This window comes from Janthinobacterium sp. OK676 (assembly GCF_900103595.1).
In the GTDB taxonomy this organism is placed as follows: domain Bacteria; phylum Pseudomonadota; class Gammaproteobacteria; order Burkholderiales; family Burkholderiaceae_D; genus Janthinobacterium.
Window position 1 is genome coordinate 1 of the sequence record NZ_FNHA01000015.1, and the last position, 56138, is coordinate 56138.

62 protein-coding genes and 1 pseudogene (1 of these 63 running past the window's edge) are annotated in these 56138 nt (G+C 60.5%); 57 read left to right on the plus strand and 6 right to left on the minus strand.

Annotated features, from left to right (window positions below):
- The 3 genes from BLU39_RS24685 to BLU39_RS24695 form a co-directional block, all read left to right on the plus strand.
- The coding region (locus BLU39_RS24685) for an EF-Tu C-terminal domain-related protein (RefSeq protein ID WP_092718247.1) at positions 1-276 on the plus strand (276 nt) is incomplete at its 5' end.
- A gap of 179 nt (positions 277-455) precedes the next feature.
- On the plus strand, positions 456-773 hold the full coding sequence (rpsJ, locus tag BLU39_RS24690; RefSeq protein WP_010394389.1) for a 30S ribosomal protein S10: 318 nt from the start codon (positions 456-458) through the stop codon (positions 771-773).
- 170 nt (positions 774-943) lie between these two features.
- Complete coding sequence (locus tag BLU39_RS24695) at positions 944-1789, plus strand: DUF817 domain-containing protein (RefSeq protein WP_092718250.1); 846 nt, start codon at positions 944-946, stop codon at positions 1787-1789.
- A 20-nt stretch (positions 1790-1809) separates the two neighbouring features.
- Here the strand turns inward: BLU39_RS24695 and BLU39_RS24700 are convergent, their stop codons facing one another.
- On the minus strand, positions 1810-2355 hold the full coding sequence (locus BLU39_RS24700; RefSeq protein WP_092718253.1) for a tetratricopeptide repeat protein: 546 nt from the start codon (positions 2353-2355) through the stop codon (positions 1810-1812).
- 165 nt (positions 2356-2520) lie between these two features.
- Between BLU39_RS24700 and creB the strand changes: the two genes are divergently transcribed.
- The 33 genes from creB to dsbD all read left to right on the plus strand — a co-directional run bounded on the left by creB (position 2521) and on the right by dsbD (position 23226).
- Entirely contained in the window at positions 2521-3252 is a 732-nt protein-coding gene (gene creB, locus BLU39_RS24705; RefSeq protein WP_092718568.1) for a two-component system response regulator CreB, read from the plus strand.
- A complete protein-coding gene (gene creC / locus BLU39_RS24710; protein ID WP_092718255.1) occupies positions 3249-4670 on the plus strand; it encodes a two-component system sensor histidine kinase CreC in 1422 nt (473 codons plus the stop codon). The genes creB and creC overlap by 4 nt, the downstream gene beginning before the upstream one ends.
- Before the next feature lie 86 nt (positions 4671-4756).
- Positions 4757-6148, plus strand: a complete 1392-nt coding sequence (gene creD / locus BLU39_RS24715; RefSeq protein ID WP_092718258.1) for a cell envelope integrity protein CreD — start codon at positions 4757-4759, stop codon at positions 6146-6148.
- A gap of 232 nt (positions 6149-6380) precedes the next feature.
- Positions 6381-6569, plus strand: a complete 189-nt coding sequence (locus tag BLU39_RS24720; protein WP_034753196.1) for a hypothetical protein — start codon at positions 6381-6383, stop codon at positions 6567-6569.
- 325 nt (positions 6570-6894) lie between these two features.
- Positions 6895-7551 (plus strand): 50S ribosomal protein L3, encoded by a 657-nt coding sequence (rplC, locus tag BLU39_RS24725; RefSeq protein ID WP_010394393.1) that lies wholly within the window; start codon positions 6895-6897, stop codon positions 7549-7551.
- 3 nt (positions 7552-7554) lie between these two features.
- Positions 7555-8175, plus strand: coding sequence for a 50S ribosomal protein L4 (rplD, locus tag BLU39_RS24730; RefSeq protein ID WP_034753197.1), 621 nt, complete (start codon positions 7555-7557; stop codon positions 8173-8175).
- Positions 8172-8489: a 50S ribosomal protein L23 gene (gene rplW, locus BLU39_RS24735; RefSeq protein ID WP_010394398.1), complete on the plus strand. Its 318-nt coding sequence runs from the start codon at positions 8172-8174 to the stop codon at positions 8487-8489. Before rplD ends, rplW begins: the two co-directional genes overlap by 4 nt.
- On the plus strand, positions 8489-9316 hold the full coding sequence (rplB, locus tag BLU39_RS24740) for a 50S ribosomal protein L2 (protein WP_034753198.1): 828 nt from the start codon (positions 8489-8491) through the stop codon (positions 9314-9316). The genes rplW and rplB overlap by 1 nt, the downstream gene beginning before the upstream one ends.
- A gap of 10 nt (positions 9317-9326) precedes the next feature.
- On the plus strand, positions 9327-9602 hold the full coding sequence (gene rpsS, locus BLU39_RS24745; protein ID WP_008444295.1) for a 30S ribosomal protein S19: 276 nt from the start codon (positions 9327-9329) through the stop codon (positions 9600-9602).
- On the plus strand, positions 9599-9931 hold the full coding sequence (rplV, locus tag BLU39_RS24750) for a 50S ribosomal protein L22 (protein WP_170840583.1): 333 nt from the start codon (positions 9599-9601) through the stop codon (positions 9929-9931). Before rpsS ends, rplV begins: the two co-directional genes overlap by 4 nt.
- A 9-nt stretch (positions 9932-9940) precedes the next feature.
- A complete protein-coding gene (gene rpsC / locus BLU39_RS24755; protein WP_092718261.1) occupies positions 9941-10765 on the plus strand; it encodes a 30S ribosomal protein S3 in 825 nt (274 codons plus the stop codon).
- Positions 10766-10767: 2 nt separating this feature from the next.
- Positions 10768-11187, plus strand: a complete 420-nt coding sequence (gene rplP, locus BLU39_RS24760) for a 50S ribosomal protein L16 (RefSeq protein ID WP_038497037.1) — start codon at positions 10768-10770, stop codon at positions 11185-11187.
- Between the two features lie 12 nt (positions 11188-11199).
- The gene (gene rpmC / locus BLU39_RS24765) at positions 11200-11391 is read left to right on the plus strand and encodes a 50S ribosomal protein L29 (RefSeq protein WP_010394412.1); all 192 of its coding nucleotides are present in this window, start codon (positions 11200-11202) and stop codon (positions 11389-11391) included.
- A complete protein-coding gene (gene rpsQ / locus BLU39_RS24770) occupies positions 11388-11660 on the plus strand; it encodes a 30S ribosomal protein S17 (protein WP_010394415.1) in 273 nt (90 codons plus the stop codon). Before rpmC ends, rpsQ begins: the two co-directional genes overlap by 4 nt.
- A gap of 253 nt (positions 11661-11913) precedes the next feature.
- Positions 11914-12282 (plus strand): 50S ribosomal protein L14, encoded by a 369-nt coding sequence (gene rplN, locus BLU39_RS24775; RefSeq protein ID WP_008444317.1) that lies wholly within the window; start codon positions 11914-11916, stop codon positions 12280-12282.
- A 9-nt stretch (positions 12283-12291) separates the two neighbouring features.
- On the plus strand, positions 12292-12606 hold the full coding sequence (gene rplX / locus BLU39_RS24780; RefSeq protein ID WP_034753204.1) for a 50S ribosomal protein L24: 315 nt from the start codon (positions 12292-12294) through the stop codon (positions 12604-12606).
- A 6-nt stretch (positions 12607-12612) separates the two neighbouring features.
- Positions 12613-13152 (plus strand): 50S ribosomal protein L5, encoded by a 540-nt coding sequence (gene rplE / locus BLU39_RS24785; protein ID WP_010394421.1) that lies wholly within the window; start codon positions 12613-12615, stop codon positions 13150-13152.
- Between the two features lie 2 nt (positions 13153-13154).
- Entirely contained in the window at positions 13155-13460 is a 306-nt protein-coding gene (gene rpsN, locus BLU39_RS24790) for a 30S ribosomal protein S14 (protein WP_010394423.1), read from the plus strand.
- 14 nt (positions 13461-13474) lie between these two features.
- A complete protein-coding gene (gene rpsH / locus BLU39_RS24795) occupies positions 13475-13870 on the plus strand; it encodes a 30S ribosomal protein S8 (protein ID WP_034753208.1) in 396 nt (131 codons plus the stop codon).
- A 10-nt stretch (positions 13871-13880) separates the two neighbouring features.
- Entirely contained in the window at positions 13881-14414 is a 534-nt protein-coding gene (gene rplF, locus BLU39_RS24800; RefSeq protein WP_065310145.1) for a 50S ribosomal protein L6, read from the plus strand.
- A gap of 13 nt (positions 14415-14427) precedes the next feature.
- Complete coding sequence (gene rplR / locus BLU39_RS24805) at positions 14428-14790, plus strand: 50S ribosomal protein L18 (RefSeq protein WP_010394431.1); 363 nt, start codon at positions 14428-14430, stop codon at positions 14788-14790.
- Between the two features lie 9 nt (positions 14791-14799).
- Positions 14800-15318 (plus strand): 30S ribosomal protein S5, encoded by a 519-nt coding sequence (gene rpsE / locus BLU39_RS24810; RefSeq protein WP_010394433.1) that lies wholly within the window; start codon positions 14800-14802, stop codon positions 15316-15318.
- Between the two features lie 10 nt (positions 15319-15328).
- Positions 15329-15508 carry a 50S ribosomal protein L30 gene (gene rpmD / locus BLU39_RS24815; protein WP_010394435.1) on the plus strand — a complete coding sequence of 60 codons (180 nt, stop codon included), beginning with the start codon at positions 15329-15331 and terminating at the stop codon, positions 15506-15508.
- A gap of 30 nt (positions 15509-15538) precedes the next feature.
- Positions 15539-15970 carry a 50S ribosomal protein L15 gene (gene rplO, locus BLU39_RS24820; RefSeq protein ID WP_034753211.1) on the plus strand — a complete coding sequence of 144 codons (432 nt, stop codon included), beginning with the start codon at positions 15539-15541 and terminating at the stop codon, positions 15968-15970.
- 32 nt (positions 15971-16002) lie between these two features.
- Positions 16003-17337 carry a preprotein translocase subunit SecY gene (gene secY / locus BLU39_RS24825; RefSeq protein WP_010394438.1) on the plus strand — a complete coding sequence of 445 codons (1335 nt, stop codon included), beginning with the start codon at positions 16003-16005 and terminating at the stop codon, positions 17335-17337.
- An 18-nt stretch (positions 17338-17355) separates the two neighbouring features.
- Positions 17356-17574, plus strand: coding sequence for a translation initiation factor IF-1 (gene infA / locus BLU39_RS24830; protein ID WP_005663428.1), 219 nt, complete (start codon positions 17356-17358; stop codon positions 17572-17574).
- Positions 17575-17616: 42 nt separating this feature from the next.
- Positions 17617-17730: a 50S ribosomal protein L36 gene (gene rpmJ / locus BLU39_RS24835; protein WP_010394471.1), complete on the plus strand. Its 114-nt coding sequence runs from the start codon at positions 17617-17619 to the stop codon at positions 17728-17730.
- 14 nt (positions 17731-17744) lie between these two features.
- The gene (gene rpsM, locus BLU39_RS24840; RefSeq protein WP_046681666.1) at positions 17745-18110 is read left to right on the plus strand and encodes a 30S ribosomal protein S13; all 366 of its coding nucleotides are present in this window, start codon (positions 17745-17747) and stop codon (positions 18108-18110) included.
- A 17-nt stretch (positions 18111-18127) separates the two neighbouring features.
- A complete protein-coding gene (gene rpsK / locus BLU39_RS24845) occupies positions 18128-18532 on the plus strand; it encodes a 30S ribosomal protein S11 (protein ID WP_010394475.1) in 405 nt (134 codons plus the stop codon).
- A 258-nt stretch (positions 18533-18790) separates the two neighbouring features.
- Positions 18791-19414 (plus strand): 30S ribosomal protein S4, encoded by a 624-nt coding sequence (gene rpsD / locus BLU39_RS24850; protein ID WP_038496998.1) that lies wholly within the window; start codon positions 18791-18793, stop codon positions 19412-19414.
- Positions 19415-19613: 199 nt separating this feature from the next.
- Positions 19614-20591, plus strand: coding sequence for a DNA-directed RNA polymerase subunit alpha (rpoA, locus tag BLU39_RS24855; RefSeq protein ID WP_008444343.1), 978 nt, complete (start codon positions 19614-19616; stop codon positions 20589-20591).
- A 134-nt stretch (positions 20592-20725) separates the two neighbouring features.
- Positions 20726-21118: a 50S ribosomal protein L17 gene (gene rplQ, locus BLU39_RS24860; protein WP_034753219.1), complete on the plus strand. Its 393-nt coding sequence runs from the start codon at positions 20726-20728 to the stop codon at positions 21116-21118.
- Between the two features lie 158 nt (positions 21119-21276).
- Positions 21277-23226 (plus strand): protein-disulfide reductase DsbD, encoded by a 1950-nt coding sequence (gene dsbD / locus BLU39_RS24865; protein WP_092718264.1) that lies wholly within the window; start codon positions 21277-21279, stop codon positions 23224-23226.
- Positions 23227-23338: 112 nt separating this feature from the next.
- Here dsbD and BLU39_RS24870 read toward each other — a convergent pair whose 3' ends face one another.
- Positions 23339-23842 (minus strand): Spy/CpxP family protein refolding chaperone, encoded by a 504-nt coding sequence (locus BLU39_RS24870; protein ID WP_157808871.1) that lies wholly within the window; start codon positions 23840-23842, stop codon positions 23339-23341.
- Positions 23843-24028: 186 nt separating this feature from the next.
- On the opposite strand from BLU39_RS24870, the gene BLU39_RS24875 reads away from it, so the two are divergent.
- From BLU39_RS24875 to BLU39_RS24895, 5 genes are all read left to right on the plus strand, one after another.
- A complete protein-coding gene (locus tag BLU39_RS24875; protein WP_034753223.1) occupies positions 24029-24757 on the plus strand; it encodes a response regulator in 729 nt (242 codons plus the stop codon).
- Positions 24754-26112: an ATP-binding protein gene (locus BLU39_RS24880; RefSeq protein ID WP_092718271.1), complete on the plus strand. Its 1359-nt coding sequence runs from the start codon at positions 24754-24756 to the stop codon at positions 26110-26112. Before BLU39_RS24875 ends, BLU39_RS24880 begins: the two co-directional genes overlap by 4 nt.
- 87 nt (positions 26113-26199) lie before the next feature.
- On the plus strand, positions 26200-27366 hold the full coding sequence (locus tag BLU39_RS24885) for an efflux RND transporter periplasmic adaptor subunit (protein WP_092718274.1): 1167 nt from the start codon (positions 26200-26202) through the stop codon (positions 27364-27366).
- Positions 27363-30473, plus strand: a complete 3111-nt coding sequence (locus BLU39_RS24890) for an efflux RND transporter permease subunit (RefSeq protein ID WP_092718277.1) — start codon at positions 27363-27365, stop codon at positions 30471-30473. Before BLU39_RS24885 ends, BLU39_RS24890 begins: the two co-directional genes overlap by 4 nt.
- Positions 30474-30731: 258 nt before the next feature.
- Positions 30732-31640, plus strand: a complete 909-nt coding sequence (locus BLU39_RS24895) for a hypothetical protein (protein WP_254789063.1) — start codon at positions 30732-30734, stop codon at positions 31638-31640.
- A gap of 70 nt (positions 31641-31710) precedes the next feature.
- Here the strand turns inward: BLU39_RS24895 and yihA are convergent, their stop codons facing one another.
- Positions 31711-32454, minus strand: a complete 744-nt coding sequence (gene yihA / locus BLU39_RS24900) for a ribosome biogenesis GTP-binding protein YihA/YsxC (protein ID WP_034753234.1) — start codon at positions 32452-32454, stop codon at positions 31711-31713.
- A gap of 186 nt (positions 32455-32640) precedes the next feature.
- Between yihA and BLU39_RS24905 the strand changes: the two genes are divergently transcribed.
- The 5 genes from BLU39_RS24905 (at position 32641) to BLU39_RS24925 (ending at position 38523) form a co-directional block, all read left to right on the plus strand.
- Entirely contained in the window at positions 32641-33312 is a 672-nt protein-coding gene (locus BLU39_RS24905) for a c-type cytochrome (protein ID WP_092718280.1), read from the plus strand.
- A gap of 185 nt (positions 33313-33497) precedes the next feature.
- Positions 33498-35594 (plus strand): cytochrome c biogenesis protein ResB, encoded by a 2097-nt coding sequence (locus BLU39_RS24910; RefSeq protein ID WP_092718283.1) that lies wholly within the window; start codon positions 33498-33500, stop codon positions 35592-35594.
- A 64-nt stretch (positions 35595-35658) separates the two neighbouring features.
- Positions 35659-36810: a c-type cytochrome biogenesis protein CcsB gene (ccsB, locus tag BLU39_RS24915; RefSeq protein WP_092718286.1), complete on the plus strand. Its 1152-nt coding sequence runs from the start codon at positions 35659-35661 to the stop codon at positions 36808-36810.
- 72 nt (positions 36811-36882) lie between these two features.
- The gene (msrP, locus tag BLU39_RS24920) at positions 36883-37860 is read left to right on the plus strand and encodes a protein-methionine-sulfoxide reductase catalytic subunit MsrP (protein ID WP_092718289.1); all 978 of its coding nucleotides are present in this window, start codon (positions 36883-36885) and stop codon (positions 37858-37860) included.
- Positions 37861-37869: 9 nt separating this feature from the next.
- A complete protein-coding gene (locus BLU39_RS24925; protein WP_092718291.1) occupies positions 37870-38523 on the plus strand; it encodes a protein-methionine-sulfoxide reductase heme-binding subunit MsrQ in 654 nt (217 codons plus the stop codon).
- Here BLU39_RS24925 and BLU39_RS24930 read toward each other — a convergent pair.
- Positions 38520-38702, minus strand: a complete 183-nt coding sequence (locus BLU39_RS24930; protein WP_092718293.1) for an LPS translocon maturation chaperone LptM — start codon at positions 38700-38702, stop codon at positions 38520-38522. The two genes, BLU39_RS24925 and BLU39_RS24930, sit on opposite strands and share 4 nt — an antisense overlap.
- Positions 38703-38742: 40 nt before the next feature.
- On the opposite strand from BLU39_RS24930, the gene cyaY reads away from it, so the two are divergent.
- The gene (gene cyaY, locus BLU39_RS24935; RefSeq protein WP_092718296.1) at positions 38743-39072 is read left to right on the plus strand and encodes an iron donor protein CyaY; all 330 of its coding nucleotides are present in this window, start codon (positions 38743-38745) and stop codon (positions 39070-39072) included.
- A 178-nt stretch (positions 39073-39250) separates the two neighbouring features.
- Here the strand turns inward: cyaY and BLU39_RS24940 are convergent, their stop codons facing one another.
- Positions 39251-41596: a penicillin-binding protein 1A gene (locus BLU39_RS24940; protein WP_092718298.1), complete on the minus strand. Its 2346-nt coding sequence runs from the start codon at positions 41594-41596 to the stop codon at positions 39251-39253.
- Positions 41597-41899: 303 nt separating this feature from the next.
- On the opposite strand from BLU39_RS24940, the gene pilM reads away from it, so the two are divergent.
- The 10 genes and pseudogenes from pilM to BLU39_RS24990 all read left to right on the plus strand — a co-directional run bounded on the left by pilM (position 41900) and on the right by BLU39_RS24990 (position 55937).
- On the plus strand, positions 41900-42532 hold the full coding sequence (gene pilM / locus BLU39_RS24945) for a type IV pilus biogenesis protein PilM (RefSeq protein ID WP_175539412.1): 633 nt from the start codon (positions 41900-41902) through the stop codon (positions 42530-42532).
- Positions 42529-43089: a PilN domain-containing protein gene (locus BLU39_RS24950; protein WP_092718304.1), complete on the plus strand. Its 561-nt coding sequence runs from the start codon at positions 42529-42531 to the stop codon at positions 43087-43089. The genes pilM and BLU39_RS24950 overlap by 4 nt, the downstream gene beginning before the upstream one ends.
- A gap of 15 nt (positions 43090-43104) precedes the next feature.
- Positions 43105-44142 (plus strand): pilus assembly protein PilP, encoded by a 1038-nt coding sequence (locus BLU39_RS24955; RefSeq protein ID WP_092718308.1) that lies wholly within the window; start codon positions 43105-43107, stop codon positions 44140-44142.
- Positions 44143-44228: 86 nt separating this feature from the next.
- Positions 44229-45560 (plus strand): annotated as a pseudogene (locus BLU39_RS24960) (type IV pilus secretin PilQ); the annotation flags it as partial.
- Positions 45561-45615: 55 nt separating this feature from the next.
- Positions 45616-47853: a beta strand repeat-containing protein gene (locus tag BLU39_RS24965; RefSeq protein WP_232731279.1), complete on the plus strand. Its 2238-nt coding sequence runs from the start codon at positions 45616-45618 to the stop codon at positions 47851-47853.
- A 12-nt stretch (positions 47854-47865) separates the two neighbouring features.
- Positions 47866-49512 carry a bifunctional shikimate kinase/3-dehydroquinate synthase AroKB gene (gene aroKB / locus BLU39_RS24970; protein WP_092718317.1) on the plus strand — a complete coding sequence of 549 codons (1647 nt, stop codon included), beginning with the start codon at positions 47866-47868 and terminating at the stop codon, positions 49510-49512.
- Position 49513: 1 nt separating this feature from the next.
- A complete protein-coding gene (locus BLU39_RS24975; protein ID WP_092718319.1) occupies positions 49514-50650 on the plus strand; it encodes a deoxyguanosinetriphosphate triphosphohydrolase in 1137 nt (378 codons plus the stop codon).
- Positions 50651-50890: 240 nt separating this feature from the next.
- Positions 50891-51601, plus strand: a complete 711-nt coding sequence (gene dsrO, locus BLU39_RS24980) for a sulfate reduction electron transfer complex DsrMKJOP subunit DsrO (protein ID WP_092718322.1) — start codon at positions 50891-50893, stop codon at positions 51599-51601.
- Positions 51602-51604: 3 nt separating this feature from the next.
- Positions 51605-52717: an NrfD/PsrC family molybdoenzyme membrane anchor subunit gene (gene nrfD / locus BLU39_RS24985; RefSeq protein WP_092718325.1), complete on the plus strand. Its 1113-nt coding sequence runs from the start codon at positions 51605-51607 to the stop codon at positions 52715-52717.
- Positions 52718-52727: 10 nt separating this feature from the next.
- A complete protein-coding gene (locus tag BLU39_RS24990; RefSeq protein ID WP_092718328.1) occupies positions 52728-55937 on the plus strand; it encodes a molybdopterin dinucleotide binding domain-containing protein in 3210 nt (1069 codons plus the stop codon).
- Positions 55938-55990: 53 nt separating this feature from the next.
- Here the strand turns inward: BLU39_RS24990 and BLU39_RS24995 are convergent, their stop codons facing one another.
- A protein-coding gene (locus BLU39_RS24995; protein ID WP_092718330.1) for a response regulator transcription factor crosses the window boundary here: on the minus strand, positions 55991-56138 show its 3' portion. It continues 467 nt past the right edge of the window; 148 of the gene's 615 nt are visible here — the last part of the coding sequence; the start codon falls outside the window, past its right edge; the stop codon is at positions 55991-55993.

Sequence of the window (56138 nt, forward strand, 5' to 3'; positions counted from 1 at the left end):
CACTTCACCGGCGAGATCTATGTTCTGTCGAAAGACGAAGGCGGCCGTCATACGCCATTCTTCAACAACTATCGTCCACAGTTCTACTTCCGTACGACGGACGTGACCGGTTCGATCGAGTTGCCAGCAGACAAAGAAATGGTCATGCCAGGCGATAACGTGTCGATCACCGTCAAGCTGATCAACCCGATCGCGATGGAAGAAGGTCTGCGCTTCGCTATCCGCGAAGGCGGCCGTACCGTCGGCGCTGGTGTTGTTGCAAAAATCCTGGCTTAATTCTTAAGCCCGCATAAAAGAAGACGCGTCGTCGCCCGGCGCCCTTCTTTTTATTCAACTGCCGGGGTTGGCAAGCATTTTGGTGCTATCATGTCGACCCTGACAGTTGTTGCGTCAGAAATTCCCGTATGACCTCATTGCCGTGCAAACCGCGCGGTTCGTTCTTTTAAGGAAATATCATGTCGGCACCAAACCAAAAAATCCGTATCCGCCTGAAGGCTTTCGATTACAAACTGATCGACCAGTCCGCTCTGGAAATCGTTGAAACCGCGAAGCGCACCGGCGCTGTCGTCAAAGGCCCAGTACCACTGCCTACCCGTATTCAACGTTTCGACGTGCTGCGTTCCCCGCACGTCAACAAAACTTCGCGCGATCAGTTCGAGATCCGTACGCACCAACGCCTGATGGACATCGTTGACCCAACGGACAAAACCGTTGACGCGCTGATGAAGCTGGACCTGCCAGCTGGTGTTGATGTTGAAATCAAACTGCAATAATCGTATTTAAGGCTGGCGGGGTGTCCCGCTGCCTGATGATGGGGCCGGGCCTGCTCACGATCGTGAGTGCGCCCGGCCCCATTGCTATTGGTGGCGCCCAACCTTGGCGGCAACGGCGCACCTCTGCAAAATCGCTTTACAGTGCCGCGGCCGGCCGATAAAGTTGCTGCATGCTTAACGCCCTCGATACCCATCTGTTAAATGCCACTCCCCGTGAGCGCCTGCGCGGCTGGCCGCGCTTCCTGACCGAATTCCTGTATTTCGGCATCAAGGAGGCGAGGTCGTGCCTGTTCGTGGGCCTGTTTTTCGCCGCCGTGTTCCTGGTGCCGCGCGCCGGCCTGTTCGGCCTGCCGCGCTATGACGTGCTGCTGCTGGCGGCGCTGGCGATCCAGGGCGCGATGGTCTGGAGCGGGCTGGAAACGTGGGATGAATTGAAAGCCATCTGCCTGTTTCACCTGGTTGGCTTCGCGCTGGAAGTGTTCAAGGTATCGGGAGCTATCCAGTCGTGGAGCTATCCCGACTTCGCCTACACCAAGGTGTTCGGCGTGCCCCTGTTTTCCGGCTTCATGTATGCGGCCGTCGGCAGCTACATCATCCAGACCTGGCGCCTGCTCGACATGCGGATACGCCACCATCCGCCGTACTGGATGGCGGTGCTGATCGCGCTGCTGATCTACGCCAACTTCTTCACCCATCACTACATCGGCGACTACCGCTGGTACCTGGCCGCGTGCGCGCTGGGCTTGTATGCGCGCACCACCGTCGTGTTCCGCCCGCTTGACCGCGACCGCAGCATGCCCTTGCTGCTCGGTTTCGTGCTGGTCGGCTTCTTCATCTGGCTGGCCGAAAACATCAGCACCTTCTGGGGCGTGTGGCGCTACCCGAACCAGCTTGGCGCGTGGTCGGCCGTGCACGTCAGCAAATGGAGTTCATGGTCGCTGCTGGTGGTGATGACGTTCACCATCGTGGCCCACCTCAAGCATATCAAGGCCAGCATCCACGTCGCCCGGCATTAGCCGGGCGCCGGGACGATGTATTACAAGCTTGCCGCCACCACCTCGAAGCGGTTGCCGAGCGCCGCTTGCGGGCCGCCTTGCAAGTGCTTGGCGTACTGGCGCAGCACTTCCGCCGAATAGGTGCGCGAGGCGGGCGACAGCTTCGGCAGCAGCGGCAGCACTTTTTCCAGGTATTCCGTGCCTTCCTGCCACTTGCCTTGCGCGGCCAGTGCCGACGCCAGTTCCACCATGCGGCGGCCGACGCGCGCATCGCTGCGCGGCTGCGCCGCTTCTTCCGTGGCCAGCGCTTGCCGGTACAGCTGCTCGGCTTCCGCATTCTTGCCCTGCAAGCGCTTGATGCGGCCCAGGTTGTACTGGCGCTGCGAGAGGATGTCCGCGCTGGCCCCGGCCTGCTCGGCGCTGCGCAGCGCCTGTACGCAAGCCAGTTCCGCTTCGCCAAACTGGCCTTTGAGTTCGGCCGCGTTGCAGGCATCGTGCTGTTCATTGGAGGTGGTGAGCGTCGCTGGCGCCGCGCAGGCGGCCAGCAGGCTGACGGCGCATAGCAGGCTGATGGTATGGGTCTTCATAGTCTCCTCGGACGGGTGTCAAACACGGTGTATCGGTGGAGTCATGCCGTAATAAATATACTATAAGTTTTTTTGAGCGGGTGGCTTTTTGCCAGCCCGCACAATTGACGTTGCTTGCGTGCTTCAGGGATACTCCGGGCTTGTCCATTAATGCGTGCCGCCGCCATGTCCAAGACTGTCCTGATCGTGGAAGATGAACAGGCGATTGCCGACAGCATCGCCTATGCCTTGCGCACGGACGGCTTTACGCCGCGCCATGTGATGCTGGGCGAGCAAGCGCTGGACGCGCTGCGTCCCATCCCCGGCGAAGCCGCGCCGATGCCCGTTCTCGTGGTGCTCGACGTGGGCTTGCCCGATATGAGCGGGCTGGAAGTGTGCCGCCGGCTGCGCCAGTTTTCCGAGATTCCGGTGATCTTCCTGACGGCCCGCAGCGACGAGATCGACCGTATCGTCGGCCTGGAAATCGGCGCCGACGATTACGTCACCAAGCCGTTTTCGCCGCGCGAACTGGTGGCGCGCATCCGCGTCATCCTGCGCCGCGCGGGTGTCGCTCAGGCGCCGCGCGAGACTGGCATGACGATAGCCGCACCCGTCGCTCCGGCCGCGCCGGCGCGCTTTGAATTGCGCGCGCTGGAAGCCAAGGTACTGTTCCACGGCCGGCCGCTGGACCTGACCCGCTATGAATACCTGTTGCTGAAAACCCTGCTCGAGCATCCGGGCCACGTGCTGTCGCGCGCGCAGCTGATGGAGCGCGTGTGGAGCGGCGCGCCCGACACGCTCGAGCGCACCGTCGACGCGCACGTCAAGTCGCTGCGCGCCAAGCTGCGCGCCGTCGATGCGCAGGCCGACCCCATCCACACCCACCGTGGCCTCGGCTACAGCCTGGCTGGCGCATGAAGATCGGCCTGCGCATCCTGCTCGGCTATTTCCTCGTCGTCGGCCTGGCCGCATGGTTCCTGCTGAACGTCTTCATGGAGCAGGTCAAGCCGGGCGTGCGCTCGACCCTGGAAGATACCCTCGTCGATACCTCGCAGCTGCTGGCCAGCCTGGTGGCGCCCGACGTGAAGGCGGGCACGCTGGCGCAGTCGCCCGTGGCCGAACGCATGCAGGATTACGCGCGCCATGGCGTGGACGTCAATATCAATGGCGTGCGCAAGCGCACGCTCGATTACCGCATCACCATCACGGACCGGCGCGGCATCGTGCTGTTCGATTCCAGCGGGCGCGACGTGGGGCGCGACTATTCGCGCTGGAATGATGTGTACCTGACCCTGCAGGGCAAGTATGGCGCGCGCAGCACGCGCAGCCGGCCGGACGACGAGATGTCGACGGTGATGCACGTGGCCGCGCCGATTCGCGACGGCAACGAGGTGATCGGCGTGCTGACGGTGGCCAAGCCGAATGCCAGCGTGCAGGCGTTTGTCGAGCGCAGCCAGCGCAAGATATTGCAGCGCGGCGCCATCCTGTTGCTGCTGTCGCTGCTGATCGGCCTGGCGTTCGCCTGGTGGCTGCACCATGCGCTGGGCAAGCTGATGGACTATATCGGCGACGTGGAAGCGGGGCGCAAGGTGGCGCTGCCGGCGCTGGGCACGAACGAGATCGGTACGCTGGGCAGGGCGCTGGAGGCGATGCGTACGCGCCTCGAGGGCAAGGAATACGTGGAGCAGCTGATGCACACCCTGGCGCACGAATTGAAAAGCCCGATCGCCGCCATCCAGGCTTCGGCCGAGCTGCTGCAGGAAGACATGCCGCCGGCCGAGCGCCGCCGGTTCCTTGCCAGCATCCTGGAGCAGAACGCGCGCCAGCGGCAGCTGATCGACAAGCTGCTGGCTTTGGTCCGCGTGGAAAAGCAGCAGCGCCTGGATCACCCCGAGCGCATCGCGCTGGGACCCCTGCTGGCGCAAGTGGCACAGGATGGGGCCGCCACCCTGGCGGCGCGCGGCGTGCGTCTGCAGGTGCAGGCGGAAGAGGCGAGCGTGGCGGGTGACCCTCTGCTGCTGCGTCAGGCGCTGGGCAATTTGCTCGACAACGCTGCCGGCTTTGCGCCGCCCGGCAGCTGCATCGACCTGACGGCGCGGCGCCAGGGCAGTCAGGTGGAAATTGCCGTGCGCGACCGCGGCGCGGGCATCCCCGCGTATGCGCAGGAACGCGTCTTCGAGCGCTTTTATTCCCTGCCGCGCCCGAGCGCCGGCAAGAGCACGGGCCTGGGCTTGCCCTTCGTGCGCGAGGTGGCCTCGCTGCATGGCGGCACGGTCGAAGTGCTCAACCATGCGGAGGGCGGCGCTTGCGCGCGCCTGTGCCTGCCACTAGCCTAGCGCACTTTATTCTCCCGCTTCACACAGACTGCATCGTCAGCGCACACAGCTTTTTTACACTGGCCGCCTTACTTCAAGGATGCGCCATGCAAAAAACTCTGTTAGTCAAAGCGTTGATCGTGTTCGGCCTGATGCTGCTGATCGGCCTGCCTTTGCTGATGATTCAGGAAACGATCAAGGAGCGGATGGAATTCCGCCAGGAAGCCGTCAACAGCATCGCCGCCGATTCGGTGCGCGAACAAACCATCATCGGCCCCATCCTCGTGATTCCCTACACGGAACAGTACGAAGAGCGCGTGGAAGTGGCCAAGGGTGATGACAAGGAAGTGAAAGCGCCCGTACGCACGGAGTTGCTGCGCCGCACGGTGCAGCGCCGCTTTCTCGTCTACCCGAACAACCTGCTGGTCAACGGCAGCATCGACGCGGACCGCCGCTACCGCGGCATTCACCAGGTGCTGGTCTACAGCGGCCAGCATGCGTTCCAGGGCGATTTCACGGTGCCGGCCGGCAGCCAGCTGCCGCGCAAGTCGCCGGACTCGCGCGTGACCCTGGGCGCGCCTTTCGTCGCCCTGTCCATCGAGGACGTGCGCGGCATCCGCAATATCCCGAAAATCGACTGGGGCGGCCAGAAGATCGAGTTCGAGCAGGGCACCGACCTGTTTGCCTTCCGCAGCGGCCTTCACGCGCCGCTGGGTGCCATGGCGCTGGCGCAAGCACAACAGGTGAAATTCAGCTTTGACCTGGGTCTCGACGGCATCGAACGCCAGCATTTCGTGCCGGTGGCGAAAAACAGCCAGATCAGCATCAAGTCGAACTGGCCCCATCCGCAGTTTGGCGGCCGCTTCCTGCCGTCGCCGAAACACCGCCAGATCAACGCCGACGGCTTTCAGGTCGAGTGGAGCATCTCCTCGCTGGCCACGAATGCGCAAACGCAGTTGAGCACGATCGAGGGCGAGTTCAAGGTGCCCGACAGCGCGCCGCTGGGCCAGGTGGACCGCTTCAGCGTGGGCTTCATCGAGCCGGTGAATGTGTATTCGCAGTCGGACCGGGCCACCAAATATGGCTTGCTGTTCGTGGCGCTGACCTTTGCCGCCTTCTTCATCTTTGAAATCCTGAAAAGCCTGCCGATCCACCCGGTGCAGTATCTGCTGGTGGGTCTGTCGCTGGTGATCTTCTTCCTGCTGCTGGTGGGCCTGGCCGAGCACATCGCCTTCCTCACCGCCTACCTGGTCGCCAGCGCCGCCTGTATCGTGCTGACCAGCTTTTACCTGGTGCACGTGCTGCACAACGCCTGGCGCGGCATCGGCTTCGGCGTGGCGCTGACGATGCTGTATGGCGCCCTGTACGGCTTGCTCAATTCTGAAAACAATGCGCTGGTGATGGGCAGCATCCTGCTGTTTGCCGTGCTGGCCGCCATCATGGTGGCGACGCGCAAGGTGGACTGGTATCAGATTGGCAAAGGAGCGCCGCAGGAATAGGAGCGGCCCGGGCGCCATGCGCCGTAACGCTTGCAGCCAGCCCGGACGGTGATCTGTCCGGGCTGGCTTTTTGTTTGGCGGCGGCATTAATTGGTAGTTGGTTGGTATTGTTTACGGTATTCTATTGGCATTGCTTTTTAAGTAATGGCGGGCGCCGCGGCGCCTGCCCGGGGCGGTGCGAGGATGGCGTGTCGTCCTGGTTGTTCTTCCATCTGATAAACGGAGATGAAATATGATCAAGAAGTCGATGGCTTTCCTGTTTGCGCTGGGCCTGAGCGCCTCGTATGCGTTTGCCGCTGGCGATGTCACGCAGTGCTATAGCGAGTGCGGGCAAAAAGTGGCCAATTGCCGGGCGCACCTCGGCGGCAGCCCCATCTGCGAAGATCTGTACCAGCATTGCCTGATCAACTGCCAGCAATAAGCTTTTCCGGGCGCCAGGCCCGGGAAGTGCAGGACAGGGCGCGCAAGCCATTGCGCGCTCTGTGTGTTTCTGCCATTGCCCGCCAGGGCGCATGGCGCCGTGCTTTGCGCCCGTCAAGTTGGCTTGCGGCGGCATTTTTCCGGCGCGCCGACAACTCCCGCAGGGGCGTCGCGCAACACTTTGACATACCTCGTGTTAACTTGTTGCGTCAAGGGTTTTTGTGCTATATACTAGCCGGCTTCGGTATGGATTCGTCTTTTTTGAGTCCTACGTTACTTTGTAGTTAAACAAGCCCCGCCCAATCGCAGGTGGGAATGGAGAAAAAATGAGCCTAGGCCTTCTCGGTCGCAAGGTTGGTATGATGCGCATTTTCACGGATGAAGGGGATTCGATTCCTGTCACCGTGTTGGACGTATCGAACAACCGTGTTGCGCAAATCAAAACCCCTGAAACAGATGGTTACTCCGCTGTTCAGGTCGCATTCGGTCAACGTCGCGCTTCCCGCGTGACCAAAGCTGTTGCTGGTCATCACGCTAAAGCTGGTGTTGAAGCCGGTACTCTGTTGAAAGAGTTCCGTGTCGACGCTGCCAAAGCCGCTGAACTGAAAGCTGGCGATGTTGTCGCTGCTTCCCTGTTCGAAGTCGGTCAAAAGATCGACGTGCAAGGCGTTACCATCGGTAAAGGCTATGCAGGCGTTATCAAACGTTACCACTTCGCTTCTGGCCGTGCAACGCACGGTAACTCGCGTTCGCATAACGTTCCAGGTTCCATCGGTATGGCACAAGATCCAGGTCGCGTTTTCCCTGGTAAGCGCATGACCGGTCATCTGGGTGACGTTAACCGTACGATCCAGAACCTCGTGATCGCCCGTATCGATGCCGACCGTCAGCTGTTGCTGGTCAAAGGCGCGATTCCAGGTGCGAAAAATGGCCAGGTAGTTGTCTCGCCAGCCATCAAAACCAAAGCCAAGAAGGGAGCTTAAACGATGGAACTCAAGCTTCTGAATGCGCAAGGTCAAGCCGCCTCGAACGTTGCTGCAGCCGATACGATTTTCGGCCGTGACTACAATGAAGCGCTGATCCACCAAGTCGTCATCGCTTATCAAGCGAATGCACGTAGTGGTAACCGCAAGCAAAAAGACCGTGAAGAAGTTCACCACACGACGAAAAAGCCATGGCGCCAAAAAGGTACCGGCCGCGCTCGTGCTGGTATGTCGTCGTCGCCACTGTGGCGCGGCGGTGGTCGGATTTTCCCGAACTCGCCTGACGAAAACTTCACCCACAAAGTGAACAAAAAAATGTATCGCGCAGGTATCTGCTCGATCCTGTCGCAGCTGGCTCGCGAAGAGCGCCTGATCGTCATCGACGATCTGACGATCGACGCGCCAAAAACCAAGCTGCTGTCGCAAAAATTGAACGGCCTGGGCTTTGATTCGGTTCTGATCATCACCGACGTTCTGAACGAAAACCTGGAACTGGCATCGCGCAACCTGCCTAACGTACTCGTCGTTGAGCCACGTCACGCTGACCCGATGTCCCTGGTGTTCTACAAGAAGATCCTGGTCACCAAAGCTGCATTGGCCAAGATTGAGGAGATGCTGGCATGAGCGCGATTTTGAAACATAGCGAAGAACGCTTGATGAAGGTGCTGTTGGCGCCCGTGATTTCCGAAAAGGCCACCATGGTCGCGGAAAAGAACGAGCAAATTGTATTCCGCGTACTGCCGGATGCAACCAAGCCTGAAATCAAGGCAGCGGTCGAACTGCTGTTCAAGGTTGAAGTTCTGTCCGTGCAAACTGCAAACCGCGAAGGTAAGCAAAAGCGCACCGGCAAGTTCAACGGTCGTCGTAACCATACCAAGCGTGCTTTCGTGTGCCTGAAGCCTGGCCAGGAAATCAACTTCTCCGAGGAGGCTGCATAATGGCACTCGTTAAGATGAAACCAACCTCGCCAGGCCGTCGCGGCATGGTGAAGGTGGTGAATGCCGACCTGTACAAGGGTCGTCCATTCGCTGCTCTGGTTGAAAAGAAATCCAAGACCGCTGGTCGTAACAACAACGGTCACATCACCACCCGTCATATCGGTGGTGGTCACAAGCAACACTACCGCCTGATCGACTTCAAGCGCACCAAAGATGGTATTCCAGCGAAAGTGGAACGTATCGAATACGATCCAAACCGCACCGCGAATATCGCTCTGCTGTGCTACGCCGACGGCGAACGTCACTACATCATCGCAACCAAAGGCATGGCCGTTGGCGACAGCGTGATGAACGGTTCGGAAGCACCGATCAAATCGGGTAACTGCTTGCCAATCCGTAACATCCCAGTCGGTACCGTGATGCATTGCGTTGAAATGCTGCCAGGTAAAGGTGCCCAAATGGCACGTACCGCCGGCGCTGGCGTTGTGCTGATGGCCCGTGAAGGTACCTACGCTCAAGTGCGTCTGCGCTCGGGTGAAGTACGTCGCGTGCACATCGAGTGCCGTGCAACCGTTGGTGAAGTCGGCAATGCCGAGCACAGCCTGCGTAAAATCGGTAAAGCTGGTGCGATGCGCTGGCGCGGTGTTCGTCCTACCGTTCGCGGTGTGGTCATGAACCCGGTCGATCACCCGCACGGTGGTGGTGAAGGTAAAACAGCAGCTGGTCGTCATCCAGTTTCGCCTTGGGGCCAACAGACTAAGGGTAAGAAGACACGCAGCAACAAGCGTACTACTTCCATGATCGTCTCGCGCCGCGGCAAGAAATAAGGGGTAGCACATGACACGTTCATTGAAAAAAGGGCCGTTCTGTGACGCCCACCTGGTGAAAAAAGTTGAAGCTGCGCAAGCTGCCAAAGACAAAAAGCCAATCAAAACCTGGTCGCGTCGTTCGACAATCATGCCTGACTTTATCGGCCTGACGATCGCGGTTCATAACGGCAAGCTGCACGTGCCGGTTTATGTTTCCGAAAACATGGTTGGTCACAAGCTCGGCGAATTCGCACTGACCCGTACGTTCAAGGGCCATGCAGCTGACAAAAAGGCTAAGAAATAATGGAAACTAAAGCTATCCTCAAAGGTGTGCGCCTGTCGGACCAAAAGGGCCGCCTGGTTGCTGACCTGATCCGTGGCAAGAAAGTTGACGCTGCACTCAACATCTTGCAATTCAGCCCGAAAAAAGGTGCTGCGATCATCAAACGCGTTCTGGAATCCGCTATTGCGAATGCCGAGCACAATGATGGCGCGGACATCGACGAATTGTTCGTGAAAACGATCTACGTCGAAAAGGGCCCCGTCCTGAAGCGCTTCACCGCGCGTGCAAAAGGCCGTGGCGACCGTATTTCGAAACAATCCTGTCACGTTTACGTGACTGTCGGTAACTAAGGAGCCACGATGGGTCAGAAAATTCATCCAACCGGTTTCCGTCTGGCGGTCACCCGTAACTGGGCTTCGCGCTGGTATGCAGGCAACGGTAATTTCGCTGCCATGCTGAACGAAGACTTGAAAGCACGTGCTTACCTGAAAAAGAAACTGAAGAACGCTTCCGTTGGCCGCATCGTTATCGAGCGCCCAGCCAAGAACGCGCGCTTCACGATCTACAGCTCGCGCCCAGGCGTGGTCATTGGTAAAAAAGGCGAAGACATCGAAGTACTGAAGTCCGCTTTGACCAAGATCATGGGCGTGCCTGTTCACGTGAACATCGAAGAAATTCGCAAGCCGGAAATCGACTCGCAACTGATCGCCGATTCGATCTCGCAGCAGCTGGAAAAACGGATCATGTTCCGCCGCGCCATGAAGCGTGCAATGCAAAATGCAATGCGCCTGGGTGCTCTCGGTATCAAGATCATGTCGTCCGGCCGTCTGAACGGTATCGAAATCGCACGTAAAGAATGGTACCGCGAAGGCCGCGTGCCTCTGCATACCCTGCGCGCAGATATCGACTACGGTACCAGCGAAGCGTCGACCACCTACGGCATCATCGGTGTCAAGGTGTGGGTATACAAAGGTGACCGCGCGCCTAACGGCGATGCACCAGTCATCGATACCCCAGCTGACGAGAAGAAAAGCCGCGGCCCACGCCGTGACGATGGCAAGCCAGCTGGCCGTCCACGTCCAGCCGGTGCCGGTGCGAAACCATCCACAGCACCAGGTGCACGTGTGCGTACCGCCGCTAAACCGGCCGCCGCAGCAGCACCAGCTGAGAAAGCAGGAGAATAATCATGCTGCAACCAGCACGCAGAAAGTATCGTAAAGAGCAGAAAGGCCGTAATACCGGTATTTCGCACAGCCGCGGCACCGCCGTGTCGTTTGGCGAATTCGGTCTGAAGGCAGTTGCGCGCGGTCGTATCACTGCGCGTCAAATTGAAGCGGCGCGTCGTGCAATGACGCGTCACATCAAGCGCGGTGGCCGTATCTGGATCCGTATTTTCCCGGACAAACCGATTTCGAACAAACCGGCTGAAGTCCGTATGGGTAACGGTAAAGGTAATCCTGAGTACTACGTCGCTGAAATTCAGCCAGGCAAAGTACTGTACGAAATGGATGGCGTTGATGAAGCGCTGGCACGGGAAGCATTCCGTCTTGCCGCCGCTAAACTGCCACTGGCTACGACGTTTGTCGTGCGCCAAGTCGGCCAATAATTGGAGTTGTATATGAAAGCATCTGAACTCCGCGGCAAGGACCAGCCAGCTCTGCAAAAAGAGCTGAATGACCTGTTGAAGGCACAGTTCGGCCTGCGTATGCAAATCGCTACGCAGCAGCTGAGCAACACTTCGCAGCTCAAGAAGGTACGCCGCGATATCGCGCGTGTGAAGACGGTAATGAATCTGAAGGAAGCCAAATGAACGAACCAGTGAAACAGTCGCTCAAGCGCACGCTGATCGGTAAAGTGGTTTCGGACAAGATGGACAAGACCGTTACCGTTCTGATCGAGCGCCACGTAAAACATCCTTTGTATGGCAAGATCATCATGCGTTCGAACAAGTATCACGCGCATGACGAGACCAACCAAGTCAAGGCCGGTGACACGGTCGAGATCCAGGAAGGTCGCCCGATCTCCAAAACGAAGGCATGGACGGTGACACGTGTGGTTCAAGCCGCACCAACCGTTTAAATAAAAACCACCGTTTCGGCGGTGGGTTTTAATTAGTACTTGCAGGCCCGCAAATTGTATGTAATACTTGCGGGCTTCGTTCATGTAACGCCGCAAAGTGTCTGGCCACAGACAGTAGCATTCGCGGTCAGTTGATGTATGAAGGTCATGCACCCAAACAGTGAAGCCCAGCAGGGCGGCTCTGGCGGGACCAAGACTGACCGTGGGTCTACATTGTGTGGATTCTTCGGCTTAAGTTGGGAAAGAGAATACTATGATTCAAACTGAAAGCCGGCTCGAAGTGGCTGACAATACCGGTGCCAAAGAAGTAATGTGCATCAAGGTATTGGGCGGCTCCAAGCGCCGTTATGCTGGCATTGGCGATGTGATCAAGGTAACCGTTAAGGTTGCTGCGCCACGTGGCCGTGTCAAAAAAGGTGAAATTTATAACGCCGTGGTTGTGCGCACCGCTAAAGGTGTTCGCCGCCAAGACGGTTCCCTGGTGAAGTTCGACGGCAACGCCGCCGTTCTGTTGAACGCCAAGCTGGAACCGATCGGTACCCGTATTTTTGGACCTGTCACGCGCGAACTGCGCACTGAGAAGTTCATGAAAATCGTGTCCCTGGCACCGGAAGTCCTGTAAGGAGTCGTAATGGATAAGATTCGTAAAAACGACGAAGTCATCGTTCTGACCGGGAAAGACAAGGGCAAACGTGGTGTGGTACAGCAGCGTATCGATGCTGAACATATCGTGGTTGACGGCATTAACATCGCTAAAAAAGCGACTAAGCCAAACCCGATGACTGGCGTAACTGGTGGTATCGTCGATAAGACCATGCCAATTCACGTGTCCAACGTTGCATTGTTCAATGCAGCGACTGGCAAGGCAGATCGCGTGGGTTTCAAAGAAGTGGACGGCAAGAAAGTTCGCATCTTTAAATCCTCCGGCGAAGTAGTGAAGGCTTAAGAAATCATGGCACGTCTCCAAGAATTCTATAAAGAAAAAGTCGTTGCCGACCTGACCAGCAAGTTTGGTTACAAGTCGGTAATGGAAGTTCCACGCCTGACCAAGATCACCCTGAACATGGGTGTTGGTGAGGCTATCGCGGATAAAAAAGTTCTCGAGCACGCAGTTGCTGACTTGACCAAGATCGCCGGCCAGAAGCCAGTGACCACCAAGTCCCGCAAAGCGATCGCAGGCTTCAAAATCCGTGAAGGTTACCCGATCGGTACGATGGTCACCCTGCGCGGCGCTCGCATGTACGAGTTCCTGGATCGCTTCATTACCGTGGCTCTGCCGCGCGTACGCGATTTCCGTGGTGTGAACGGCCGTGCATTTGATGGTCGTGGCAACTACAACATCGGTGTCAAGGAACAGATCATTTTCCCTGAAATCGAATACGACAAGATTGACGCGTTGCGCGGTATGAATATCAGCATCACGACAACCGCTAAGACCGATGACGAAGCCAAAGCTTTGCTCGCCGCCTTTAAATTCCCTTTCAGGAACTGATCATGGCCAAACTGTCACTGATTAATCGTGAGATCAAGCGTGCTGACCTGGTGGCGAAATTCGCCCCTAAGCGCGAAGCTCTCAAGGCCATCGTCGATGACCAATCGAAATCGGAAGAAGAGCGCTACGAAGCTCGCCTGAAACTGCAGGCGCTGCCACGTAACTCGAACCCGACGCGTCAACGTAACCGTTGCGCCATCACTGGTCGTCCGCGCGGCACATTCCGTAAATTCGGTCTGGGTCGTATCAAGCTCCGTGAATTCGCCATGCGTGGTGAAATTCCGGGTATGACAAAAGCAAGCTGGTAATAGGAGAATATGCAATGAGTATGAGCGATCCTATCGCCGATATGCTGACCCGCATTCGCAATGCACAAGGCGTGCAAAAGACGACCGTGGCCATGCCATCGTCGAAAGTCAAAATTGCGATTGCCAGCGTCCTGAAGGACGAGGGTTACATTGAAGATTTCGCTGTTGCCGAAGCTGGTGGCAAGGCGGAACTGAAAATCGGTTTGAAGTATTATGTTGGCCGTCCCGTCATTGAGCGCTTGGAGCGCGTGTCCCGTCCGGGTCTGCGCGTCTACAAGGGTAAAGACGAGATCCCTGTTGTGATGAATGGCTTGGGTGTGGCGATCGTGTCGACTCCGCAAGGCGTCATGACTGACCGCAAAGCACGCGCTACCGGTGTCGGCGGCGAAGTTATTTGCTACGTGGCTTAAGGAGTTACACATGTCTCGAGTAGCTAAAATGCCTATCGTAGTGCCAGCTGGCGCCGAAGTCGCCATCTCCGCACAAGCGATCACCGTAAAAGGCCCGCTGGGCGTACTTTCCCAGGCCCTCACCGGCCAGGTCAAAGTGGAAAACAATGCAGGAACCCTGAGTTTCGACGTGGCGAACGACAGCCGCGAAGCCAATGCCATGTCCGGCACGCTGCGCGCACTGGTCAACAACATGGTTGTTGGCGTCACCAAGGGTTTCGAGAAAAAGCTGAACCTGGTAGGCGTGGGTTACAAGGCGCAAGCTCAAGGCGACAAGTTGAATCTGTCCCTGGGTTTCTCGCACCCTGTAGTGCATGACATGCCAGCTGGCGTTACCTGCGCAACACCAACCCCGACCGAGATCCTGATCAAAGGTATCGACCGTCAACAGGTTGGCCAGGTAGCCGCTGAAGTTCGTGCTTACCGCTCCCCTGAGCCGTATAAAGGCAAGGGCGTTCGCTATGCGGACGAAGTGGTTAAGCTTAAAGAAACCAAGAAGAAGTAATTAGGGGCTGACGATGGATAAGAAAGAATCACGGCTTCGCCGCGGACGCCAAACCCGCATCAAGATTGCGGAATTGAAAGTAAATCGCTTGTCGGTGCACCGCACCAACCTGCACATTTACGCCAACCTGATCAGCCCGGACGCTAAAGTCCTGGTTTCGGCCTCGACGGCTGAAGCGGAAGTTCGCGCTGAACTGGCAGGCCAATCCGGCAAAGGCGGCAATGCCGCTGCTGCAGCCTTGATCGGCAAGCGCGTCGCTGAAAAAGCGTTGAAAGCAGGGATTACCGAAGTTGCGTTTGACCGCTCCGGTTTCCGTTACCACGGCCGTGTGAAAGCGTTGGCAGAAGCCGCACGCGAAGCCGGTCTGAAGTTCTAAGGATCAATCATGGCAAAAATGCAAGCAAAAATGCAAAGCGACAAGCCGGATGATGGCATGCGCGAAAAAATGATCGCGATCAACCGCGTGACCAAAGTGGTCAAGGGTGGTCGTATCATGGGTTTCGCCGCGCTGACCGTAGTTGGTGATGGCGATGGCCGCGTCGGCATGGGCAAGGGCAAATCGAAAGAAGTGCCAGTTGGCGTGCAGAAGGCAATGGAAGAAGCCCGTCGCAACCTGATCAAAGTACCGCTCAAAAACGGTACCTTGCATCACACGGTTGTTGGTCGTCACGGCGCCTCCAAGGTCCTGATGAACCCAGCTAAGCCTGGTACTGGCGTTATCGCTGGTGGCGCAATGCGCGCTATCTTCGAAGTGATGGGCGTGACGGACGTGGTGGCGAAATCCACCGGTTCGAACAACCCGTACAACCTGGTACGCGCTACGCTGGACGGCCTGTCGAAAATGAGCACTGCTTCCGATATCGCTGCCAAGCGCGGCAAGTCGGTCGAAGACATTCTGGCTTAAGGTGGACAAAATGACAAACACAGTCAAAGTGCAATTGGTCAAGGGCTTGATCGGTACGCGCGAATCGCATCGCGCTACCGTGCGCGGTCTGGGTCTGCGTCGTGTAAATTCGGTTTCCGAATTGCAAGACACCCCATCCGTACGCGGCATGATCAATAAAGTATCGTATCTCGTTAAAGTTGTCGGGTAAGCCTTCGGGCTTACACGAACGGAGCAAATCATGGAATTGAATACTATTGCACCAGCCGAAGGCGCTAAGCACTACAAGCGTCGCGTCGGCCGCGGTATCGGCTCCGGCCTGGGTAAAACCTCGGGTCGTGGTCACAAAGGTCAGAAATCGCGTTCGGGCGGCTTTCATAAAGTCGGTTTCGAAGGCGGTCAGATGCCTCTGCAACGCCGTCTGCCTAAGCGCGGTTTCAAATCGATGCACGCCACCTTCAAAGCTGAAGTGCGCCTGTCCGATCTGAACAACCTGGCTGTTGGCGATGTCGACATTCTGGTCTTGAAGCAAGCTGGCGTTCTGGGCGTGTTGGCCCGTGACGTGCGCGTGATCTTGTCCGGCGAAATCACCAAAGCGGTGAATTTGAAGGGCTTGAAAGTGTCCGCTGGCGCGAAAGCCGCCATCGAAGCAGCCGGCGGCTCGGTAGCCTGAGTTGACCGCTAACAGCTTGATCGGAGCGAAAATTGGCGACTAATCCACAACTTGCTAAAAGTGCAGCGGCCGGTTTCCCTTGGGGACGGCTCTGGTTTTTGCTTGGCGCATTGGTGGTTTATCGTATCGGTGCTCACGTCCCGGTTCCCGGGATTGACCCGACACAATTAGCCTCGCTGTTCAAGGAGCACGAAGGCGGCGTCCTGGGCATGTTCAACATGTTCTCGGGCGGTGCCTTGTCTCGTTTTACAGTGTTTGCGCTGGGTATCATGCCTTATATCTCGGCCTCGATCATCATGCAATTGCTGTCGATCGTGTCACCGCAGATGGAAGCGTTGAAAAAAGAAGGCGAAGCAGGTCGTCGCAAGATCACCCAGTACACCCGGTATTTCACGGTTGCCCTGGCACTGTTCCAAGCGTTAGGCATTGCAGTCGCACTGGAGTCGCAAGCTGGTCTGGTGTTGGAGCCTGGTCTTGCATTCCGCTTCGTGACGGTCGTCACTTTGTTGACCGGAACAATGTTTTTGATGTGGTTGGGTGAGCAAATTACCGAGCGTGGCTTGGGGAATGGCATCTCGATCATCATTTTTGCCGGGATTGCAGCAGGTCTGCCGTCGGCGTTGGGTGGCTTGTTCACTCAGGTGTCGAATGGTTCGATCGGCAGCTTCAGCGCGATTTTCATCGTGATCCTGGTAGCACTGGTAACGTACTTCGTTGTATTCGTCGAACGTGGTCAGCGCAAAATATTGGTCAACTACGCGAAGCGCCAGGTAGGCAACAAGATTTATGGCGGTCAAACCAGCCATTTGCCGTTGAAGCTGAACATGGCCGGCGTGATCCCGCCGATCTTTGCTTCTTCGATCATCTTGTTCCCGGCCACTATCGTGGACTGGTTTTCAAAGGGCGCCGACAACGCTAACCCTGCGGTGCGGTTCTTGAAAGATTTGGCAGCATCGATGGGGCCTGGTGAGCCTATCCATGCGCTGTTGTACGCAGTGGCGATCGTGTTTTTCTGTTTCTTCTATACAGCGCTGGTCTTTAACAGCAAGGAAACAGCGGATAACTTGAAGAAAAGCGGTGCGTTCATTCCCGGGATTCGTCCAGGCGAGCAGACAGCCCGTTACATCGACAAGATCCTGACACGCTTGACACTTGCCGGCGCAGTCTACATCACCCTGGTGTGTTTATTGCCGGAATTTATGCAAGCCCAGTGGAAAGTACCATTCTATTTCGGCGGTACTTCTTTATTGATTATTGTAGTTGTCACCATGGATTTCATGGCGCAAGTACAGAACTACGTGATGTCGCAGCAATATGATTCGCTGCTGCGCAAAGCAAATTTCAAGGGCGGAATTCCGACGCGTTAAGCGCGGTAAACATACCGAATGGCAAAAGACGACGTCATACAGATGCAGGGCGAGATTCTTGAGAATCTCCCAAATGCAACATTTCGAGTGAAGCTGGAGAACGGACACGTGGTGCTCGGGCATATTTCAGGTAAAATGCGGATGAATTATATTCGCATTCTCCCTGGAGACAAGGTGACGGTGGAGTTGACGCCGTACGACCTGAGCCGAGCCCGCATTGTGTTCCGTACCAAGTAACACACTGAATCAAACCAAAGAAGCGAAAGAAAGAGCCCAAAAATGAAAGTTCTCGCATCAGTCAAGCGGATCTGCCGCAACTGCAAGATCATCAAGCGCAAAGGCGTAGTCCGCGTTATCTGCGTGGAACCACGTCACAAGCAGCGTCAAGGTTAATCGAGGAATAACAAATGGCACGTATTGCAGGGGTTAATATCCCAAATCATCAGCATACCGTTATCGGCCTGACGGCCATCTACGGTGTGGGCCGTCCACGCGCAGAGAAAATCTGTGCATCGACCGGTGTAGCAACCAACAAAAAGATCAAAGATCTGGATGACAGCGAACTGGAAAAACTGCGCGATGAAGTAGGTAAATTCATCGTCGAAGGCGATCTGCGTCGTGAACTGTCCATGAACATCAAGCGTTTGATGGATCTGGGTTGCTACCGCGGCATGCGTCATCGTAAGGGTCTGCCTTGCCGTGGCCAGCGTACGCGTACGAACGCACGTACCCGCAAGGGACCGCGTAAAGCCGCTCAATCGCTGAAAAAATAATCCGCTAGGGAATAATTATGGCTAAGTCGCAAAATAACGCCGCATCAGCACGCGTGCGTAAAAAAGTTAAAAAGAACGTCGCTGAAGGCATCGCACATGTCCACGCATCGTTCAATAACACCATCATTACCATCACCGATCGTCAAGGCAATGCCTTGTCGTGGGCTACCTCCGGCGGTGCAGGCTTCAAGGGTTCGCGTAAATCGACCCCGTTCGCAGCGCAGGTCGCCGCGGAAGCCGCTGGTAAAGTGGCTGTTGAGTGTGGCGTCAAGAACCTGGAAGTACGTATCAAGGGCCCAGGTCCTGGTCGTGAATCCGCCGTTCGCGCGCTGAACAACCTGGGCATCAAGATCACCGAGATCCAGGACGTGACGCCGGTACCGCACAACGGTTGCCGTCCACCGAAACGTCGTCGTATCTAAGATAGTGTTGCAGAGGGCGCTTCGGCGCCAGCTGCTTTGCTGTCTGTTGTAACTCAGTACAGTTGTGTGAAAACGCTAGAGCAGGGAGCCGGAAACGGTTATACTGCCCGGCTGTTCTTGCCTGTCAAATTTGATTTGACGGGTTTTTCGTTTTCAGCCACCGTCTGATTGAAACCAAATCAGACTAGCGCCTAACCGCATCAGTGTGTTTGATCATGCATGTGGCTGGGGCGTTATCATTTAAAAAAAGGAAGTATCGTGGCACGTTATATCGGACCTAAAGCAAAACTTTCCCGCCGTGAAGGTACAGACCTGTTCCTGAAGAGCGCACGTCGCTCGCTGGACAGCAAGTGCAAACTGGACGTCAAGCCAGGCCAGCACGGTGTCAAATCCGGCGCCCGCACCTCGGACTACGGTAACCAACTGCGCGAAAAGCAAAAAGTCAAGCGCATGTACGGCGTGCTGGAACGTCAATTCCGCCGCTACTTCGCTGAAGCAGACCGTCGTAAAGGCAACACCGGCGAAACGCTGTTGAAGTTGCTGGAAACGCGTCTGGACAACGTTTGCTACCGCATGGGCTTTGGCTCGACCCGCGCTGAAGCGCGTCAATTGGTCAGCCACAAAGCGTTCACCGTGAACGGTATCGTTGTGAACATCGCTTCGTACTCGGTCAAAGTTGGCGACATCATCGCTGTTCGTGAAAAATCGAAAAAGCAAGTGCGTATCGTTGAAGCACTGTCGCTGGCCGAACAAGTTGGCATGCCTAGCTGGGTTTCGGTTGATGCCAAGAAAATGGAAGGTACTTTCAAGTCCCTGCCAGAGCGTAACGAAATCGCTAACGACGTCAACGAATCGCTGATCGTCGAGCTGTACTCGCGTTAATAGCAGTTCAAGAGGGGCGCTTGCAAAATGAGCGCAGCAAGGCATGGCGACGAAGACAGTGCATGTGCACGGCTAGGAGTCATAACGTAGCTGCGGTCGTTTTTAAGCGTTCCGCCCGCCCGCTCAGCTGAGTGGGCGTTTTATTAATGCCATCAGCCTTATCGGTGTAATGAGCCGAGGGTATTGAAAAGGACATTTCATGCAAAACAGTTTGTTGAAGCCACGTATTATCGATGTTGAAGCTCTCGGTGCAGGTCACGCCAAGGTCGTGATGGAACCGTTCGAGCGCGGCTATGGCCACACATTGGGTAACGCGTTGCGCCGCGTTCTGCTGTCGTCGATGGTAGGCTACGCGCCGACCGAAGTGACGATCGCTGGCGTCGTCCACGAATATTCCTCCCTCGATGGCGTGCAAGAAGACGTCGTCGATCTGTTGCTGAACTTGAAGGGTGTGGTTTTCAAAGTCCACAACCGCGATTCGGTAACGCTGACCCTGAAAAAAGAAGGCGAAGGCGCGATCCTGGCCTCCGACATCGACCTGCCGCACGACGTCGAACTGATCAATCCTGACCACGTGATCGCCCACCTGACCGCCGGTGGCAAGCTGGACATGCAGATCAAGGTTGAAAAAGGCCGCGGCTACGTTCCTGGTAACGTGCGTCGCCTGTCGGAAGACACGAACAAGACCATCGGCCGCATCATTCTGGATGCGTCGTTCTCGCCAGTGCGCCGTGTATCGTACTTCGTTGAATCGGCCCGCGTCGAACAGCGTACCGACCTGGACAAGCTGATCATCAACATCGAAACCAACGGCGTGATCTCGCCGGAAGAAGCGATCCGCCAGTCGGCCCGCGTCCTGGTGGACCAGTTGAATGTGTTCGCCGCCCTGGAAGGCACGGAAGCCGCCGCCGAGGCGCCATCGCGCGCTCCGCTGGTCGATCCTATCCTGTTGCGTCCAGTCGACGACCTGGAGTTGACCGTGCGTTCGGCGAACTGCCTGAAAGCGGAAAACATCTACTACATCGGCGACCTGATCCAACGTTCGGAAAACGAACTGCTGAAAACGCCAAATCTGGGCCGCAAGTCCCTGAACGAAATCAAGGAAGTGCTGGCATCGCGCGGCTTGACCTTGGGCATGAAGCTGGAAAACTGGCCGCCTGCAGGCCTGGAAAAGTAATTCGAAGTTGTAGCAAACTGCCTGGGACAGGTGTCCCAGGCTTTTATTTTTGAAGTACCAAACCGGTCCGCGATGAAACCCTGGTTTCATTGATCGAAGAACTGGATTTAAACTCACTACCGAAAGGATTTACCATGCGTCACGGTCACGGCCTCCGTAAACTGAATCGTACCTCGTCCCACCGTCTGGCAATGCTGCGCAACATGACAGTATCGCTGCTGCGTCACGAAGCGATCAAAACCACCCTGCCAAAAGCAAAAGAACTGCGCCGCGTTGTCGAGCCAATTCTGACCCTGGGCAAAACCGACTCCCTGGCAAACAAGCGTCTGGCCTTCAACCGCCTGCGCGACCGTGAAATGGTCGTCAAGCTGTTCGCTGAACTGGGCCCGCGTTTCGCCAACCGTAACGGTGGTTATGTGCGTATCCTGAAAATGGGTTTCCGCGTCGGCGATAACGCTCCTATGGCGTTCGTTGAACTGATGGATCGTCCAGATACGACCGAAGCAGTTGAAGTTGCTGGCGAGTAATCCCAGTAATTGCATCTGAAAAAGCCAGGCCTAGCCTGGCTTTTTTGTTTTCTGCTGCAGCTATCCTTGCTGCGGTGTACTATTCTTCTTTCGCGCCGGCCCGGCACAAGCGCTGCCTGCTCCGCGCGTCCTCTGTCGAATGGTCGAAAAGGTAGTTCATGTCCCGTTTCCCCTCCAGCGCCACCGCGCGCGCCGCTCCCTTGCATCAACTGCTGCTCTGGTTTACCACCTGTCTGCTGCTGGCGATGGCCGTCTTTGGCGCCAGTCATGCCCGTGCCGACGATGAATTCCTCGATCCCGAGCTGGCCTTCAAGTTTTCCGCCCGCATGCAGGACCCGTCCACCATCGCCGTCACCTACGTGATCGCCGATGGCTACTATATGTACCACGAGCGCTTCAAGTTCGAGGCCGTGGGCGCCAGGCTGGGTACGCCCGTGTATCCAGCCGGCAAGGTCAAGTTCGACGAGACTTTCCAGAAGAACGTGGAAACCTTCCGCAAGACCCTCACCATCACGATACCCGTGGAAGCGGCCGGCGCGTTCACCCTGAAGGCGACGGGCCAGGGCTGCTCCGACAAGGGCCTGTGCTATGCGCCGCAGGACGCGACGGCGCAGCTGGTGGGCGGTGGCGGCGGCCAAAGCAAGGCGCCCGGCGCCGGCCTGCCGTCGAAATTCGCCTTGCCGGCAGCGCCCGCAGTCGACACGGCGGCCGTCAACGGTCCGCAGGCACAGGCGTCGCCCGGCGTGTCCGTGATGAGCATTCCCCAGGCCGACATCACCAGCACGCCCGAGCCGGTAGCGGCGGCCCCCGTGGCGGCCAGCGCCGCGCCCGCGCAAAGCGAAATGGGCAAGATCGAAGCGGCCCTGAAGGGCGGCAAGCTGCTCGTCATCGTGCCCCTGTTCATGCTGCTGGGCCTGGGCCTGGCATTTACGCCGTGCGTGCTGCCCATGGTGCCGATTTTGTCGTCGATCATCATCGGCGATGGCGCCAAGGTCAGCCGCTCGCGCGGCTTGCTGCTTTCGCTGACGTACGCGCTGGGCATGGCCATCGTGTATACGGTGCTGGGCGTGGCGGCCGGCCTGGCGGGCGAAGGCCTGGCGGCCCAGCTGCAAAACCCGTGGGTGCTCGGTTTCTTTGCCTTGCTGATGGCGGGCCTGGCCCTGTCGATGTTCGGTTTTTATGAGTTGCAAGTGCCGGCTTTCCTGCAAGGCAAGCTGACGTCCGTGTCGAACCAGCAAGCGTCGGGCCGCCTGGCGGGCGTGTTCGTCATGGGCGCCATTTCCGCCCTGATCGTGGGGCCATGCGTGGCCGCGCCGCTGGCCGGCGCCTTGCTGTACATCAGCCAGACGCGCGACGTCGTCATCGGCGGCAGCGCCCTGTTTGCGATGGCCGTGGGCATGAGCGTGCCTCTGCTGCTGGTGGGCGTGTCGGCCGGCACCTTGCTGCCCCGCGCCGGCGCGTGGATGGATGCCGTCAAGCGCTTCTTTGGCGTGCTGCAGCTGGGCGTGGCCTGGTGGCTGGTCTCGCCAGTGCTACCGGGCGCGGTGCAGATGCTGGGCTGGATGGTGCTGTTCGTCGGCTACGGCATGTATCTGCTGGTAGGCAAGAGCAGTGCGAAAAACGCCTGGGTCGCCAGGGCCTTCGGCCTCGTCTTCGCCGTGCTGGGCGTGCTGCAACTGGTCGGCGTGGCCAGCGGTGGCCGCGACCCGCTGGCGCCGCTGGCGCACCTGGGTGGTGGCCAAGTGCATGCGCAGCCGTTTACGCGGGTAAAAACCGTGGCGCAGCTCGATGCGGCGCTGGCCCAGTTGAACGGCAAGCCGGCCTTGCTGGACTTTTATGCGGACTGGTGCGTGTCCTGCATCGAGATGGAAAAACTGACCTTCGTCGACCCCGCCGTGCGCGAGAAGATGGGACAGGCCGTGCTGCTGCAGGTGGACGTGACGGCCAATGATGCGGACGACAAGGCCATGCTGAAACGTTTTCAGCTATTCGGCCCGCCGGGCATCATCATGTTCAACCCGCAAGGGCAGGAAATCGCCCAGTCGCGCGTGATCGGCTTCCAGAACGCGCAAACCTTCCTGACCTCGTTGCGCAAGCTCGACGAGTAGGACGGTAGGCCGGGTAGGTCGGGTTAGCCCGCCAGGGCGTAAGCCGACACCACCGCACCCGTCAACAAGGTTGTCGGATTGCGCGGCGTTCCGCCGCCAATCCGACCTACGCTCAGCCTGCTTTATGGTGGCCACCGCGATGGCCGCCATGCTTGCCGCCAGGCACGCTGTCGTCAAACACCTTCTTTTGCTCCGGCGTCAGCACGGCATAAAAAGTCTTCAGCGAGGCCAATCGGCTTTCCTGGTCGGCGATGCGTTCCTTCGACATGGCGATCCACTGTTCCATGCGTTCCGGCGCGGACAGCTTGGCCATCGCTTCATGCCTGGCTTTCCAGTCGCCCATCGGTTTTTTCGGTGCGTTGGCGGCCGTGAACGCGGCCCAGGCCGGTTCCTGGGCGGCCGTCAGCTTCAGCTTGTCGTGCAGGCGGGCCTGGTATTTGGCCATGCGTTCGGCAGGGTTGCCGCCGCGGTGGCCTTCATGTTGCATTCTGGCGCTGGCGGCAGGCGCGCTGGCGGCCGCTTCCTGGGCGTGGACGGTCAGCGATGCCGCACCCATGCCGAGTACGCTCATGGCGATGATCAAATTCTTGCGCAAGGTTGTCATTGAGGCGTTCATCTGGATTCCTTTGTAAAAGTGAGGGATGTACATGTTGCTGCACATGAAGCCATGTTGGACTCTCCATGTTTCCCCGAAGTGTCCGCTGCCAGACAGTTTGTATCGATATGTTTCTTCGCGTCTTCTATATACAAGACGATACAAATGCGCTGTGCAAGGCCTGGGGAAGTGGGGATAATTCGTACCATGGAACCTACTTCTACAATTCTCATCGTCGACGACGACCGCGATATCCGCAGCTTGTTGGCGGATTACCTGGAAACGAACGCCTACCGTACCCTGGGCGCGGCGGACGGCACGGCCATGTGGAAAATCCTCGATGAAACGCGGCCCGATCTGATCGTGCTCGACTTGAACCTGCCGGGCGACGACGGCCTGACCCTGTGCCGCAAGCTGCGCGCGCAATCGACGGTGCCGGTGATCATGTTGACGGCGCGCAATGAGCCGCTGGACCGCATCCTGGGCCTGGAAATGGGCGCCGACGATTATTTGCCGAAACCGTTCGAACCCCGTGAATTGCTGGCGCGCATACGCAGCGTGCTGCGCCGCAGCCATGCGATGCCGTCGAACGTGCCGTCGGACAAGGCGCAGCAGATCCGCTTTTCCGGCTGGACGCTGGACTTGACGGCACGCCATTTGCTCAATCCCAGCGGCCTCGTGATCATGCTGTCGGGCGCGGAATTCCGCCTGCTGCGCGTCTTCCTCGAGCACCCGAACCGCGTGCTCAACCGCGACCAGCTGCTGAACCTGACGCAGGGGCGCGACGCCGATCCGTTCGACCGCTCGATCGATATCCAGATCAGCCGCCTGCGGCAAAAGCTCGGTGAAGACGCGCGCTTGCCGCAAATCATCAAGACCGTGCGCAACGGCGGCTACGTGCTGGCCGGCCAGGTCAATGTGGAGCCGCACGCGTGAAGGCCTTCCTGGGCTCGATGACGGGCCGGGTCTTCATGTTTTTGCTGATCGGCATCGTCGCTTCGGCCGCGCTGACGCAGTGGCTGGCCGTGGGTGAACGCCAGCGCGCGATCGAACAGTACCGCGACTACCACGCCGTCGAGCGGGCCGAGCAGCTGGTGATGGCGGCCGACGTGGTGCCGCTGGCCTCGCGCGCCGCCTACCTGAAAGTGGCCAACAAGGGCAGCGTGCGCCTGGAATTGCGTCCCGACGTCGAACATGTTCCGGGCAAGCCGACGGAGTTTTCCACCGCCCTGCAAGCGAAACTGGGCGAAGGCTTCAAGGTCAGTGCGCTGGCCGAACGTCCGGCCGCCTGCATCGAGCCGCGCAAGTCACCGGGCATGTTTTCCGCCAAGCCATGGGGTGGCACTTGCGAAAACCTCGATGTGCGCATGCAGGACGGTCACGTGCTGCGCCTGATGGTCTTGCCGCCGCGCCAGCAGCCGCCGTTCAACGAACATAACGACTGGATGACCCTGCTGCCTTTCCTGATCAGCATCGCCATCCTCGCCTATCTGGTCACGCGCATGACCATGCGCCCGCTCAAGCAGCTGGCGCAGGCGGCGAAAGACCTGGGCAACGACATCAACCATCCGCCGCTGACCTTGTCGGGCGCCAGCGAAATCCGCCAGGCCAGCGCCGCCTTCAACGCCATGCAGGCGCGCATCCGCCAGCACATTTCCCAGCGTACACAAATGCTGGCCGCTATCACGCACGACTTGCAGACGCCGCTGACGCGTTTGCGCCTGCGCCTGGAAAAGGTGGCCGATACGGAATTGTATGACCGCCTGGTGGGCGATTTGTCGGCCATGCAAAGCATGGTCAAGGAAGGGCTGGACCTGGCCCGCTCGATGGACAGCACGGAAGCGATGCAGGCGCTCGACCTCGATTCCCTGCTCGACAGTGTCTGTTCCGACGCAGCTGATGCCGGCCAGAAAGTGACCCTCAGTGGACAGGCGGGCATGGCCTTGATGGCGCGTCCGATCGCCATGCGGCGCTGCCTGGTGAACCTGATCGACAATGCCGTCAAATATGGCCAGTATGCGCAGGTGAATGTCGAGCGCATCGCCGGCGCGGCACGCATCCGTATCCGCGACGGCGGCCCCGGTATTGCGCCCGATCAGCTGGCCAAGGTGTTCGAACCGTTTTACCGCATCGAGACCTCGCGTTCGCGCGAATCGGGCGGCACGGGCCTGGGCCTGACCATCGCACGCAACATCGCCGAGCAGCATGGCGCCACGGTCTTGCTGGCCAATCACGTCGACGGTGGACTGGAAGTCACCCTCATCGTGCCAGAGTATTACGCAGGAAAGTAAGCATTTCCATGCGACAATATTGCGCGTTAAGCCCTCTGGTAACCACTTTCAACCTGCAGCCTTGCGCTGCGACAGCGTGACAGAATAATGAAAAAGACTAGCCTGGCAATCCTGGTGGGTGCGGCCCTGTGTATCGGTGGCGGCATCTGGTATTTCAATCATCAGCCGGGTGACGCGGCCAAAGGCAAGGGCGGCAAGAATGGGGCGCAGGCGCCGACGACTGTCAGCGTGGTGGCGCCCGTGCGCCAGGATGTGCCGATGGTGCTGCAAGCCAATGGTAGCGTGATGCCGATCAGCAGCGTCGACTTGCACCCGCAGACGACGAGCACGATTACCAAGGTACACATCCGCGAAGGCCAGTTCGTCAAGCAAGGCGAGCTGATGTTCACGCTGGACGCGCGCAGCGAACACGCGAATGTCGACAAGGCGCAGGCGCAGGTCTTGCGCGACCGCGCTTCGGTGGCTGACCTCGAGCGCCAGCTCAAGCGCAGCCAGGATTTGCTGAGCAAGAATTTTATTGCCCAGGGTGCCGTCGACACCCTGCAAAGCCAGCTCGACGCGGCACGCGCCTTGCTGGCTGCCGACCAGGCCGCCTTGCGCGCCGCCCAGGTCGACTCCAGCTACACCGTCCTGCGCGCCCCACAGGGGGGGCGGGTGGGCGCCATCAATGTGTACGCGGGCAGCCTGGTGCAGCCGGCCACGTCGCTGACCAGCATCACCCAGCTCGACCCGATCGACGTGTCCTTCACCTTGCCGGAAAGCAGCCTGTCGGGCTTGCTGGCGGCGCAAAAGGCGGGCGAAGTGGCGGTCAAGGCGCTGCTGTCGGACGCGGGCGGCAAGCAGATGGAGGGCAAACTCAGCTTCATCGACAATGCCGTCGATCCCGCCACGGGCGTGATCAAGGTCAAGGCGCGTTTCAACAATGGCGCAACCGATTTGTGGCCCGGCCAGTATGTGAATACGCAGCTGACGGTGCGCACGCTCAAGGATGCGCTCGTCATTCCGCAAAACGCCATCATCACCAATACCACGGGCGTCTTCGTGTATTCGATGGAGCCTGATAACACGGCCAAGGTGCGCAAGATTGCCCGCGTGTATGCGTTCGGTCCGAATGCCGTCGTGACCGGCTTGAATGGCGATGAACAAGTCATCGTCGATGGCAAGCAGAACCTGCGTCCGGGCGGCAAGGTGCGCCTGGCGGAAAAACACAAGGCTGCCGATGGCGCCGCCGCACCGCAGGGCAAGCCAGCATGAACCTGTCCGAACTGAGCATCCGCCGCCCCGTCATGGTGGTGCTGCTGTCCCTCTCCATCATCCTCGCCGGCGTGCTGGCGTATGGCCACATTCCCGTGGCCGCCTTGCCAAGCTACAACACGCCCGTCATCAACGTCAGCGCCGACCTGGCCGGCGCCAGCCCCGATACCATGGCGTCGTCCGTTGCCTTGCCGCTGGAAAAGCAATTTTCCACCATCGCCGGCCTGAGCCTGATCACGTCCACGAGTACCCTGGGCAATACCTCGCTGACCCTGGAGTTTGACGCCAGCATCAATGTCAACGAGGCCGCCGTCGACGTGCAGGCGGCCCTGCTGCGCGCGCAGCGCCAGTTGCCGACGGAAATGACGGACTTGCCTTCCTACCGCAAGGTCAATCCGGCCGACGCGCCCGTGCTGTTCATCCAGATGACGTCGCCATCGCTGAACTTGTCGGACCTGAACGATTATGCGGAAAACCTGATCGCGCCCAGCCTGTCGACCTTGCCTGGCGTGGCCCAGGTCAGCGTGAATGGCCAGAAACGCTTTGCCGTGCGCGTGCGCGCCCGTGCCGACCTGATGAACGCGCGCAACCTGACGATGGACGAGCTGGCCACGGCGCTGCGCGCTTCGAACACGAATTCGCCGCTGGGCATCCTCGACGGACCCAGCCAGACCCTGACCATCCAGGGCAACCCGCAAATGATGAAGGCGGCCGATTTTGCCGAACTCATCGTCGCCACGCGCAATGGCCAGCCCGTGCGGCTGAAGGAAGTGGCCGAAGTGGAAGACAGTTTCCAGTCGACCAAGACGGCCGGCAGTTTCAATGGCGAGCGCTCGATCACCTTGCTGGTGCAGCGCCAGCCGGATGCGAACACGGTGCAGGTGGTCGATGCCGTGCGCAAACTCTTGCCCGGTTTCAAGGCGCAACTGCCTGCCTCCATCCAGATCAGCCTGGTCAACGACCGGTCCGTCTCGATCCGCGAAGCCATCCACGACGTCAACCTGACCCTGGCCCTGACGGTGATCCTCGTGGTGCTGGTGATCTTCCTCTTCCTGCACCGCGCGGCGGCCACCTTCATTCCGGCCGTCACCATGCCGATCTCGCTGCTGGGCGCGCTGGCCCTGCTGTACTGGCTCGGCTACAGCCTCGACAACGTTTCCCTGCTGGGCATTACGCTGGCCGTGGGCCTGGTGGTCGACGATGCCATCGTGGTGCTGGAAAACATCGTGCGCCATATCGAGATGGGCAAGAAACCGATCCAGGCGGCCCTCGTGGGCGCCAAGGAGATGGGTTTCACCATCATCTCGATTTCCGTCTCGCTGGTGGCCGTGTTCATCCCCATCTTCTTCATGCCGGGCGTGATCGGTTTGCTTTTCCACGAGTTTGCCGTCGTCGTCTCGCTGTCCATCCTCGTGTCGGCCATCGTGTCGCTGACCCTGGTACCGATGCTGGCCAGCCGCTTCCTGCCGGCCGACTCGCGCGAGCACAATGACAACGACCCCACGCATGGCGAAAAGTCCTTCATCGGCCGCCACTTCGAAGCGGGTTTCACGAAATTGCGCAACGGTTACGTGCATCTGCTCGACAAGGCCCTGGCGCACCGCAACGTGGTGCTGTTCATTGCCGTGTGCACTTTTGCGCTGACGGTGCTGCTGTACGCGACCATTCCGAAAGGTTTCTTTCCCGAGGAAGACCTGGGCCAGATCCAGGTGAATACGGAAGCGTCGGAAGATATCTCTTCAGCCGCACTGCAGGACTTGCAAGGCCGCGTGGCGGCCGTGCTCAAGGCGGACCCCAGCGTGCAGGATGTGACGTCGTTCGTCGGCGGCGGCAACACGGGCCGCATGTTCATGGTGCTCAAACCGCGCAGCGAACGGCCGAAAATGCCCGTGGTCCTGGAAAACCTGCGCCGCGCGACGAGCGCCGTGCCGGGCATGGCCGTCTATTTCCGTCCCGTGCAAAACTTGCAGCTGGGCGGACGCCAGAGCAAGAGCCGCTACCAGTACACCTTGCAAAGCGTCAGCCCCGACGCCTTGAATGACTGGGCGGAAAAGTTTATTGCGGGCATGCGCGCCGATCCCGCCTTCCGCGACGTCACCAGCGATTCGCAGATCAAGGGCTTGCAGGCTTCCCTGCGGATCGACCGCGACAAGGCCAACCTGCTGGGCGTGCAAATGTCCGATATCCGCACGGCCCTGTACAGCGCCTTTGGCGAGCGGCAAGTGTCGACCATCTATTCGTCGGCCGCCAGCTATTACGTGATCCTGGAAGCGGCCACGGCGGACCGCCAGTATGACGATGCGCTCACGCGCGTGTCCGTGCGCAGCAAGTCGGGCGAGCTGGTCAAGCTGTCGAGCATCGCCTACGTGGAACGCACGATAGGCCCCACCTCCGTCAATCACCAGGGTCAGCTGCAAGCCGTCACGATCGCCTTCAACCTGGCGCCGGACGTGCCGCTGGGCGTGGCCACAGGCAAGATCGACGTGATGGGCAAGGACATGAGCTTGCCGGCGTCCATCATCACGCGCTATGGCGGCGATGCGGCCGTGTTCCAGGATTCGCAATCGAGCCAGATCATCCTCATCATCGCCGCGCTGGCCGTGATCTATGTGCTGCTCGGCGTGCTGTACGAAAGCTACATCCATCCGCTGACCATCCTGGCCGGCTTGCCGTCGGCGGCCGTGGGCGCGCTGTTGACCTTGCGCCTGTTCGGCATGGATCTGACCATGATCGCCATCATCGGTATCCTGATGTTGATCGGCATCGTCAAGAAAAACGCCATCATGATGATCGACTTTGCCCTGCATGCGCAGCGCAATGAAGGCATGAGCCCGCCCGAAGCCATCCGCCAGGCGTGCATCCTGCGTTTCCGCCCCATCATGATGACGTCGGCGGCGGCCCTGATGGGGGCCTTGCCCATCGCCCTGGGCCTCGGTGCGGGCGCCGAGCTGCGCCAGCCGCTGGGCCTGGCCGTGGTCGGAGGATTGCTGTTTTCGCAAGTAATTACCCTGTTCATCACCCCAGTCATCTATTTGTTCCTGGACAAGTACAGCGGCACGGGACCTGTGACGGACGAGCAACTGGTGGCGCTCGACAACAAGGCTTGAGCGCTTGCGTGAGCTGTGCCCCGTGACCGGCGCCCCTTTCCTGAGTGAATGGGGCGCCGGTTTTGTATGGGCAGTGATACATACGGTAACAACCGTCAAGGGACGGCTCGGGTACTCTGGTCAGCGCTGCAAGGAATGCCGCTATCCTGTACGCTTCGGGTTGGAAATGCCGAGGAAGTGTTCCCAAAAGCAAGGGACTCTGGCACTATGGCTGCCCTGTAATGTTATTTCTTCGCTACACAGAAAGCACGATTCATTTTGCATGACACGACCCATTTGTTGGCTGCCGATTCCGATGTTTGCCCCACCTGCGGGCAAGTGATCCAGCCACCACCGGCCTACGGGTCCAGGACCAGCACCACGCGCAAGGTTGCGCTCGGCGTGTCCGTGTTGCTGCACGTGCTGCTGGCCGCGTACGTCCTCTTGCGCAGCGACACGATCGAAAAGATCCCGCCGCCGAAGAAGGAAAGCGCGATGGTCTACATCGCGCCGCTGAAGGACAAGCCGCAACCGAAGCCGCAACCGAAACCCACGCCCAAGCCGAAGGACACGAAAGTGGCCAAGGTGAAACCGCCGCCGGCACCGAGCAAGCGCGTGGTGACAAAAGACGTGCCGCGCGACAAGCCGAAACTGGAAACCTACACGCCGCCGCTGGTGTCGAAAGTGCCGTTGCCACCGCCGCCCGCCGAAGACATGAGCTCGATGATCGAGCAGCGGCGCAAGCAGCGCGAGGCGCAAAATCCCACGCCGCCGGCCGAGGAAAGCGAAAACGACCGCGCCATGCGTGTGGCCAAGGCGAATATCGCCGGTGCCCAGGGGCGCAATTCCGGTAGCGATCGCGAGGATTCGGGGGGCGTGTTTTCCATCGTCAACCAGACTTCGTTCAGCGCGGAAGTCAAGTTCAAGGGCTGGAATGGCAACTTCAAGCGCAACTGGCTGAAGCAGGAAAAAGTGGAGCTGGGCAATGAGCCCGATATCGAGACGGCCATCATCAAGAAGATGATCCAGCTGATCCGTGCCGAAAAACCGGGCGACTTCGTGTGGGAATCGCGGCGCCTGGGGCGCAATGTCAACCTCAGCGCCAGGGTGGAGGACACGGCCGAGCTGACCGCCTTCCTGCGCCAGGAATTCTTTTCGGAAAAGCGGCCAGGGCCGGGACGGCGCTAGGCGCTCGCTGCAATAAAAAAGGCTGCACCGTGCGAACGGGCAGCCTTTTTTTACGCAGCGTTGATTTCGATCAAGCCGGTTTGTCGGTTCCCGCTTCCGGCTCGACGTCGTCTTCCATCTCGATCAGTTCGACCATCTGGGCCGCGCCGTCTTCGCTGATACCGGCCAGTTCCATGATCTTGTCGTTGGCTTCGTCGATGCCGACGCGCTTCAGGGCCGAGAACAGTTGCACGGTGAACGGGAAGCCGACGCCGTCTTCATCCACGTAGCTGTCGAGCTTGGCTTTTGCCTGGCGCAGTGCGTTGACGGACTCATTGCGGTTCAGCTTATCGACTTTCGTCAGGATGCAGTGGATCGGTTTGCCTGTCGGAGCGAACCATTCCAGCATCTGGATGTCCAGGTCGGTGAAGGGGCGGCGCGAATCCATGATCAGGATCAAGCCGGCCAATTGCTCGCGGCGCTGCACGTAGTCGCCCAGCAGGCGCTGCCAGTGCAATTTGGCCGAGCCCGATACTTCCGCGTAGCCGTAGCCCGGCAAGTCGACCAGCAGGCATTCGATCTCTTCGACGATGGTGGCATCCTTGCGGTGCTGCGCCACGTGGGCGCCGCCGATGGAGAAGTAGTTGATGTGCTGGGTACGGCCAGGTGTCTTGGAGGCGAACGCCAAGCCTTTCTGATTACACAAGATGTTGATGGCGGTCGATTTACCGGCATTGGAGCGGCCGGCAAAGGCGATTTCCGGCACCGTGGTATCGGGCAGGTCACGCAATTGGTTGACGGTCGTAAAGAAGCGGGCTTGCCAGAGTTTTGACATGGGAGTAGTAAAGCAACAAAAGGGAGCGATAAGGGAGCGATAACGCCAAGAAGCTATTGTACAATAAGGGGTTGTTTATTGTTGCCGGCGTAGCAGCGATGCGGCTTGCGGCCCTGAAAATAAAGCAAAAATCCCCAGGGCGCGGCAATGTCCACCACTAATTTCTCACTGTCTCAGGGTGCCTGAATGAATCGTGCGTTTTCACCGTTGTTCAAATCCATGCTGCTCGCTTTGCTGGCTGTATCGGCAACTGCCTCCGAGGTCGAAGCACCACAACCGGCCGCCAAGGCCGACGCTGCCAAGGGCGCTACCCTGTACGCCGATGGCGATGCGGCGCGCGGTCTGCCTGCCTGCGTATCCTGCCATGGCGCGGCCGGCAATTCGACCATCACGGTCAATCCGAAGCTGGCTGGCCAGCACGAAAGCTATATCTACAAGCAACTGGTCGACTTCACGACGCCGGAGCGCAACCAGCCCGTCATGACGACCTACGCGAAGATGCTCAGCGACGCCGACAAGAAGAATATCGCCGCCTACCTGGGGGCGCAGGTCTCCAAGCCGGGTGCCGCGAAAAACAAGAATACCATCGACCTGGGCAAGAAAATCTACCGTGGTGGCATTGCTTCCAAGCAAGTTGCCGCCTGCGCCAGCTGTCATGGCGCGACGGGCAATGGCATTCCCGTCCAGTATCCGCGCATCGCCGGCCAGCACCAGGATTACACGGTGGCCCAGCTGACGATGTTCCGCAGCACCAAGGCCGATGCCCGCAAGAACAGTGCGCAAATGCACACCATCGCCGCCCGCATGTCGGATGACGAGATTGCCGCCGTGGCCGATTACATCGCCGGCCTGAAGTAAGTTTTCATAGTGGCAAGAGATTGCCAGACGCATCAGTGCGCATGAAGAAGGGCGGCCGTCTCGACAGGCCGCCCTTTTTTATGGCCAGGGCCAAACAGGAGTATGCTGCCGCCTTGCGCGGAGAAACACTCTGCTCCATGCCTACATTTTCTTGAAGATTGCATATCCCGTATGAGTATCCACGTATGAGCACTGGCACGACCGGAATCGAGTTAAAAACCCAACGCCGCAGCCTGGCTGAATTTGTCGAGCTGGTCTCGTCGATGCGCTTTGCCATCAGCCTGCTGACCCTGATCGCCATCGCTTCCATCATCGGCACCGTGCTCAAGCAGAACGAGCCCATGCCCAATTATGTGAACCAGTTCGGGCCGTTCTGGTTTGCCGTCTTTGACAAGCTGAGCCTGTACTCCGTGTATTCGGCCTGGTGGTTCCTCGTGATCATGGGTTTCCTCGTCGCCTCGACCTCGCTGTGCATCGTGCGCAATGCGCCGAAAATGCTCAAGGACATGCGCAGCTGGCGCGAAACTGTGCGCGAGCAATCCTTGCGCAATTTCCACCACAAGACGGAATGGCAGGCGCCGCTGCCGCGCGCCGTGCTGGCGCAGCAGATGGTGATGCGCCTGAAGGACGCCGGCTACCAGGCCAAGGTGGTCGAGAAGGACAATGCCACCCTGGTGGCCGCCAAGCGGGGCGCGGCCAATAAGTGGGGCTATATCTTTGCCCACGGCGCCATCGTCATCATCTGCGTGGGCGGCTTGCTCGATTCGGAAATGCCGATACGCGTGCAACAGTGGTTCTTTGGCAAGACGCCATTTGCGGGCAGCGGCGTGATCGCCGACATTCCCGCCCAGCACCGTTTGAGCCTGTCGAACCCTACTTTCCGCGGCAATACCATGATCCCGGAAGGCTCGTCGAGCAACACGGCCATCATTCCCCAGGCCGATGGCGTGCTGATCCAGGATTTGCCCATCACCATCCTGCTGAAAAAATTCCACATCGATTTCTACAGCACGGGCATGCCCAAGCTGTTCGCCAGCGATGTCGTCATTACCGATCATGAAACAGGGAAAAGTTTCCCAGCGACGATCAAAGTCAACCAGCCGTTGCTCTACAAGGGCCTGGCCCTGTACCAGTCCAGCTTTGAAGATGGCGGCAGCAAACTCAAGTTGACTGGCTACCCGATGGCGGGCAAGACGACGAAACGCTTCGATATCGGCGGCGAAGTGGGCGGCAGCACGCCGCTCGAGCGCAGTGATGGCAATTCCTACACGGTGGAATGGTCGGGTTTCCGTCCGTTTAACGTGGAAAACCTCAGCGCGGGCCAGGACGTGCGCGCCGTCAGCAAGGCGGAAAGTTTCAACGATAAATTTGCCGTTGGCCTCGATAAACGCCTCGGTTCGGCCGCAAAGAACGCGCATAACAAGGATCTCAAGAATGTCGGTCCTTCGGTGCAATACAAATTGCGCGACAAGACGGGCCAGGCGCGCGAATACCAGAACTACATGCAGCCCGTCACGGTCGATGGCACGACGGTGTTCCTGGCCGGCATGCGCATCAACCCCAGCGACCCGTTCAGCTATCTGCGCATTCCCGCCGATGACAATTACAGCGTGAACGAATGGATGCGCTTGCGTGCCGCGCTGCAAGATCCCGCACTGCGCCAGCAGGCGGCCGCCCGCTATGCGGCGCGCGCCATGCCGCAGGCGGGCGCGGAAGCCTTGCGCGGCCAGTTGCAGGAGTCGGCGGCGAAAAGCCTGGGCATCTTTGCCGGCAATGGACAAGAGGGCGGTTTCCTCGCCATTTCGCGTTTCTTGGAGAAAATTCCTGCCGCCGAGCAAGAAAAAGCGGCCGATATCTTCATGAAAATCCTCAACGGCAGCCTGTGGGACTTGTGGCAGGCGGCACGCGCCCAGGATGGCTTGAAAGCCATCGAGGCCGATGACAAGCATGGCCGCTTCCTGCAACTGGCCACGAATGCGCTGTCCGACAGCTTCTTCTATGGCGCGCCCGTGTACCTGCAGCTCGATGACTTCACGGAAATCAAGGCGTCCGTGCTGCAGGTGACGCGTTCGCCGGGCAAGAGCGTGGTCTACCTCGGTTGCCTGTTCCTCGTGATCGGCGTATTTTCCATGTTCTATATCCGCGAGCGCCGCCTGTGGGTTTGGATCAAGGATGGCGAGGGGGCGAGCGAGGCCTTGATGGCCATGAGCACGCAGCGCAAGACGCTGGATTTTGAAAAAGAATTTGAGACTTTGAAGGCAAAGCTGCCGCAATCGGCGTAAGCTGCGCTGAGTTGGATTGGCTGAGTTTCGGGGCGCTGCAGCGCCGCCGGGAATGGAGAAAATGATGGAATTGGCAAACAAGCAAATATATACGCAGGAACCAGGATTTTTCAAGCGCCTGAGCCTGATCGATTGGCTGTACGGCGCCGGCCTGCTGGCCGCTTCCCTGTTCGGCCTGATGCGCTTTGGCGCCTTCATGGATATCTATGAAAAAGCCATTCTGCTGGCCGCGGCGCCCACGTTCGCGTGGCTGGGCTGGCACTGGAAGCCCGTGCGCTGGCTGCTCCCGCTGGCCGCCGTGCTGTCGCTGTTCGCCATCGAGCTGTACAGCGGCCACCTGGACATGGCGAACCAGAAATTTTTCCTGAAATACATGTTGTCGAGCCAGTCCGCCATCCTGTGGATGGGCACCTTGTTCGTGCTGTCGACCCTGTTCTACTGGATCGGCCTCGTGGCGCGCTCGGAATTCGGTTCGTCCGTCGGCTCCCTGTTGTGCTGGGCCGGCGTCGTGCTGGGCCTGACTGGCATGCTGGTACGCTGGTACGAGTCTTACCTGATCGGCGCCGACGTTGGCCATATTCCCGTGTCGAACCTGTATGAAGTGTTCATCCTGTTTTCCCTGATCACGGCCATGTTCTACCTGTATTACGAGCAGCGTTACGCGACGCGCCAGCTGGGCGCCTTCGTCATGCTGGTCATCTCGGCGGCCGTCGTGTTCCTGATGTGGTACACGGTCACGCGCGACGCGGCCGAAATCCAGCCGCTGGTGCCGGCCCTGCAAAGCTGGTGGATGAAGATCCACGTGCCAGCCAACTTCATCGGTTACGGCACGTTCGCCCTGTCGGCCATGGTGGCGGCCGCCTACCTGCTCAAGTCAAGCGGCTACCTGGTCGACCGTTTGCCGTCGCTGGAAGTGCTTGACGACGTCATGTACAAGGCCATTTCCGTGGGCTTTGCTTTCTTCACGGTAGCGACCATCCTGGGCGCCCTGTGGGCGGCTGAAGCGTGGGGCGGCTATTGGTCGTGGGATCCGAAAGAGACGTGGGCGCTGATCGTCTGGCTCAACTATGCAGCCTGGCTGCACATGCGCCTGATGACGGGCTTGCGCGGCCGCGTCGCCTCGTGGTGGGCGCTGGTGGGCTTGCTGGTGACGACGTTCGCCTTCCTCGGCGTGAATATGTTCCTTTCAGGCTTGCATTCTTACGGCAAACTTTAATGACAGAAGCGTCATGAACGGCCCGGAAAAACTGGTGTAAGGTATATCCAATCACCTTTTTCCGGAGCCGCCATGTTGATCAAGCGCAGTCCCAACGGCATCGAGTTGCCGTATTCTTCCGAAATCACGCCGCGCGCCGTATTCGAATCGCGCCGCAGCTTCATCAGGCAAGTAGCGCTGGGGTCGATCTCCGGCGCGGCCTTGCTGGAAATGGCCAGCCGCGAAGCGTTCGCGCAAGGCTCCAATCCCAAGCTGGCCGCCAAGCTCAATCCCGCCTATTCCGCGCTGGACAAGCAGACGGCGTATAAAGACGCCACCAGCTACAACAATTTCTACGAATTTGGCACCGACAAGAGCGACCCGGCGCAGAACGCGGGCACCTTGCGCACGCGGCCGTGGACGGTCAGCATCGAAGGCGAAGTCAAGAAGCCGATGACCCTGGACCTCGATGCCTTGCTGAAACTGGCGCCGCTGGAAGAGCGCGTCTACCGCTTGCGCTGCGTGGAAGGTTGGTCGATGGTCATCCCGTGGGTCGGTTATTCCTTCTCGGAAATCATCAAGAAAGTGGAGCCGACGGGCAATGCCAAGTACGTGGAATTCATCACCCTGGCCGACAAGAAGCAGATGCCGGGTGTCGGCAGCCGCGTGTTGCAGTGGCCCTATACGGAAGGCTTGCGCATCGATGAGGCGAACCATCCGCTGGCGCTGCTGACCCTGGGCATGTATGGCGAAACCTTGCCGAACCAGAACGGCGCGCCCGTGCGCATGGTCTTGCCGTGGAAATACGGTTTCAAGTCAGCCAAATCCATCGTCAAGATCCGTTTCGTCAAGGAACAGCCGCGTACCTCGTGGAATCTGTCGGCGCCGTCCGAATATGGTTTTTACTCGAACGTGAACCCGAACGTCGACCATCCGCGCTGGTCGCAAGCTTCCGAGCGGCGCATCGGCGAAGACGGTTTTCTCGCGCGCAAGCGCAAGACCCTGATGTTCAATGGCTACAACGATGTCGCTTCCCTGTACGCGGGCATGGATCTGAAGAAGTTTTTTTAAGGAAAGACCATGGTCCTCAATCCCACAGCCAGGCAGTTGTCGCTGCTGAAAAGCCTGATCTTCTTGCTGGCGCTGCTGCCGTTCGCACGCATGGTCTGGCTGACCTACACGGGGCAACTGGTGGAGCCGCTGGAATTCATCACGCGCGGCACGGGCGACTGGACCCTGTATTTCCTGTGCATCAGCCTGGCGGTCACGCCCTTGCGGCGACTCACGCAGTGGAATTGGCTGATCAAGCTGCGACGCATGCTGGGCCTGTTCGCGTTTTTCTACGCGGCGCTGCACTTCACGACCTTTTTATGGTTCGATCACTTTTTTGATGTGCAGGAAATGTGGAAGGATGTGCTCAAGCGGCCATTCATCACGGTGGGTTTTATTGCTTTCGTGCTGCTGATTCCGCTGGCCGTAACGAGCACGAATGGCATGGTCAAGCGCCTAGGGGGCAAGCGCTGGCAATGGCTGCACCGGCTGATTTACCTCATCGCGCCGCTGGGCATCTTGCACTTTTGGTGGATGAAGGCGGGCAAGAATAATTTTGCGCAACCGATCCTGTTCGGCAGCATCGTCGCGCTATTGCTGCTAATACGCGTTTATTTCGCCTGGAGCAAGCGCGAGAAAAGCACCAGGGCGGCCAAGGCTGCCACCCCGGTACGCTCGACTTAGGTTGCCGGCACGATCACCGGTGGCGGCGGCACGGGCGCCGGTTCGACGGGGCCTTTGGCTGGCGCACCCTTGGCCGCTGGCGGCTTGGGCAGGTACAAAGGACCGGGCTGGCCGCAGCCGGCCAGGATGCTAGAAACCACAATGGCGGTGCCGATATAAAACGCTGAGGATGACTTCACGATTAGAATCACGGTTTGATTAAGATCTTTGGAGTGTAGCATGAGCGAATCGGAATTCCTGGCCCTGGCCGAAGCCACCCTGACCCAGATCGAGGCGGCGCTGGACCGGCTGAACGATGAAGACGTGCTCGACGTCGAATGCAGCCGCAGCGGCAATGTGCTGGAAATCGAATTCATCGATAACGGCACGAAAATCATCGTCAACAGCCAAGCCCCCATGCGCGAAATGTGGGTGGCCGCCCGTTCCGGCGGTTTCCATTACAAGCGCGTGGACGACGAATGGCGCAATACGCGCGACGGCTCGGAACTGTTTGCGGCCCTGTCGGCCATGGCCAGCGAGCAGGCGGGTGCGACTGTGGTGTTGAAATAATCCTGTCAGCCGCATGCAATAAAAAAGGGCAGCCCGCATGGGCTGCCCTTTTTTATTGCTGAAACGTAGGTCGGATTAGCGCGCAAGCGCGTAATCCGACAACATTGTTAGCGCCGGGGTGGTGTCGGATTACGCGCCTTCGCCGCTAATCCGACCTACCCGATCCCCGAAATTGCCGTCAGAACAGCTCGTTCTTCACGGCTTCTTTCGCCTTTTCTTCCTCCGGCGTGCCGCGCGCCGCGCCTTCCAGGCTGCCTACGCCCGTGCCCGGTGGATTTTCAGCATAGTAATACTCGTCGCCGACGTGGATCAGGCCTTCCGGCACGGCACGTTCCTCGACGGGGATGCTCTTCAGGGCTTTCGCCATGTAGTTGATCCAGATCGGCAAGGCCAGGCCGCCGCCCGTTTCCCGGTTGCCCAGGTTGCGCGGCTGGTCGTAGCCGATCCAGGCGATGCCCACCAGCTTGGCCTGGTAACCGGCGAACCATGCATCGATGGAATCGTTGGTCGTACCCGTCTTGCCGGCCAGGTCAGGGCGCTTCAAGGCCATGGCCTTGTTCGCCGTGCCGAAGCGCACGACGTCGTTGAGCATGCTGTTCATCATGAAGGCGTTGCGTTCGTCGATGACCCGGTTGGCTTCCTCGCCCGCCAGGTCCGGCTTGGCTTGCGACAAGACATTGCCGTCGCTATCGGTCACCTTGGCGATCAGGTACGGGTTGATCTTGTAGCCGCCGTTGGCGAACACGGCGTAGGCACCCGCCATCTGCAGCGGCGTCACGTTGCCGGCGCCCAGGGCCAGGGTCAGGTACGGTGGATTCTTGTCCGCGTCAAAGCCGAAGCGCGTCGCGTATTCCTGGCCATACTTGGCGCCGATCTTGTGCAGGATGCGGATGGAAATCATGTTCTTCGATTTCATCAGGCCCTTGCGCATGGTCATCGGACCGTCGTATTTGCTGTCGTAGTTCTTCGGTTCCCACGCCTGGCCGCCCGTCTGGCCCGCATCGAACGAGATGGGCGCATCGTTGATGATGGTGGCCGGCGACAGGCCCCGTTCCAGCGAAGCGGAATAGATGAAGGGCTTGAAGGCGGAACCGGGCTGGCGCCACGCCTGCGTGACGTGGTTGAACTTGTTGCGGTTGTAATCGAAGCCGCCCACCATGGCGCGGATGGCGCCGTCGGTCGTGCTGGCCGAGACGAACGCCGATTGCACTTCCGGCATCTGCGTGAGGACCCACGCGTTGCCTTCCTGCATGACGCGGATCACGGCGCCGCGCTTGATGCGGCGGTTCGGCGCCGCTTTTTCCGACAACCACGCCGCGCCGAAGGTCAGGGCAGGGCCCGTGATCGTGATTTCCTCGCCGGCCGAGGTGACGGCCTGGATGGACTTGGGCGATGCCTGCAGCACCATGGCGGCGATGATGTCGTCGCTGTCCGGATGGTCGGCCAGTTCCGTCTCGATCGCATCGTCCGCTTCAGCCTTGGTTTTCGGAATCTCGATATACGCTTCCGGACCGCGGTAGCCGTGGCGTTTCTCGTAATCCATCACGCCCTTGCGCAAGGCGATGTAGGCGGCGTCCTGGTCGGCCTTGGTGATGGTCGTGTAGACGTTCAGGCCGCGCGTATAGGTGTCTTCCTTGAATTGCTCGTAGACGAGCTGGCGCGCCATTTCCGACACGTATTCCGCGTGCACGCCAAAGGCGCTGCTGTCGGTTTTCACTTTCAGCTCTTCATTCTTTGCTTCTTCGTACTGCGCCGGCGTGATGTAGCCCAGTTGCGCCATGCGCTGCAGGATGTATTGCTGGCGCATGCGCGCGCGTTTCGGATTGACGACGGGGTTGTAGGCTGACGGCGCTTTCGGCAAGCCGGCCAGCATGGCCGCTTCGGCCACGGTGAGGTCCTGGATATTCTTGCCGAAATAGATTTGCGCGGCCGAGGCGAAGCCGTAGGCGCGCTGACCCAGATAGATCTGGTTCATATAGACTTCGAGAATCTGGTCCTTGCTGAGGTTTTTCTCGATCTTCCAGGCCAGCAAGACTTCATACGCCTTGCGTTTCAAGGTCTGTTCGCTGGACAGGAAGAAATTGCGCGCCACCTGCTGCGTGATGGTCGAGGCGCCTTGCTTGGCGCCGCCCGTTAGGTTGTGCAGGGCCGCGCGCGTGATGCCCAGGTAATCGACGCCGCCATGTTCATAGAAGCGGTCATCTTCGATGGCCAGCACGGCTTTTTTCATGACATCGGGAATATCCTTGATGTGCACCATGTTGCGCCGCTCTTCGCCGAACTCGCCGATCAGCACGCTGTCGGAGGTGAAAATCCGCAGCGGCATTTTCGGCTTGTAATCGGTCAGGGTATCGAGCGCCGGCAGGTTCGGATACGCCATGGCCAGGCCGAATACCACCAGCAGCACGCCGACGACGCCCAGGCCCAGGAACGATACCAGGGCCATCAGCAGAAAGCGTTTGGGTTTGCTGCCCTTCTGGGGCGGTTTCGAGCCAGCGTTGCCGGCGGAGGATGAAGATGTCATGCGTGTCATGTCTTTCAGTAAATTTATGCCGGTCAATTATAAGCGAGCTTGCCGGGGTGGCAGCGCGCCGTGGCGCTTGCCGGGGAAGAGTGTCGAAACTTGCCGTTACTCTATATAAGCGTGTATTGGCCCGCTGGCAACCAGGATTTGGTAACAATTATTCTGTGCCAGATCACGGCCTCGCCAGATAGGCGCCACGCGCCGCAGGCACCAGCGTGAAATCCGTTTACAAGCCGGCGCCGCCGGGACTAGGCTTTCTGGTGACAGGTCCCCCTTCCACGCTGACGTTTCTCTATGAAAAACATGTCTATCAGCAGTTTTCTTGGCACCGGCTTGCTGGGCGTTGACATGGCGGACGATGCCGTGCGCGTGGTCGAGTTGATACGGAGGCGGGGCAAACTGTCGTGCCGGCATTGCGGCAGCGCCGCGCTGCCCGCAGGCGTGATGCTTGAAGGCAATATCGAAGATATGCAGAGCCTGGCCGATGTCGTGCGCCAGGCCCATCGCGACAGTGGCAGCGGCTGCACCCGCGTGGCGCTGGCCATGCCGGCCACGGCCCTCATCACGCATGCGATCCGCCTGCCCGCCGGATTGCCGGAGGAACAGCTGGAAATCCTCGTGGAGCTGGAAGCGGCGCAATACATGCCGTTTGCGCTGGAAGACGCCAGCCTCGATTTTGTCATGCTCGGCCCCGCGCCGCCGCTTGCAGGCCAGACCGGCAGCGAGATCGACGTGCTGCTGGTGGCGGCGCGGCGCGCCAGCGTGCAGCGCCGTCTCGATGCGGCCAGGGCGGCCGGGCTGACGCCTGTTGTCATGGATAGCGAGGCGCTGGCCTTGCAGGCGGCGCTCGCGCAGAGCGGCTGGCAAGCCTTGCCCGACGGCGGCCTGAGCTACCAATTGGCCTGGGGCCTGGCCTTGCACCGGTACGCCCGATGAAGGCCGTGGCGGAAGTGCGGCGCATCAACCTTTTGCCCTATCGCCAGGCGGCACGCCGCAGGCATATTGAGCTGCTGCTGTGGCAACTGGCCGGCGGGGCGCTATTGGGATTGCTGCTGGCCCTGGCGTCGGGCGCCTGGCTGCAACGGCAGCTCGACGCGCAACTGCGCCGCCAGGAAGGCTGGCGTAATGCCATGCAGCACGTCAATGCCGTCCTCGCCTCTGGCAAGCGGGTGCAGGGCGAGACAGCGGCGCTGCTGCTGCGCCAGCAGGCCATTGCTAGTTTGCAAGAGCAACGCAATGCCTGGGTGCGCATGCTGGCGCTGCTGGCCCGGGCGACGCCGGCCGGCGTGGCCTTGCACAGTGTGCGCCAAGAAACGGCAATGGTGCGCCTGCAAGGGCAGGCCGTGTCGCAGGACAAGGTCGCGGCATTGCTGCTGGCGCTCGAGCAGGCCGCACCCTGGTCCCGTCCGGAGGTGCTGGAAGTGCGCGGCGCGGCCGATGGCGCCGTGGAATGGACGATACGGCTGGCCTTGGCACCCGCTGGGCAATCTTAGTCGTGGAGGTTGATCATGCTGAGCTTGAAAACCGCGTCGCTGTGGCCGCTCCCGGCGCGCCTCGCTTGCGCCGCCCTGGCCGGCATGCTGGCGGCCGCGTTGCTGCACGTCGTGTGGCTGGCTGGATTGATGGCTGCCGTGCAGCTGGCGCAAGGCGAGGAGGCCCGTCTGCGTGCCGATTATCTGGCGGCGCAGGCCAGGGCGAGCCAGTTGCCCCAGTGGCGCGCGCAGCAGCGCCAGGCGGGCGCCGAGCTGGCCCTGCTGGAACAGCAACTGCCCGACCAGCAAGCGATGGCGGCACTGTTGACGGACATTAACGCCGCAGGCCAGTCGCGCGGCCTGCAATTTTCACTGTTCAAGCCAGGCGCGGCCCGGCCGCAAGTGCCGTACGTCGCCTTGCCGATCACCATACAGTTGCGCGGCGGCTATCACGCCATGGGCGCGCTGCTGGCGGACCTGGCGCGCCTGCCGCGCATCGTCACCGTGCATGCACTGGCCCTGACCCTCGGCAAGGACCGCTTGCTGACCCTCGATGCCGTGCTGCAAGCGTATCGCTTGCCCGAAGCGGGGGAGCTGGCGGCGCAAGCGGCATTGGCGCCCAAGGCGGGCGCGCCCGCAGTGACACCAATTTGGCGTCCGCTTGCCGCTGTCGCGCCGTATCCCTACGAGGCCGTCGCCCTGGCCGATCCATTTAATGCCTTGCCGCCAGCGCCTGCGCCCGGTCCGCGGGGAAGCGTGGCGGGGCCCGACCCGCGCCGCATGCGCGAAGCGCTGGAAAGCGTGGCCTTGCCTGCCATCAGCATGGTCGGCAGCGTGCAGCAGGACGGGCGCCTGAGCGCATTGTTGCTGGCGGGCCAGCGCGTGTACCGGGTGGCGGTGGGGCAGTACTTGGGGCAAGACCACGGTGTGGTGACGGACATCAGTGAACAGGCAGTGCAGTATCGCGAACTGTTGCGCGAGGCGGATGGTCCCTGGCGCGAGCGGCGCGGCAGCCTGGCCTTGCAGGTGGCGGGGGCGAGTCCGAAGACCAGCCTGCCCGAGGCGGCGCCATGAGGCCGCGCCGCATGCTTTTGGCCGCCATGCTGTGCCTGCACGCCAGCGGCCTGGCCCAGGAAGCCGTGGTGAACGTGACGGCGCCACGGCTGTATGCGGGCGACAAAATCTCCGTCGATTTCCAGAACGTGGGCGTGCGTGCGGCCCTGCACATCCTGGCCGATGCATCGGGGCAAAACATCATCGCCAGCGACAGCGTGGCGGGCAATGTCACCGTGCGCCTGCGCGACTTGCCGTGGGACCAGGCGCTCGACGTGCTGCTGCAGGCCAAGGGCCTGGACATGCGGCGCAACGGCAGCGTGCTGTGGATCGCGCCGCGCGAAGAAATCCTCGCGCGCGAAAAGCTGGAGCTGGAACAGCGCGCGCAGATCGCGGAACTGGAACCGTTACAGTCTGCCATCTTCCAGCTCAATTACCAGAAGGCCGAAGCGTTTCGAACCGTGTTCGGCCTCGGTGCGGGGGAAGGGCGCAGCCGGCTGCTGTCGCGCCGTGGCAGCGTGCTGATCGAGCCGCGCACGAATCAACTGTTCATCACCGACGTGCCGGCGCGCCTGGAACAGATCCGCCAGCTGATCGCCAGGACGGATATTCCAACGCGCCAAGTGATGATCGAGGCGCGCATCGTCGAGGCGAACGACAGCTTCAGCCGCAATCTGGGCGCGCGCCTGGGTTTTACGGACCAGCGCCTGGCGGCAGGCCAGCAGCCCGGTTTTTCCCTGGGCGGCAGCGGACGCCGCGCGGCCGTCGGCGGCAGTTACCAAGGCGTGGGCGAGGCGACGGGGCAAGCCGTGGCCGGCAGCGGCGCCTTCGTGCCGAACACGCAATTCGTCAACTTGCCGGCCGCCAGCATCAATGGCCTGCAGTCGGCCAGCTTCGCCCTGAGCCTGTTTTCGGCGGCCGCCAACCGTTTCCTGAACCTGGAATTGTCCGCGCTGGAAGCCGATGGCAGGGGCAAGATCATTTCCAGCCCCCGCGTGGTGACGGCCGACAAGGTGCTGGCACTGATCGAGCAGGGCATCGAGCTGCCCTACCAGGTGGCCACCAGCAGCGGCGCCACGTCGATCACGTTTCGCAAGGCGAATCTGCGCCTGGAAGTGACGCCGCAGATCACGCCGGACGGCAACGTGGTGCTGGAAGTGGACGTCAACAAGGATAGCGTGGGCCAGGAAACCCGTTCCGGTTTCGCCATCGACACCAAGCACGTGCGCACGCAAGTGATGGTGGAAGATGGCGGCACGGTGGTGCTGGGTGGCATTTATCAGCAATCCGAACGGGGCACGGATAGCAAGGTTCCTCTACTTGGCGACATCCCCGTGCTCGGTGTTTTTTTCCGCAGCACGGGCCGCAGTCAAGAAAAAACGGAACTGATGGTGTTTATTACGCCGAAAATAGTGGCAGATCGGCCAGCAACACGTTAATGTCACATCTTTACGTTTAAGTAACAATGCACACGAAAGCGGACTGATGGCGACTATGCGGAATGTATCTTGGGGCAACACTTATTGGAGCCGGGTATCGAATTGGCTGGTTTTGCTGGCGCTGGGCGCCTTGCTGGCCGCGTGTGGCGGCGGTGGCGGCGACCCGACCCTGGGTGTCAAGGATGGCGCGAATGCAGGCGTCGGCAGCGTGGTACTGGTTGCTGGCGCAACAACGATTGTGGCATCGGGCGCGGACGGCACGGAAGTCGTGCTGACGGCAGTGGTGAAAAATGCCGGCAATAATGCCATGACAGGCCAGACGGTGACCTTCACCGCCAGTTCCGGCACCATCAGCAATACCAACCGCGTGACGGACGCGAATGGCACGGTGACGGAAAAACTCAGCGTGAAAGGCGATGCGAGCTTGCGCGACATCACCATCAAGGCCAGCAGCGGCGGCGTCGAATCGGCCCCCGTGGTGGTGAAAGTGGTGCCCGTCACCTCCGGCATTGCCAGCTTGCTGCTGACGTCTTCCGGTGGCACCCTGGCGTCGTCGGGTGGTACCGCCGTCAACGTGATCGCCTTTGTCAAAGACGCCAACAATGCCGTCGTGCCCAATGCCAGCGTGACATTCAGCGCCGATTCGGGTGCGCTGGGCGCCACGAGCGTCACGACCAATACACAGGGCCAGGCGCTGGTCAGCCTGAATACGGGCGGCGACGCCAGCTTGCGCACGATCAAGGTGACGGCCAGCGCAGGCGCGCAGACGGCCAGCACGGACATTGGCGTCAGCGGCACCCGGCTGGTCATCAGTGCCTTTTCGACGGTGAACCTCAAGACGAACACCGACATGGTGGTCAAGCTGGTCGATTCGAGCGGCAATCCCCTCGTTGGCAAGCCGGTGACCTTCAGCGCCCGCAGCAATGCCATCACGGTCAAGGGCGGCGGCACCAGTCCCGCGCTGACCGATAACAACGGCCAACTGGTGTTGAGCTACAACGCTCAGGCGGGCAGCAGCGACAGCATCAGCGTCAAGGCGCAGGGTGACAGCGTCGTGTTGCCAATCGCAATAAATGCATCGAATTTCACAATCAATGCCGTATCGGGTGGCAATGTGGCGTTGGCTACCTTGAACACGAACACCTGCTATGCGGTGACGGTCCATAGCGATGTGGCTGGCGTGCCACAAACGGGCAATGTGCGTTTCAGTACGTCGCGCGGCGCCATTTACCAGGATGCCGCTTGCGGCACGCCATTGCAGGCGCCGCTGGCGCTGGTGGGCGGCAATGCCATTGCCTACGTACAAGCCAGCGGCGCCGGCCCGACCGCCCTCACGGCGAAGTACGAAGACAGCGGCGTCTCGGTGCAGTCGGAAGTGGAGTTCGTTGCGCCATTGACGGCCCAGGCCGCGATCAGCCTGCAAGCCGACCCGGCCGTCATCGGTGCCAATACGGCCGGCAGCACCGCGCAGCGCAGCGCCTTGCGCGCCATCGTGCGCGATGGCACGGCGGAAAACAATCTGGTCAAGAATGCACAGGTGAGCTTCTCGATCCAGGCCGACGCCAGCAATGGCTCCCTGAGTTCGCCTTCGCTGGTCGCCACCGACAGCGATGGCGTGGCCACGGTCAGCTACATCGCGGGACAGGGCACCACCGGTGTCGATGGTGTCGTTGTCAAAGCGCAACTGCAGGGTGTGTCGAGCAATGCGGCCACGGTCAAGCTGACGGTGACGAAAAAATCGCTGTTCATCAGTGCCGGCAGCGGCAATACGCTCGACGCCACCGACAGCAGCACCTACCGCAAGACGTATAGCGTGTTTGTGACGGATGCCGCCGGCAATCCCGTACCTGACGTGATCATCACGGCCGCGGCCTGGCCCCGCTATTATTACAAGGGTTATCTGCAGTATTCCCCGGCTGCCGAGTCGTGGATAGCCGTGAGGACGGCGAATGCCTGTGACAATGAGGACAGGGATCGCAGCGGCACCTTTAATCTGAACAACGACTTCAACCATAATGGCCGTCTCGACCCCGGCATTCCGCTCAATTTGTCGACCGGCGGCAAGACCGACAGCTCGGGAACGGCGATCATCACCCTGACTTATCCGCGCGACAGGGCCAACTGGCTGGACGTCGAATTGACGATTCGTGGCAACAGTTCCGGGACGGAGGCAACTTATGTCGGTTACACTTTGCTTCCGGGGCTGGCCACGGACTTTAACCGCGTGGGTGTTTCACCTCCAGGCATCATTAGTCCGTATGGGCAAGCCACTGATTGTCGCAATCCAAATTAACTGTCGCAGCACATGCAAAATCTGTTTTTAGTAGGCCTCATGGGCGCAGGCAAAACCACGATCGGGCGCATCCTGGCCCGCAAGCTGGGCCTGCGCTTTGTCGATTCCGACCACGAAATCGAGGCGCGCACGGGAGCGACCATCCCGTGGATCTTCGAAATCGAGGGGGAGGCCAGCTTTCGCCGGCGCGAGGCCGAGGTCATCCGCGACCTGAGCGCCCAGGAAGGCATCGTCATGGCCACGGGCGGCGGCGCCATCCTCAATGCCGACAGCCGCGCCTACCTGAAGGAGCGGGGCACGGTCGTGTATCTGCGCGCCAGCGTCAGCAACATCCTCGCGCGCACCAGCCACGACAAGAACCGCCCCCTGCTGCAGACGGCCGACCCGCGCAGGAAGCTCGAAGAGCTGACGGCGCAGCGCGAGCCCCATTACATGGAAGTGGCCGACATTGTGATCGACACGGGCCGTCCTAACGTACAATCGATGGTCCAGACCATCCTGATGCAGCTGGCCAGTCTCGAATGCGAGGCTTCGCCCAACTGCGTCATTCATGCAGAGCCTTCGATGAACGAGCAATCCAAAATGTTGTTGAGCGTAGACCTCGACGAACGCAGCTATCCGATCGCCATCGGTCCCGGCCTCTTGGCCGACGCCGACGCGCTGCTGCGCCATATCAGCGGCCACAAGGTGGCCATCGTCACCAATACCACCGTCGCGCCGCTGTACCTGGGCCGCCTGCAGGCGGCGCTGGCCAGCGATGGCCGCGAAGTGATCAGCATCGTCCTGCCGGACGGTGAGGAATACAAAAACTGGGCCAGCCTGATGCAGATCTTCGACGCGCTGCTGGCCAACAAATGCGACCGCAAGACCACCCTGGTGGCGCTGGGCGGCGGCGTGATCGGCGACCTGACCGGTTATGCGGCCGCGAGCTACATGCGCGGCATCGGCTTCGTGCAGGTGCCGACCACCCTGCTGGCGCAGGTCGATTCCTCCGTCGGCGGCAAGACGGGCATCAACCACCCGCTGGGCAAGAACATGATCGGCGCCTTCTACCAGCCGCGCGCCGTGATCGCCGACACCTCGACCCTGGAAACCCTGCCGGCGCGCGAGCTGTCGGCCGGCCTGGCCGAAGTGATCAAGCATGGCGCCATCATCGATGCGGCTTTCTTCGACTGGATCGAGGCGAACATGGCCAAGCTGATGGCGCGCGACAAGGGCGCCCTCGCGTATGCGATCGCCCGCTCGTGCGAAATCAAGGCCGACGTGGTGCGCCAGGACGAGCGCGAAGGCGGCTTGCGCGCCATCCTGAATTTCGGCCACACCTTCGGCCATGCCATCGAGGCGGGCCTGGGCTACGGTCACTGGCTGCATGGCGAAGCCGTCGGCTGCGGCATGGTCATGGCGGCCGACCTGTCGTGCCGCATGGGTTATATCGACCAGGCAGCCGTCGAGCGCGTGCGCAAGCTCGTCGCCGCCGCCGGCCTGCCCGTCAAGGCGCCGGACCTCGGTGTCGACCGCTGGCTGGAATTGATGGAGGTCGACAAGAAGAACGAGGGCGGCGCCATCAAGTTCATCCTCTTGCAACCGCTGGGCAGCCCGAACATCACGTCCGCGCCCCACGAACTGGTGCTGGCCACCCTGGCCGCCGGAGTGCAATAACATGCTGCCGGAAGACTTCCTTGCCCCCTATGCGGCCCATTCGGCACAGGGCCAGGGACGTCGCTTTGCCGAGGCGCCGCACGCCTCGCGCAGCCAGTTCCAGCGCGACCGCGACCGCATCATTCACTCCTCGGCCTTCCGCCGCCTCGAATACAAGACCCAGGTTTTCCTCAACCACGAAGGAGACCTGTTCCGCACGCGCCTGACGCACAGCCTGGAAGTGGCGCAAGTGGGGCGTTCGATTGCGCGCAACCTGCGGCTGAACGAAGACCTGGTCGAAGCCATCGCGCTCGCGCACGACCTGGGCCACACGCCGTTCGGCCACGTGGGCCAGGACGTGCTCAATGAATGCATGCAGGAGCACGGCGGCTTCGAGCACAATCTGCAAAGCCTGCGCATGGTTGACACGCTGGAAGAGCACTACGGCGCCTTCGATGGCTTGAACCTGATGTTCGAGACGCGCGAAGGTATCCTGAAACACTGCTCGCTGACGCATGCGCGCGAACTCGGTCCCGTTGCCCAGCGCTTCATCGATCGCACGCAACCGACCCTGGAAGCGCAGCTGACCAACCTGGCCGATGAAATCGCCTACAACAGCCACGATATCGACGACGGCCTGCGTTCCGGCCTGATCACCATCGCCCAGCTGGAAGAGGTGGAATTCTTCGGCCGCCTGTGGCGCGACGTGCAGCAGGCGTTCCCGGGCCTGTCGGGCCGGCGCGCCATCTATGAAACGCTGCGCCGCCTGATCACGGCCCTGGCCGACGATCTGATCGTCACCTCGACCGGCCTGATTGCCGATGCCGCGCCGCGTGATGTGAACGAAGTGCGCGCCAGTGCCCCGCTGATCCGTTTTTCGGACGCCATGCGCAAGGACGCGACGGAGCTGAAACGCTTCTTGCGGGCGAACCTGTATCGTCACTACCAGGTCAACCGCATGCGCGTGAAAGCGAGCCGCATCGTGCGCGAACTGTACGACAGCTTCATGGCCGAGCCGGCCCTGCTACCGCCCGACTACCAGCTCAAGGATGGCGACGTCACGCAGCAGGCGCGCAAGATCGCCGACTACATCGCCGGCATGACGGACCGCTACGCGATCCGCGAGCACCGCCGGTTGTATTCGCTCGACGAGCTGTAACGGTCACTGCGGGCACCGATCTACCCCTTGGGATGAATTGTCAACGTAGGTCGGATTAGGCCGCAGGCCGTAATCCGACAACATTGTTGGCGCGGCCCCAATACTCCGCATTGCCGATCCTGTCAATCGGCATGATCATCTAGGTCCCCACCTGATCACCCCAATACCCCCGCGGCACCTTCTTTTCTATCATGGCAGCAAGTCAACAAGGGCTTGCTGCCCATCGTCAAGGAGAGTGTCATGATTGAATCGCGCCGCAGTTTCTTGCGCGCCTTGCCAGCCGTAACCATCGGGGCGGCCATCGCGCCGCTGCCCGGCAAGGCGGCCACCAAGGGCGAAGGCGGCCAGCGCTGGGCGATGGTGGTCGACGTGCAGAAGTGCATCGGCTGCCAGGCTTGCACGGTCTCCTGCATCATGGAAAACGCCGTGCCGGAAAACAGCTTCCGCACCGTCGTCTCCACCTATGAAGTCAAGGAAGAAAACCGCTGCGGCACCTACATGCTGCCGCGCCTGTGCAACCACTGCGCCAATCCGCCCTGTATTCCCGTCTGTCCCGTGGGCGCCACCTTCCAGCGCAAGGATGGCGTCGTCGTCGTCGATGGCGACCGCTGCGTGGGCTGCGCCTACTGCGTGCAGGCGTGTCCGTACGACGCGCGCTTCATCAACCACGAAACGGGCAAGGCCGACAAATGCACGTTCTGCGCACACCGCGTCGACGAAGGCTTGCTGCCGGCCTGCGTGGAAACCTGCGTGGGCGGCGCGCGCATCTTCGGCGACCTCAATGATCGGGAAAGCCTGGTCCATCAGCTGCTGACCGAGAACAAGGTGAAGGTGCTCAAACCCGAGCAGGGCACCCAGCCCCATGTGTTCTACCTGGGACTGGACACGCGCTTCGCCGGCCACGTCGAGGGCGAAGCGACTCTTTGGCAACCGAGCAAACACGGGAAATAAACCATGGACAGCCACATCACCGAAATTGTCAACGTCACGCGCGAAGCGGCATGGCTGCCGTGGGCGGTGCAGTATTTTTTCCTCATCGGCCTCAGTTACGGCAGCTTCATGCTGACCCTGCCGTACTTCGTTTTCGGCCGCAAGGCGTATGAACGCCTGGGGCGCATCGCGCTGCTGGCTTCCCTCGTGTGCGGCATGACGGCGCCCGTGGCGCTGCTGGCCGACTTGCACGGGCCGGGCCGCTTCTACCACTTCTACATTTACTTCCAGCCGCAGTCGTGGATGTCGTGGGGCTCGTTCTTCATTCCCCTCTACCTGGGCTGTCTGATGCTGTACGCGTGGCTGGCGCTGCGCGTGGACTTCGCCACGCGGGGACAGGGCCAGGACCGCCTGGCTTTTGCCTATCGCCTGCTGGGACGCGGCGGCGCCGCATCGCGCAAGGCCATCGTCAGCGCCGCCGCCTTCACCTTGCTGGCCGCCTTCGTTGTGGGCCTGTACACGGGCATGGAAGTGATGGTGGTGCGCGCTCGTCCCCTGTGGTTTACGCCCTTCCTGCCGGCGCAATTTGCGGCCACGGCCTTTGTCGGCGCGGTGGGCCTGGCGCTGCTGTTCAACCGTTTCCTGCCTGGCCGCGACCAGGCCCTGGAAGTGTCCTTGAACCGCGCGCTGGCCCTGTCGCTGGCGCTGGTGCTGGCCCTGGGCGGCGGCTGGCTGTTCGTGAGTCTCTCCGGCGTGAGCGCCAGCCACAGCATGGCGTTCACCCAGGTGGCCGGCATGCCGCAATGGCAGTTCACGGCCGTCTGGGCCGTGCTGTCGGCCATCGTGCCGATGGCGCTGGCCATCTGGCGTCCGGCCACGAGTGGCCTGGTCAACGGCCTGATCGCGCTGCATAGCGCCTGGATGATGCGCTGGACGATATTCATCGGCGGCCAGACGATCCCGAAAACGGGCGCGGGCCTGTATGACTACCACCTGCCGATGGGGAACGACGGCTTGATGGGGATTATCGGCACGGCCGGCCTGTGGATCGCGCTGCTGTTGCTGATGCTGGAATTTTTGCCATGGGCCGGACGCGTCGTCGCTGCACGCAACCGTTCCGCCATGGCCACGCACTGAGGAGTCAAAAATGAACGATCAAACACACAATGGCGTCCCCGAAGATGACAATGAAAAACGCCGCAAGCTGCTGCGCTATGGCGCCATCGGCGGCGGGCTGGCCGCGTTTGCCGCCAGCTTTTCCACGACGGCCGGCCGCATGGTCGACCACGCGCTGGGCAAAGACAAGCCTGTGCAGAAACTGCACGGCAATTCGCTGCCGCCCGAGTTTTCCGTCGACACGGCCACGGGCAAGTTGACCGTCAATCCGGACCAGCAAGTCAGCTACACCATGTGCATGGGCTGCACCACGTTTTGCGGCGTGCGCGTGCGCCTCGATAAAAAAAGCGGCAAGGTCTTGCGCGTGGCGGGCAATCCGTACAGCCCCCTGTCGGCCGACCCGGCGCTGCCATACCAGACCTCGATGCGCGACAGCTTCGTCTCCCTGTCGCGCTTCCAGGAAAAGGGCTTGAAGGGCCGCTCGACGGCTTGCGGCCGCGGCAACGGCGTGCTGGAACAGATGGAGTCGCCGTTCCGCGTGCTGGCGCCCATGAAGCGCGTGGGACCGCGCGGCGGCGGCCAGTGGGAACCGATCGCTTTCGATCAACTGGTCAAGGAAGTGACGGAAGGCGGCGACCTGTTTGGCGAAGGCCACGTGCAGGGCTTGCGCGCCTTGCGCGAGCTGGAAAAACCGATCGATCCGGCACAGCCGGAACTGGGGCCGCAAGTGAACCAGGTGGGCCTGATGTGCAGCACCGACGATGGCCGCCTGGCGTTCGGCACGCGTTTTTTCAAGCAGTCTTATGGCAGTCTGAACCTGGTCAACCACGGCTCGTATTGCGGCGGCGCCTACCGCAGCGGTTCGGGCGCCATGTTCGGCGACATGAAGAAAATGCCGCACGCGAAAGTGGACCTGGAAAACACGGAATTCTGCATTTTCGTCGGCACGGCGCCGGGCAACGCGGGCAACCCGTTCAAGCGCCAGGGTACCCTGATCGCCAAGGCCCGTTCGGGCAAGCGCGAATTCAGCTACGTCGTCGTCGATCCCGTGCTGACGAACGCGGACAGCCTGGCGGCGGGCGACCGCAGCCGCTGGGTGCCGATCAAGCCGGGCACGGACGGCGCGCTGGCCATGGCCATGATACGCTGGATCATCGAGCATGAACGCTATGACCGCAACTTCCTCGTGCAGCCGAACCTGAAGGTGGCGGAAGCGGCGGGCGAAGCCGCCTGGTGCAACGCCACGCATCTGATCATCAACGAAAAGGGCCATCCGCGCGATGGCCGCTACCTGCGCGCGTCCGACATCGGCGCGGTGGAACTGGCGGAAGAAGAGCGCTACAAGGATGGCGACGCCTTCTGCGTGATCGACGCCGCCACGCAAGCGATCGTGCCGCACAGCGCGGCCAAGGGCGAGGCGCGGCTGTTCTTCGATGGCCCGCTGGACGTGGCCGGTGCACCATTGCACCTGAAGACGGCGATGACGATGCTCAACGAGGAAGCGCAGCGCCACAGCATGGAGGAATACGCAAGCGCCTGCGGCATCGGGCTCGACATCATCGAAGGCCTGGCGCAGGAACTGACCAGTCACGGCAAGCGCGCCGCCGTCAATGCGCACGGCGGCATGATGTCGGGCGCGGGATTTTATAACGCGTACGCGCTGGTCATGCTCAATACCCTGATCGGCAATTTGAACCGCAAGGGCGGTACCCTCGTCAATGGCGGCAGCTTCAAGGATGCGGGACCCGGTCCGCGCTACAACCTCGAGAGTTTCGACGGCGAGATCAAGGCGGCCGGCATGCCGATCGGACGCAATGTGCCGTATGAAAAAACCTCGGAATTCAAGCTGAAGAAAGAAGCGGGCAAGGCCTATCCGGCCAGGGCGCCGTGGTATCCGAACGCGCCCGCGCTGGCCACGGAATGGCTGACCAGCGCCATGAACGGCTACCCGTACACCTTGAAGGCGCTGATACTGTGGAGCTGCAATCCCGTCTACGGCATCACGGGATTGCGCGCGCAGATCGGCAAGGAACTGGCCGATCCGAAGAAGATTCCCCTGATCGTCGCCATCGACCCCTTCATCAATGAAAGCTCGGCGTTTGCCGACTATCTGCTGCCCGACACCTTGCTGTATGAAAGCTGGGGCTGGGCCGGCGCCTGGGGCGGCATGCCCGTCAAAATGAGCACGGCGCGCTGGCCCGTGGTCGAGCCGCGCGTGCAAAAGACGCCGGACGGCCAGACCATCTGCATGGAATCGTTCTTCATCGCGCTGGCCAAAACGATGGACTTGCCCGGCTTTGGCCCGGAAGCCCTGCAAGACATGGATGGCCAGCGCTTCCCCCTGCAGCGGGCGGAAGACTGGTATCTGCGCGGTGGTGCCAACATCGCGTGGCAGGGAAAAACGTCCGTGCCTGACGCGAGCGACGACGATATCGAGCTGTCCGGCGTGGCCCGCATCCGCCCCGAACTGGAACGCACCTTGAAGCCGGAAGAGTGGCGCAAGGTGGCCTTCATGCTGGCGCGGGGAGGGCGCTACCAGAGCTATGGCGAAATGTTCGGCCTGCGCCTGCCGCCGCCCGCGAATGCCAAGGCGCCCGCTGCTGCCGTGCCGGTGATCGACGAGACGCCGTATCCGCAGGACTGGTCCACGCACCGTTATTTAAAACCTATGATGCTGTACAACGAGGGCCTGGGCGTGAGCAAGAACAGCTTGAGCGGCAAGCGTTTTCCCGGTACGCCCGCGTGGAGAGTGGCGGCGTTTGCCGACGGTACGCCCGTACGTAAAACCTATCCGGCCAGCGAATGGCCGTTCGAACTGATCAGTTTTAAATCGGCGCTGCAAAACTCGTACAGCATCGGCGCGCGGCGCTTGCGCGGCATCCATCCGGACAACCCCGTCGCCGTGCACCCCGACGATGCTGCCCGCTTGAAGCTGAAAAATGGCGACGTGATTTACCTGGAAACGCCGGGCGGCAAGGCCAGGGCGACGGTGATGCTGCGCCACGGCGTGCAGCGCGGCGTGATCGCCGTCGAACACGGTTTCGGCCACAAGGAGCACGGTGCGCGCCCCCACCGCATCGGCAAGCTGCGCCAGCCCGACGAACCGGCCATCGGCGCGGGCATCAACCTGAACGACCTGGGGCTGACGGACCCGAGCCGCGGCGACAAGAACGTGTTTGTCGATCCCGTTTCTGGCACGGCTGTGCGGCAGGGGCTGCCGGCGCGGATCGTGCGGACTTAGATTTGTCCACTAGTTGGTAGGTCGGATTAGCGTAGCGTAATCCGACAGACAGCCTAAATCGCCCCACCCGCCATCAGCAGCCGGGCCACCTCGGCTGCCGAATGCAGGCCCAGTTTTTCCATCGTGTTATGGCGGTGCACCTGCACCGTCTTGTCGCTGATGCCCAGTTCGCGGGCGATGACTTTCGACGCTTTGCCTTCG

Coding starts and splice junctions, on each gene's coding strand:
- rpsJ (WP_010394389.1), top strand. CDS start 456: ATGTCGGCACCAAACCAAAAAATCCGTATCCGCCTGAAGGCTTTCGAT.
- BLU39_RS24695 (WP_092718250.1), top strand. CDS start 944: ATGCTTAACGCCCTCGATACCCATCTGTTAAATGCCACTCCCCGTGAG.
- BLU39_RS24700 (WP_092718253.1), bottom strand. CDS start 2,355: ATGAAGACCCATACCATCAGCCTGCTATGCGCCGTCAGCCTGCTGGCC.
- creB (WP_092718568.1), top strand. CDS start 2,521: ATGTCCAAGACTGTCCTGATCGTGGAAGATGAACAGGCGATTGCCGAC.
- creC (WP_092718255.1), top strand. CDS start 3,249: ATGAAGATCGGCCTGCGCATCCTGCTCGGCTATTTCCTCGTCGTCGGC.
- creD (WP_092718258.1), top strand. CDS start 4,757: ATGCAAAAAACTCTGTTAGTCAAAGCGTTGATCGTGTTCGGCCTGATG.
- BLU39_RS24720 (WP_034753196.1), top strand. CDS start 6,381: ATGATCAAGAAGTCGATGGCTTTCCTGTTTGCGCTGGGCCTGAGCGCC.
- rplC (WP_010394393.1), top strand. CDS start 6,895: ATGAGCCTAGGCCTTCTCGGTCGCAAGGTTGGTATGATGCGCATTTTC.
- rplD (WP_034753197.1), top strand. CDS start 7,555: ATGGAACTCAAGCTTCTGAATGCGCAAGGTCAAGCCGCCTCGAACGTT.
- rplW (WP_010394398.1), top strand. CDS start 8,172: ATGAGCGCGATTTTGAAACATAGCGAAGAACGCTTGATGAAGGTGCTG.
- rplB (WP_034753198.1), top strand. CDS start 8,489: ATGGCACTCGTTAAGATGAAACCAACCTCGCCAGGCCGTCGCGGCATG.
- rpsS (WP_008444295.1), top strand. CDS start 9,327: ATGACACGTTCATTGAAAAAAGGGCCGTTCTGTGACGCCCACCTGGTG.
- rpsC (WP_092718261.1), top strand. CDS start 9,941: ATGGGTCAGAAAATTCATCCAACCGGTTTCCGTCTGGCGGTCACCCGT.
- rplP (WP_038497037.1), top strand. CDS start 10,768: ATGCTGCAACCAGCACGCAGAAAGTATCGTAAAGAGCAGAAAGGCCGT.
- rpmC (WP_010394412.1), top strand. CDS start 11,200: ATGAAAGCATCTGAACTCCGCGGCAAGGACCAGCCAGCTCTGCAAAAA.
- rpsQ (WP_010394415.1), top strand. CDS start 11,388: ATGAACGAACCAGTGAAACAGTCGCTCAAGCGCACGCTGATCGGTAAA.
- rplN (WP_008444317.1), top strand. CDS start 11,914: ATGATTCAAACTGAAAGCCGGCTCGAAGTGGCTGACAATACCGGTGCC.
- rplX (WP_034753204.1), top strand. CDS start 12,292: ATGGATAAGATTCGTAAAAACGACGAAGTCATCGTTCTGACCGGGAAA.
- rplE (WP_010394421.1), top strand. CDS start 12,613: ATGGCACGTCTCCAAGAATTCTATAAAGAAAAAGTCGTTGCCGACCTG.
- rpsN (WP_010394423.1), top strand. CDS start 13,155: ATGGCCAAACTGTCACTGATTAATCGTGAGATCAAGCGTGCTGACCTG.
- rpsH (WP_034753208.1), top strand. CDS start 13,475: ATGAGTATGAGCGATCCTATCGCCGATATGCTGACCCGCATTCGCAAT.
- rplF (WP_065310145.1), top strand. CDS start 13,881: ATGTCTCGAGTAGCTAAAATGCCTATCGTAGTGCCAGCTGGCGCCGAA.
- rplR (WP_010394431.1), top strand. CDS start 14,428: ATGGATAAGAAAGAATCACGGCTTCGCCGCGGACGCCAAACCCGCATC.
- rpsE (WP_010394433.1), top strand. CDS start 14,800: ATGGCAAAAATGCAAGCAAAAATGCAAAGCGACAAGCCGGATGATGGC.
- rpmD (WP_010394435.1), top strand. CDS start 15,329: ATGACAAACACAGTCAAAGTGCAATTGGTCAAGGGCTTGATCGGTACG.
- rplO (WP_034753211.1), top strand. CDS start 15,539: ATGGAATTGAATACTATTGCACCAGCCGAAGGCGCTAAGCACTACAAG.
- infA (WP_005663428.1), top strand. CDS start 17,356: ATGGCAAAAGACGACGTCATACAGATGCAGGGCGAGATTCTTGAGAAT.
- rpmJ (WP_010394471.1), top strand. CDS start 17,617: ATGAAAGTTCTCGCATCAGTCAAGCGGATCTGCCGCAACTGCAAGATC.
- rpsM (WP_046681666.1), top strand. CDS start 17,745: ATGGCACGTATTGCAGGGGTTAATATCCCAAATCATCAGCATACCGTT.
- rpsK (WP_010394475.1), top strand. CDS start 18,128: ATGGCTAAGTCGCAAAATAACGCCGCATCAGCACGCGTGCGTAAAAAA.
- rpoA (WP_008444343.1), top strand. CDS start 19,614: ATGCAAAACAGTTTGTTGAAGCCACGTATTATCGATGTTGAAGCTCTC.
- rplQ (WP_034753219.1), top strand. CDS start 20,726: ATGCGTCACGGTCACGGCCTCCGTAAACTGAATCGTACCTCGTCCCAC.
- dsbD (WP_092718264.1), top strand. CDS start 21,277: ATGTCCCGTTTCCCCTCCAGCGCCACCGCGCGCGCCGCTCCCTTGCAT.
- BLU39_RS24870 (WP_157808871.1), bottom strand. CDS start 23,842: ATGAACGCCTCAATGACAACCTTGCGCAAGAATTTGATCATCGCCATG.
- BLU39_RS24875 (WP_034753223.1), top strand. CDS start 24,029: ATGGAACCTACTTCTACAATTCTCATCGTCGACGACGACCGCGATATC.
- BLU39_RS24885 (WP_092718274.1), top strand. CDS start 26,200: ATGAAAAAGACTAGCCTGGCAATCCTGGTGGGTGCGGCCCTGTGTATC.
- BLU39_RS24890 (WP_092718277.1), top strand. CDS start 27,363: ATGAACCTGTCCGAACTGAGCATCCGCCGCCCCGTCATGGTGGTGCTG.
- yihA (WP_034753234.1), bottom strand. CDS start 32,454: ATGTCAAAACTCTGGCAAGCCCGCTTCTTTACGACCGTCAACCAATTG.
- BLU39_RS24905 (WP_092718280.1), top strand. CDS start 32,641: ATGAATCGTGCGTTTTCACCGTTGTTCAAATCCATGCTGCTCGCTTTG.
- BLU39_RS24910 (WP_092718283.1), top strand. CDS start 33,498: ATGAGCACTGGCACGACCGGAATCGAGTTAAAAACCCAACGCCGCAGC.
- ccsB (WP_092718286.1), top strand. CDS start 35,659: ATGGAATTGGCAAACAAGCAAATATATACGCAGGAACCAGGATTTTTC.
- msrP (WP_092718289.1), top strand. CDS start 36,883: ATGTTGATCAAGCGCAGTCCCAACGGCATCGAGTTGCCGTATTCTTCC.
- BLU39_RS24925 (WP_092718291.1), top strand. CDS start 37,870: ATGGTCCTCAATCCCACAGCCAGGCAGTTGTCGCTGCTGAAAAGCCTG.
- cyaY (WP_092718296.1), top strand. CDS start 38,743: ATGAGCGAATCGGAATTCCTGGCCCTGGCCGAAGCCACCCTGACCCAG.
- BLU39_RS24940 (WP_092718298.1), bottom strand. CDS start 41,596: ATGACATCTTCATCCTCCGCCGGCAACGCTGGCTCGAAACCGCCCCAG.
- pilM (WP_175539412.1), top strand. CDS start 41,900: ATGTCTATCAGCAGTTTTCTTGGCACCGGCTTGCTGGGCGTTGACATG.
- BLU39_RS24950 (WP_092718304.1), top strand. CDS start 42,529: ATGAAGGCCGTGGCGGAAGTGCGGCGCATCAACCTTTTGCCCTATCGC.
- BLU39_RS24955 (WP_092718308.1), top strand. CDS start 43,105: ATGCTGAGCTTGAAAACCGCGTCGCTGTGGCCGCTCCCGGCGCGCCTC.
- BLU39_RS24965 (WP_232731279.1), top strand. CDS start 45,616: ATGCGGAATGTATCTTGGGGCAACACTTATTGGAGCCGGGTATCGAAT.
- aroKB (WP_092718317.1), top strand. CDS start 47,866: ATGCAAAATCTGTTTTTAGTAGGCCTCATGGGCGCAGGCAAAACCACG.
- BLU39_RS24975 (WP_092718319.1), top strand. CDS start 49,514: ATGCTGCCGGAAGACTTCCTTGCCCCCTATGCGGCCCATTCGGCACAG.
- dsrO (WP_092718322.1), top strand. CDS start 50,891: ATGATTGAATCGCGCCGCAGTTTCTTGCGCGCCTTGCCAGCCGTAACC.
- nrfD (WP_092718325.1), top strand. CDS start 51,605: ATGGACAGCCACATCACCGAAATTGTCAACGTCACGCGCGAAGCGGCA.
- BLU39_RS24990 (WP_092718328.1), top strand. CDS start 52,728: ATGAACGATCAAACACACAATGGCGTCCCCGAAGATGACAATGAAAAA.